Raw genomic sequence first — 57,671 nt, 5'->3', positions numbered from 1 at the left:
TTTTAAGGCCCGTTATATCAAACCCTCTGGCGGCCAGGTACTTAAGCGATAGTGGGTGCACTTCCCCAACGGGTTGGCTTCCTGCGCTGCGTGCTTCTACGTTGCTATCAGACGCATTAGTTATTGCCTCGCAGAGAATGCTTCGACAGCGGTTATGTGTACACACATATAAAATCTTCATAAAAAATCCTGCAATAAAGTAAGGGATCTAATCGGCCTTGGTAGTTAGCATTTCAAACAGCCTAAATTGGCTAACGGCTCGCTGATATAATCGGGGTTTTGCGTTGCCGTATTATTGATGATGTCACGCGCCCACGCCGGAAGTTCCGGGTTGAGCTGGTAATAAACCCATTTACCCTTGCGGGTATCAAGCACCAAACCACACTTGCGTAAATCTGCAAGATGGCGGGATATTTTGGGCTGACTTAATTGAAGGGCGTCGGTTAGGTCGCATACACACAACTCGCCCTTTTCGCTTAATATCAACAGCGTTTTAAGGCGAGTGTCATCTGACAAACACTTGAAAAATGTGAGCGGCGACAGCAAACAGGTAGACATAACAGATTACATATGGAATTTCGTATGTGATTTATCATATATGAAATTCCATATGCAATAAATCTATTTGTGCACCTTCGCGTAATTCACATTAGTGATAGATTGGCTAATCATTTGTACAACATACAAAAAAGCCGCTGAACACGTTACGTCCAGCGGCTTTTTATTTCTTGCTTAGTGAGGAAATTATCTTAACGGTTACGACCATACTGTTCGTGAGATGACACCCAATCTGAAGAACTTATCGCGGATGCCAACGATATTTCACCCGCTAATACAACAGAAGCCACAATTTCAGCAAACTTATATACACGATCTCGACCGTAGCAGTCCATTAACTCTAAACACTCGCGCTGCGTTCCTATTCCTGTCCCGCCACCGTATGTAGCAACAATTAGCGAAGGAATTGTAATAGAAAGATATAAATCACCTTCTTCTGTTAACTCTGAATACATCATAGCCGCAGAGGATTCAGAAACGTTCGCTACGTCTTGCCCAGTGGCAATAAACATCGCGGTGATCCCGTTAGGTGAATGTAAGCCAGTATTGTTAACACCCGATAGGAAAGATCCGACACCTGCAACACGCCCGTGATAGTCTATTTGTTTGGGGTCTACGCGCATAACCTGCAAGAGATGTTCACGCTTAATGGTAGCCTCTGCCGTCACGCGCTTTCCGCGAGTACGCATTATATTAATTTGCGATGCTTTTTTGTCGGTCGCAAAGTTAGACTCTAAATAGAAGTTTTCGATGCCTTCATAATGGTCGAGTATCCACCCACAAGCCGCAAATGTGGCTCGGCCCACCATGTTTTGCCCTGCTGCATCGCCTGTTCGGTAATTAAAACGCAAGAATGCAAACTTGTTTGATAGGAAATGATCGATATACGTCAGTTTCGCAATGCTGGACGTTGCTTCAGCTTCTTCTCGAATGCTTTCGATATTTTCATTTATCCATTTCACGAAATCTCTTGCGCCTCGCGCGTTTTCGAAAATGAATACCGGTGCACGTTGCATTGCATCATCTACCACCGTAGCCGTAACTCCACCGCTCATGTTAAGCAGTTTCATACCACGGTTGTACGACGCCACTAGCGTGCCTTCGGTAGTAGCAAGCGGAACAACAAATTCACCTTTGGCGTATTCACCATTTATTTTTAATGGCCCTGCAATGCCGATGGGAACTTGTGCCGCGCCAATAAAGTGCTCGATATTACCTTGCAGCTCTTTAGGATCGATAGAATATTTGGCCACATGATTAAGCTTTTTATCGGTTGCACTTTCAAAGTAGCTTTGACGCGCTTTGATTGCTTTTTCACCGTAATCGTCATGATCGTCACGAGGAATATGGCCCCCTCTTTGTTCAGGTGAGGTCACATTATCTTCTACTTCAAACTTTAACTTTCCAAATGGAGATGCGGAAAAACAAATTCCAATTTTGCGTTTTTCGGGGCTAACCGCTTCATCTAACTCTATATGCACGATGATAGTCTGTCGCAAACCAAATGCCACACCATCAGCACGATTAATATCGTCGACTGATAACATTTCGTCACCAGACATCCTGAAAGAAATTTTCTCTTCGGGGATGTTATTTCCGTCTAGTGAAATCCATTTTATGTCTTTAATTGTTGAATCTTTTAGTCGATTTTTAAGAGCAAACGAAATGCCGTTATTAGTTTTGGTTAAGCTGCCATGGGTATATAACTGTTTTAATAATATGCTGGGTACAAACATGCGCCTTCCTGTCTTCTTATAGTACAAACCACGTGTGCATTTCATATACACATACTTTTTATAGCACATAATTCGTACGAGTCATTCAGTCTTTTTTCTATTTTTTGCTCTACATCAACATTCATTTCTGAGACGAATACGTTCAAATATGCGCCAAACGCCCTGTTTTCTGGGCGATTCGAAAGCCCAGGCTTTTCATACAACGCACCGTTTATCGTTTCTAGTTATTCTGAATACCAATCGAGATATACACGTTTACGAGTATTGAGTTGGTCAAGGAGGCGTCATGGAAAAGATGCCACGGAGACTTCACCACCACGGATGGGGCAGCTCAATACTCTTCTTCTATTGGTATTAGCTACACAGGGATGGGTAATGCGAAAGGGACTTTTTAGACAACAAGCGATTGAGCAGCAACGCTCTCCTATAACGGGTACGTTTCTCGTTACTCCGCGAACCTCGTTCATGGTAACCACAGTAGTGCTGGTTGCTTGGTTGATTGCCGTATTGTTGTATCTCAACATGAGTAGCTATGCCAGAAAGGCATCGGTTAATGGGTGGCTTCAATCATCGCAGGGGGTTCAAAAAGTATATGCTGCAAAGCGTCGTGGGCGAATCGAACAGATCATGGTTAAAGAGGGGCAAGTTGTCGAAGCTGGAGCGCCACTCCTAACCTTGAATTACGCCATGCAACAGGCAGGTAACACCAGTGTAGAAGCTACGCTGATTGAGCAATTAAGGGCAAAGAAGCAGCGCTTAATCGACGTTCACAGCGCGACTTTAAACATACAGGCACAAGAGATTTCCAACCTTACTCATAAAGTTGCTGAGCGTCGCAGTAATCTTGCTGTGCTTAAAAAAATTGCTTTAATGGCTACCGCAGCCCACACACTCAACCAAAAGCAACTCGCATCAATATCAGCACTGACGAAAACTGGCCACGCCACTGCAGCAGAACGTGATGCTCAGGCGCTTGCTGCCTTATCTAGTGAACAAGCCCTAACGCGCGCACACCAAGAAATTGCGATGGCTGAAAATGAGTTGGCAGAGCTTATACAAAAACAGCACGATTTACCGACTCACTATGCCATCTCATTAGCTGAACACGAAAATGCTATCAGCGACCTTACCACTCAAATTATCACGTTAGAAAATGATGCTTACCAGACCCTTTATGCGGCTGAAACCGGTGTTATTGCGAATCTGCAAGTAAAAAACGGACAACACATCGACCCTAACATTCCTTTGTTAAGTTTACTGCCTACCGAAAATACCATTGAAGCAAAAATACTTGTCCCCGTTCACGCTGCCGGATTTATTGAGGAGGGGCAAGACCTAGACATTCGCTACGACGCATTTCCTTACCAGAAATTTGGTCTACAAAAAGGCAATATTGTCACCATTTCACCAGCACTGATCCTGCCGGGTGAATGGGCAAATGCGCCCGTCTCTATCGATGAACCCGTTTACGTTATTACTGCATCGTTACACAGTGACGGGATTAACGCTTACGGTAAGCGTATTGCGCTTAAAGTGGGCATGACGTTTTCTGCCGATGTATCGCTAAGCCAACGCACTCTTATCGAATGGCTGCTTGAACCGCTTTACAGCATTTCAGGGAGAATATAATGAGCCATATTACTGCTTCTTCTTTTCCGCTTTTCGATACCTTTGGTTTTAAGAAAAAAGTCCCTGTGGTATTGCAGACAGAAGCAGCCGAGTGCGGGCTAGCCTGCTTAACTATGGTAGCACAACACTATGGTGATAAACGCGAACTGAGTGAGCTACGTCAGTACGCTTCGCTCTCGTTGCGTGGTGCTACATTAAAAACCATCATGGAAATAGCACACCGACTTGGACTACAAAGTCGGGCACTAAAAATTGAAATGGCGAGCCTCTCCCAACTGTCCTGCCCTGCTATATTACATTGGGATATGCAACACTTCGTGGTGCTAACCACCGTTACCCGAAATAGTATTGTGATCATTGACCCAAGTTTAGGGAAGCGAACATTAACGTTGCACGAAGCGGCCATGCATGTTTCAGGCATTGCTTTAGAAATCGCTCCAACCGATACGTTTACCCCGAAACCCGCGCGCACTGCACTCAAACTTCGCCATTTTTTAACAAAGGCAACAGGATTCAAACGCAACATACTGACATTGATAGGCTTATCAGCACTGCTTCAGATTTTTGCGTTGATATCACCTTACTACATGCAAACCATCGTGGATGATGTGATCATTCAAGGCAACCATGCGCTGCTTAAAGCGCTTGCGATAGGCTTTTTCTTATTGCTCGTTATTGAAACCTTCACAAGTACTGTTAGACGGTTGCTTATTCTCTCTGCTTCATCTCGGCTACAGTTGCAACTGTCAGCGTCGGTATTGCAGCATTTACTGTCACTGCCTATCGATTACTTTGCAAAACGTCATGTGGGTGACCTCGTGTCTCGATTTGGGTCACTCGCTAAAATTAGAGAGTTTCTAACTACCGGGCTAGTAACCGCCTTACTCGATGGCGTAATGGCTATTGTGACATTAAGTGTGATGGCCATTTATTCGATAAAGCTGACCCTGGTCGTCATTGTCATTATGCTTATTTACCTTGCCATTAGGGTTGCGCTTATTCCGGTTAGCAAGCGCCTTACAAGTGAGAAAATAGCACTGGGAGCGTCAGAGCAAAGCCACTTTATGGAAAGCATGCGCGCCATTACGCCCATTAGGGTCTATCAACAAGAAGTAAAACGACACAGCCAATGGCAAAATAAGTTGGTGCTCACACTGAACAAAGAGATTTCGCTGGGTAAGCTTCGCTTAAGCAGTGATGCTATCAACCAAATACTGTTTGGCATTGAAAACCTCATTGTTATTTATATTGCCGCCACACTGGTTATCGACAACACACTTACGGTGGGCATGATGCTGGCGTTTATCGCCTATAAAACCCGCTTTATCAGTGCACTTGATAGTGTAGTAAACACCTTCATTGAACTTAGTATGTTAGGCGTTCATTTTGCCCGTCTTAGCGATATTGTTTTCGCCAAACCGGCCACGCCCCGCCGTAACTTGATGGCCGGTACTCAAGTCCCCTACGCATCTAGCTCACCGAGTGCCGTGATGTCCTCGCATAGCTGTGCGCCACGTGCGCTCGCGCTGGAGGCCCGTGGGCTCAACTATGCCTACAGTGAAAACTGTGCGCCTGTGTTGCGGAATATCAACCTGCAAGTGGCATATGGAGACATTATTGCCATCGTGGGTGAAAGTGGTGGCGGGAAAAGCACCTTACTGAAATGTTTAATGGGGCTTTATACGCCCACATCAGGCTCCATACGACATGGCAGCAATAACGCATCTGGGCTGCCCGTGATCGCCTCTGTACTTCAAGATGACGCCTGTTTGAGCGGTTCTATCGCTGACAACATAAGCTGCTTTGATGAAACCCTTGACCACGAAAGGCTAGTACATTCAGCGCAGATAGCGTGCATCCATCACGAAATAATATCCATGCCAATGCAGTATCACACCTTAGTGGGTGATATGGGGAACAGCCTAAGCGGCGGGCAAAAGCAGCGTTTGCTGCTGGCCCGCGCGCTCTATCAACAGCCCAGCATTCTTTTCCTTGATGAAGCCAGCAGCAATTTAGATATAGAAAACGAACGCAAGATTAACCAACACCTTAAAGCACTTAATATAACGCGCATTATGGTGGCTCACCGACCACAAACGATAGCCATGGCAAACAAGGTGTTTGAACTACAGGAGGGCGCGCTTTGCCCGCTTACCAATAAATCAACCCTTACTACCCCCACTTAAAGGATATAAACCATGAACACACATGAAGTGAGAGAAGCTAACCGATTACTGACAGTTGCAGAGCGTAATCGTATTGACGAAAAGTACCTGGCAAAGAAAAGTGAAGGCTTAGCCATTCACGAACTGTCAAAGCGAGAACTGCAAGTTGCCCATAAAATTATGGAGGGGCTGCCCAATAAGCTCATTGCCAACGACTTATTCATCAGCGAAAGAACCGTAAAGTTTCATTGCGCCAATATTTATAAAAAATTAAAAATTCGCGGTCGCTCAGCACTTATTGCCGGCTGCTTCAGAACCATTTATCAACCCGTAGACGTTGCATGAATTTGCCTCGTTTGCACTTTACTATCACGCCTTACAAGGAGCGTAAACATGAAAAAACCAGTAACATCTACACCTGTACAACTTGCCGATAATGCACTTAGCAAGGTATCGGGCGCCGCCCATATCCCTACTCCACAACGAAGTTTGTCAACAAAGGAGTCGGGGCCTATCACCGTTGTCACACCACCGGTGTATATCACGATGGCCATTGGTGAAGGCGGTGGCGACTTGCCTATCTATCTCTAATGAGATACGTGTACTAAGCAGGCGCTGCCATAGTATGCAGCGCCTTTACACATTGCAAAAAGGACTGACAGGATGACAGTGTGCACATAGCATTATTGGGTAACGAGCAAGACCCGCAAATTCAACATATTTCCTACGCGTTATTCGCATCGGGGCATACCCCTTTTATCGTTAACACTGCTTTTTTTGGAACACATTGGCAGCTAAGTTATGACCCCGACTACGACGATGGTTTGCTTCATTTTGATTTTCATGACCACTTACCGTCTAACCGGATTGCCATGTCGAATATCCATTCGGTCTATTGGCACCAATACGAACGCCCTATCGTTAATGCTATGTCTTCACAGCATGAAACTTGGCTGGTAAGCGAACATGACAGTGCCTTGATGTGCTGGCTACAATATACCGGCACTCGCTGGGTAAATAGCATCGACGCCGTGCGCGCGCATCAATGTAAACCGCATCAACTTAGAGCCGCTTGTCAGTTAGGTGCCACTATTCCTTATACGTTTATAGGCAACGCGCCTCGGGTAGCTAAACAGTTTTGCAATAATATGGATGATGTCATCCACAAACCGGTACGGGGCGGAAAAACAGCTACACTTCTGCATAAAGAAAACGACAACCTGCATCACGTGTCGTCACTGGTAAACAAACACCCGGTAACACTACAGGCATTTATACCTGGTACGAATATTAGAAGCTATGTGCTGGGCAACGAGGTAATTAGCGTGCAAATAGACTCACTCGCCCACGACTTTCGAGATGATGACACCGCAAGGCCGTTATTAACGCCATTACCAAAGTCAGTCCAGCTGCTTGCTAAAACGCTGTGTAAAGGGCTAGGTATGAAATGGTGTGCTATCGATTGGAGACGAAATCACAAAGGGGAGTATTTCTTTCTTGAAGCTAATCCATGCCCTTTCTTTTTGCGCGTAGAAAGCGAGACAGGGGCAGATATAACAGGCAGATTGTTGAAGCTTCTTACTGAGGGGTAAGAAGCTTCAATAGTAACGCTACAGAATAAAGCGCGATAGATCTTCGTTGTCGACCAAGGTATCTAAATGACTATTTACATACTCAGCGTCAATGACAAACGCTTCGCCACTTTTTTCCGATGCGTCAAACGAGATATCTTCCATCAAACGCTCTAGTACCGTATGAAGACGGCGAGCACCGATGTTTTCGGTCGTTTCATTTACTTTCCATGCGGCTTCGGCAATACGCTGGATACCTGAATCGTCAAAAGTAATATCAACACCTTCCGTCTTCATTAGCGCAATGTACTGCTCGGTCAATGACGCATTTGGTTCGGTAAGAATACGTTTAAAGTCTTCTACTTTAAGCGCCGTTAATTCAACGCGAATAGGTAAACGCCCTTGAAGCTCTGGTATCAAATCAGACGGCTTACTCATTTGGAATGCACCTGAGGCGATAAACAAAATGTGGTCGGTTTTTACCATGCCGTGTTTTGTTGACACCGTTGAACCTTCTACCAAAGGAAGTAAGTCTCGTTGCACACCTTCACGGGAAACATCGCCCGATGTATTTCCTTCGCGCTTACAGATTTTGTCAATTTCATCGACAAACACAATGCCGTGTTGCTCAACAGCTTCAAGCGCCTTTTCTTTTAAGTCTTCCTGATTAACTAAGCGTGCAGCCTCTTCTTCAATCAGTAGCTTAAACGCTTCTTTAATTTTTAACTTTTTCTTTTTCTTTTGAGAGCCAGATAAGTTTTGGAACATCCCCTGAAGCTGGTTTGTCATTTCTTCCATACCAGGAGGCGCCATAATTTCTACGCCCACTTGTGGCAACGCCACATCAATTTCAATTTCTTTGTCGTCTAGCTCACCTTGGCGAAGCTTTTTACGAAATGCCTGGCGGGTTCCACGGTCTTCCACCTCTTCCTTATTACCCCAAGCGTCTTCAGGGGGCGGCAGTAATGCGTCAAGAATGCGCTCCTCAGCAGCTTCTTCTGCGCGGAATTTCACCTTCTTCATTTCGTTTTCTTTCGTCATCTTTACTGCAATGTCCGCAAGATCACGAATAATAGTTTCGACTTCCTTACCAACGTAACCCACTTCAGTAAACTTGGTGGCCTCAACTTTAATAAAAGGCGCATTAGCAAGTTTAGCCAAACGACGCGCTATTTCGGTCTTACCCACGCCCGTTGGGCCAATCATAAGAATGTTTTTAGGCGTAACTTCTTGGCGCAACTCTGGCTCTAGTTGCATTCTGCGCCAGCGGTTGCGAAGTGCTATAGATACTGCACGTTTAGCATTCTGTTGACCGATAATATGACGGTCTAGTTCATGAACAATTTCTCTTGGTGTCATCTCAGACATGAAAAAACCCTTTTAAATAATGGTGCTATGAAAGCACGTACCGCAGCGCATACGCGGCGGATTAATAATCTAGAACGTCTACGGTTTGGCTATGATTGGTAAATACGCAAATATCACCCGCAATCGTTAAGCTTTTCTCAGCGATGTCTTTTGCCGATAACTCAGTGTTATTTAACAACGCTGTTGCAGCGGCCTGCGCATAGTTTCCGCCTGAACCAATAGCAATCAAATCTTGCTCTGGCTGCACTACGTCACCATTACCGGTAATAATAAATGATGCAGTTTCATCGGCCACGGCCAGCAATGCTTCAAGCTTACGAAGCATACGGTCTGTTCGCCAGTCTTTAGCTAGTTCTACGGCCGCTTTGGTTAGATGGCCTTGGTGCGCTTCTAATTTTGCTTCAAAGCGCTCAAACAGCGTAAATGCATCTGCGGTACCACCGGCAAAACCTGCTAGTACTTTGTCATGATAAAGGCGACGTACCTTACGGGCATTGCCTTTCATTACCGTATTACCTAGTGATACCTGACCATCACCTGCCATTACCACTTGATTACCACGTCGAACTGAAACAATCGTTGTCACGTTAATTCCCCGTTTATCTGGGTGTTATTGCTTACCTGCAATAACGCAAAATCTTGATGAATATAGAGGTGGGGGAAGACAGCCGAATTTCAAGGGTTATGATGTATTACTGCTAGTTTACTGAGCGATGATGCACGCGATAAAACCATCATGGACGGCCTTATCACGCGCTGTAGGGGGATAGAAACTATGCGTCGCCCCGCGGCTTACAAGTTCCAATACCAAATTTGGCATGTTGCGATATTTACTTTTCGAAGGCTGTGTTTGGCTTTCTCTGCATCTCGTTTAGTGTCAAATGGCCCAAGAATGACTCTGAACCAATCGCCGTTACTGCCTGTACTGCTTCGAATAAGGGCTTCTAAACCTTGAAACGCTATCTTAGCCTTCATTTCTTCAGCCTGTGCACGTGTTCTAAATGATGCACATTGCATTAGATAACGCTTATCTGATTTTTCCTGCTCAGCAACATCAACCTCAACTTCATAGCCTGGAAGGGTACGAATATACTCCCATTCTTCTTGTGGAAGTTCAGGAAGCTCCTCTAACGTTGGAGCAACGGCGCGAGGCGCCTCATTATCAACGGTTTCTGTTGCGTTGTCTTTTATCGACCACAGGAACACGCCAAAACCAATAAGCAGAAGGATAACAACCGTTAGACGGACAATAGGGAACGACGCTACACCAGACGATGTGCGTTTATCTTTAGGTTTCGTTGCTGGTTTTTTTTTCTGTGGAGAACGACCACGAGAGACATAATCACGTTGTGCCATGTTCGGCGAAATTCCTACGTATTGTTATTGTTTTAGGGCGCACAATAATGCCTAACCCTCATGCACTTGTACACCCCGAATACTAACGTAATTATGTTAGCTTCGCTAACTAAAGTCAGTCGGGTCAATATCAATAGACCAACGCACTTTGCTTGCGAGTATTTGCGCCTGTATATAAGGTAACGCTTGTCTTAATACATGATGCAGAGGGGCGCGTTTAGCGTGCCCACAGACCAACATGAAACGAAAGCGGCCTTGACGCTTTTCAATCAGGCTGGGAAATGGCCCTGCGACGTCGATGTTTACGTCTTGTGACTGTTGATTGACGATTTGCCTACATGTGTTCAAGAAGTTATGTGCTTGCGCACTATCCATGGCCTCAGCACGAATAACGAATTGACTAACATAGGGAGGTAACCCAGCAGCTTTTCGCTCTGTTAACGCATGGCGCGCAAAATGTCCGTAACCGTTGTTAACTAAATCTTGTAGCAGAGGATGTTGAGGATTGTGTGTCTGCAGCCACATTTCTCCGGGTTTTGATGCGCGCCCCGCTCGACCAGCTAATTGAGTGGTAAGCTGCGCTAATTTTTCAGACGCCCTAAAATCGGCGCTAAATAATGCGCCATCACAGTCAAGCACGACAACCAAGGTTACGTGAGGGAAATGATGTCCCTTCGACAAAATCTGCGTGCCGATGAGTATTTGGTATTCCTGCTTGTTAATCGCGTCCAGTGTTTGATGTAGCTTGTCTTTGCCTCGCACAGAGTCACTGTCAATTCGCACCTGTTTTGCATCGGGAAATAGGGCAGCTAACCCCTGCTCGACCTGTTCCGTTCCCGTTCCAGCGGTTTGCAGTGTGTGACTATGACAAGCGCCACATGTTTTGGGCATGGCGCGGGTTCCTGCACAATGGTGACACTGTAAGCGGTTCTGCGCTTTGTGCACCGTATAAGGGCGGTCACATCGACTACACATTACGGTTTCACCGCAGTGGTGGCACAACAACGCTGGCGCGTATCCTCGACGATTTACAAAAACCAACACCTGATTACCTGCACTGACATGCTGGCGCATGATGGTCAAAAGACCTTGGGAAATCCCATAGTGCAAAGGCTGGTCACGAACGTCTAAAACGAATTGCTTGGTAGTTTGCGCACCACCAGCTCGTCGGGTTAATTGTAAATGCGCATAACGCCCATGCAATGCATTACTTAAACTTTCCAACGAAGGCGTCGCACTGCCTAGGAGCAAAGGGATGCCATGATGTTTTGCTCGTACCGCGGCAAGATCTCTGGCATGGTAACGTAAGCCATCTTGTTGCTTAAAAGATTCGTCATGCTCTTCGTCGACGATGATCATACCTGGGTTTTTAAGGGGCGTAAAAATAGCAGAGCGCGTTCCGATGATAATGCCAAGTTCACCCGCTTTAGCTTTAAGCCAAACGGCCAACCGCGCTTTATCATTAAGCTGGGAATGCAGCACTCCTACCTCAATAGAAAAACGCTTTTCGAAGCGCGACACAGTTTGCGGTGTAAGGCCTATTTCGGGTACTAATATGAGGATCTGTTTTCCCGCTTTTAGCAAAGGCTCGATGGCTTGAAGATAGACTTCGGTTTTTCCGCTGCCGGTTATCCCTTCCAACAAACTCACCGCAAAGTTGTCATGCTGCTGATTGAGTGCCGCAATAGCAACGGATTGCTCAGTATCAGGAGTCGGAGTTTCACTTACCGTCAGCGATGTTAACCACGCCTTTTCTTGTAATACGGGCACCTTTTCTTCGATATACGCTAAGGCTTTATCAATAAGCCCTTTGACCGCAGAGGGCGAATACACTTTACGCGCTTGCGACGCAGGCATACTGCGCTGTAAAAGATGTTCGAAACAGGCCTTTTGTTTAGGGGCCCTAGCGAGCTCAGAGATAAGGGTTTCGTCAGCATCGTCCTGTGCTATCAGCATAGCTTCTGCCGTTAATGTCGCCGCCTCTCCTTTTCTAAGCAGAACCGGCAACATGGTATGCACCACCTCACCGGGGGCATGATGATAATATTGCCAAAGCCATTGCGCCATTTTACGTAATGCACTATCAACGACCGGCGTATCATCAATAACTCGGTTAATTGGCTTAATTTTGGCATTATCGGCATGCTCTGCACTGGCATCGTCATTCAGCGTTTCGACTACGACGCCAATAAGCTCTCGCGGCCCAAACGACACTGACACTCTCACACCTGGCGACAACGCCGCAGAATGCGAATAGGTGAATAATTGCCGTAGCGGAATGGGGACCGCGACTTGAATGAACGCCATTGGTGCTAATTGCCTAGGAAAATAAAAACAAGGGTAATGATCTGGCATTTAGCAAGAATGTCAAACGCAACATCGCGGGAATCTGCACAACATAATCCTCCCTTTGTTATAAACGCAGTGTTACTGGTTATTACACGTACAGAAACTGCTTGATCACTGTCACAGCATCCTATATTATGCGCCGCTCTTTTGCGGCAGGTTGCATATTGCGACCTGCCATTTAATTTAAAGTTGCGTATGGTGTTTAGCTTCGGGCTGAATAGCGATACGGCCTTATCGATGAGGTAATCCAATGAAACCAGGTATCCACCCAGAATACACTGAAATTAAAGCAACATGCTCTTGTGGCAACGTTATGAACATCCGTTCTACACTAGGTAAAGATATCAACCTAGACGTATGTTCAGAATGTCACCCATTCTACACTGGTAAGCAACGTAACGTTGATACTGGTGGTCGTGTTGATCGCTTCAAGAAGCGTTTCGGTGCATTGGGTAAAAAGTAAGCCTAATTACGCGATACGAAAAAAGCGCCTACATGGCGCTTTTTTTATATCTGTTTTATTCGCTCTGATTAATGCTTATTTTGCATGGCAAGAAAGCGCTCCCAGTCACCATCGCATCGGCGTTTACACGCTTCCTCACTTTCAAAGCGCACCTGCTTAATCTTTGCTTTCACACAAGCGCCAGCAAAGTGTATATGCTCGTCCAGCGCGCTATCATGGCCTTTTATCAGTGCATCATTCTTATTTTTTTCAGTATCAAATACCACGGTAATAGCAGGGCTACGCCAATGCCCAACATGAGTTAGCCACGCAAAGCCGACAATTTCCTCTTTTGCCCACTCACATACATCGGTGAGTGCGACTATCAACTGTTTTTCAGACATTCAGCCTTATCCTCTACAACGCTATTCATCATTACTTCACTCACAGTTTCAATACAAATTACGGTATGGAAACAAAAGACAGCATAAATAACATGAATGGCTAATATTATACGTCTTTACTGGTCTTACTAGTTACTGTCACCTACATTGTACTCTTACAGAAGGCTGATCAGATATGTACAGTGTGAAACGCTGTGATAGAGTTGCGAAATAGCGTTTTTGCTACTTCTCACACACACAAAAACACTACGCAATATCGTTGCTCGCTGATGTAGCATTGCCACAATGACAAAAACAAAAAACTGTGACATGGACTTCAGCTATACCGTACCACCTCAACCCTACATCGAAGGATATGTTTACTAATGTCAGACTTTAGACAACGCGCACTAGATTATCATGCTTACCCAACACCCGGAAAAATAAGTGTGGAACTTTCTAAACCTGCTGATGGTGTAGATGACCTTGCCCTAGCATATAGCCCAGGCGTGGCTGAACCAGTAAGAGAAATTGCTGAAGATCCAGATAACGTTTACAAATATACCGCGAAAGGAAATATGGTAGCCGTAATCAGTAATGGTACAGCAATTCTAGGGTTAGGGAATTTAGGTCCAATGGCATCGAAGCCAGTTATGGAAGGGAAAGCCCTTTTATTTAAAAGGTTTGCCGGTCTTGATGCTATCGATATTGAAGTAAAACATAGAACCACGGAAGAGTTCATCAATACGGTTGCCAATATTGCAGACACGTTTGGCGGGATAAACTTAGAAGATATTAAAGCCCCAGAGTGCTTTGAAATTGAGCAAGAATTAATTAAACGCTGTAATATTCCCGTGTTTCATGACGATCAACATGGTACTGCTATTGTTACTGCAGCGGGCATGCTTAATGCGTTAGAGATTCAGGGTAAGAATATCGAAAGCGCGAAAATTGTTTGTTTAGGAGCCGGCGCAGCGGCGGTGGCATGCATGGAGCTGCTAATTAAGTGCGGCGCGCAGCGTGAACGTATTTACATGCTAGATAGAAAAGGGGTTATCCACACACGTCGTGACGACCTTACTGAGCACAAAAAACTGTTCGCAAATAATACTGATAAGCGCACGCTTGAGGATGTCATGGACGGTGCTGACATTTTTGTAGGCGTTTCCGGCCCCGATTTACTTCCACCTGAAACCCTAGCGCTAATGGCAGACAACCCTATCGTATTTGCGTGCTCGAACCCCGACCCCGAAATAAAACCTGAACTGGCTCATGAAGTGCGTTCAGACTTGATCATGGCAACGGGGCGTTCTGACTACCCTAATCAGGTTAATAACGTTTTATGCTTCCCGTTTATTTTTCGCGGCGCATTAGACGTGCGCGCAAGCGCAATCAATGACGAAATGAAAGTGGCTGCGGTTGAAGCCTTGCGAGCAATCACAAAAGAAGAGGTGCCCCAAGAAGTGCTGGCAGCGAGTAAGAGTAACAGCCTTTCTTTTGGTAAGGAGTATATTATCCCTAAGCCAATGGACCCTCGTCTATGTGAACGTATCGCATCGGCGGTATCGAAAGCGGCTATTGAGTCAGGGGTGGCGCGATTAATTACCCCACCTAAAGACTAAGGTCTTTACAGCAAAACTAAAAAAGCGGCCTAGCGCCGCTTTTTTATTGGTTACACATAATCTAGAGTTACGTTTACTCTTCCTGCTCATTTTCCACAGAAATATCAATTCCCATTTCTTCCATGATTCGACGCGCTTCTGCTGGTATTCGGTTGGCGTTATCTTTACGTAAATCTTCATCGTTCGGTAAAGGTTGCCCAGTGAAAGCATGAAGAAATGCTTCGCACAGTAACTCTGAATTCGTTGCATGACGCAAATTATTTATCTGACGACGCGTTCTTTCATCAGTTAAGGCTTTCAATACATTGATAGGAATTGAAACGGTAACTTTCTTTACCTGCTCACTCTTCTTACCGTGCTCTGCATAGGGGTGAATATACTTACCATTCCATTCTGCCATTGTACTAACTCTGTTTGCTTTTATTTATGTTATGAAGGGAAATTCTAAACAAGTTAACGAAAAGGTCAATTGAGCAGTGTAAACCTCTTGACGTCTAGACATATATTATTTAGTTTAGACGTCTAAACGTCCATTACAGAGAATATATCATGGTGTCTTACGCGCAAGGTATCGATGCATTAAACCAATCCTTATCGGAACTAAGGGATATTGATGTTTCATTTGAGTTTTTTCCACCTAAAACTGAAAAAATGGAGCAAACCTTGTGGAAGTCGGTTGAGCGCCTTGCTCCGCTTAAACCTAGCTATATGTCGGTAACCTATGGCGCTAACAGTGGTGAACGTGACCGTACCCATGATGTGGTCAAGCGTATTCAACAGCAAACTGGTGTAGCCGCAGTACCACACCTTACCTGTGTAGATGCCTCTCGTGACGAGCTTAAGCAAATTGCGAAAGATTACTGGGACTCTGGTATACGCAGGATCGTGGCGTTGCGTGGTGACCTGCCACAAGGTGTTAAAGAGACAGAAATGTATGCCTCTGACCTAGTGGCATTGCTTAAAGATGTCGCTGACTTTGACATTTCTGTAGCGGCCTACCCGGAAAAACACCCTGAAGCTCCTAATGCGCAATTTGATTTGCTTAATCTTAAACGCAAAGCTGAAGCGGGAGCGAGTGAAGCGATTACGCAGTTCTTTTTTGATACCAGTGTATTTTTGCGCTTTCGCGATAGAGCTGCGGCAGCAGGTATTGATTTAGATATCGTGCCGGGCATACTGCCTGTCACTAACTACCAAACGTTAGTGAAATTTGCTGGCTTTACCAATGTTCATGTTCCTGGTTTCCTGCACAAAATGTTTGATGGATTAGCCGATGATGATCAGGCAACACGAAACCTTATTGGTGCGAATATTGCGATGGACCAAGTCAAAGTACTTGCGAAAGAAGGCGTTAAGCATTTTCATTTTTATACCCTTAATCGCAGTGAGTTAAGCTATGCGATATGCCATATGTTAGGCGTACGCGCCGACGCTAAATAATCAGTGCCCTACATCGTGCCTCGGTATTCATTCCGAGGCACATGCATAGAAACAGATTAATTCGCTAAACCCTTTGCTCCTATTACCTATGACGTATACCATTTAGCCTCGGGTGTAAGCTAACTATACGTATTTTCAGGAGTCAACGCGTGAACTTTGACAGGGTAACCACCGTTTACCACAACATTACACCGCAACTTAAAGAGTTGTTTCGTATTTTCATTGCCAGATGCAAAAAAGATAACATTACGATATCTGCAGGCCATCTTGCTTATGTAACCTTGTTATCTCTTGTACCGTTTATCATGGTGACGTTCACCATTATGTCTGCGTTTCCTGCTTTCGCTGAGGTAAGAAGTAAATTAGAGCACTTTGTGTTTAATAACTTCGTTCCTACCGCAAGTGATGTGGTGCACCAATATATGACCGACTTTGTGGGGAATGCCTCACAAATGAGCGCGATTGGTATTTTATCACTATTGGTTGTGGCATTAATGCTGATATCTAATGTGGATAAAACGCTTAATAGAATATGGCGCACCGAGAGTAATCGCCCCATCGTTTATACCTTTGCTATTTATTGGATGGTGATCACGTTGGGCCCGCTACTAATTGGTTCAAGCGTTATTGTAAGCTCGTATTTAACCGGCCTAGCCGCGTTTACAGAGGAATATACACCTGGGTTAGGGACACTATTACTAAGCTTAGTACCCAGTGGTGCTGCCATGATTGCGTTCGCTATTTTATACTTGGTAGTACCGAATAGGCGGGTGTATGTACGCCATGCTATTAGCGGTGCTATTGTCGCCACCATTGCTTTTGAGATGACAAAATCTGGTTTTGCGCTTTATGTGACGAATTTCCCTTCATATGAACTGATTTATGGTGCGCTAGCCGTGGTGCCTATTTTGTTTTTATGGGTTTATTTATCGTGGATAATTGTGTTATTTGGCGCTGAATTCACCTGTAGTTTGGGCGAAGCTTTTGAAAACAGGAAAGCTGAAGACGTACCTAGAAAGGTGCCAGAGGCATAAAAAAAGGGCGTAACATTACTTACGCCCTTTTCAGTTTAAGACAAAACTAGTTCTTCATTGACGCAATGAACGCATCTGATTCTGCAATTGCAGAGTTCATTTGCTGAATTAATTGCGACACGTTATTTTCGATAGTTGAAAGTTCACCTTGCAGCGCACCAATCGCACTAGCATTGAGGTTATGCTTTAGGTAAAGGACATTATCTTGAAGCGCACTTAATACCGGAGACATTTTACTTTCGGCTTTACGCATCGCTTTCATTAAAGACGCGTAACGACGCTGAGTTTCACGAAGCTTCGCAGCACTGTCTCTTTTAAGCGAGGCATTTTGATATTTCTCTAGCTCTTCGCTCCACTCGTCAAACAACGCTTCAGCAACGCTTTCAACTTTGTTGATTCGCGCGGTCACGTTTTCTGCCGCCATTACGCTGTCTTCATACTGCCCATTAAGTGTGTCGTACACATCTTCTAGCTCACCGCCGTCAAATGCTACCACAGCGCCAAAGGCTTCTAGTGCTGAGCTAAACTGCTCTTGGGCGTCCTCTTGTGACTCTTTGGCATTCTCAACCCGGTCTACTAAGATATCACGCTTTTCAACACCCACTTTTTCCCATGCGGCGTAATACGCTGACTGACAACCGGAGAGTAAAAGCAGGCTGGCAAGTATCGAAACAATAAGTTTCATAATGATTGATTCCCTTTGAATCTGGCCGCACTAATAATACAAATAAGATGAAATATTACGCCTAGAGGCCAAAATACGATAGCCAATACCACTGTTGCCGCCAATGTGTAACAGACACCCACAACGATGAAGTAAAATAACGCGCCCAGAATTCGCCCTTGAACCAAATGCCCCAAGCCTGGAATAAAAAAGTTACAAATGGCCGCTATTACATTACCGCCCGATCCTTGCCCTGCCATAGAAACATCCTCGCAATTATTAACAAAATATGGTTATGTATTAAAAATAACAATATGAATGACGATGAGTACCTCAGACGTCAACACATAGTTTTTCGTTATATAACGTTAAACTAAACTAAAACGGTTACACGCACAACGCGCAGAAACAAAATGAAACGACTTTATCCTGAAGTTACCTGCTACACGAAAGGATTTATCGAGGTAGAACACGGGCACTCACTTTACTATGAGCAAAGTGGGAATCCTGATGGGATCCCTGTACTTTTCATTCATGGCGGACCTGGCGCCGGACTGCCACCAAACTACACCTGCTTTTTCGATAATAATCGCTACCGTATCGTTGCGTTTGAACAACGTGGGTGTGGGCGCTCTTCGCCATTCGCAAGCCTTAAGAACAATACATCATGGGACAGCGTTAACGACATTGAAACGTTAAGAGAACACCTAAATATCGATAAATGGCTACAATTTGGCGGTTCATGGGGCGCAACGCTAGCATTGCTCTATGCCATTACGCACCCTCAGCACGTGTCTGGCCTCATCTTACGAGGAACATTTTTGGCGAGAGAGCAAGACCGAGACTGGTTTTTGTCTGAATCAGGCGGTGCTGCCCAGCTTTACCCTGAGCATTACAGAAAGTTTACCCACGGCATCCCTGCGCCGTTGACCAGTAAGGCCGTGTGTGCGTATTTTAATGACATATTTGCAAATTCAAACGAGGTTATGCGTCACGCTGCATTGAAGCGTTGGTATCAATGGGAAGAGCGATTATCTCGACTTGTATTACCGCCTGGTATTGGCGATACCCTCACACAATACCCCCTTTCGCTAGTAACCAGTCTAGCCAAACTTGAATGCCATTACCTTATTAACAAATGCTTTATCGATGACAATTATATTCTTGAAAACATCGCCAAAATTAGTGATATTCCAGGCACTATTATTCACGGCCGCTACGATATGATTTGTAAAACGGAAGCGGCAGAAACCCTTCATAAAGCATGGCCTAGCAGTCAACTACAGATTATTCCTGATGCAGGGCATAGTACCTCAGAGCCTAGCATTGGGTATGCACTGTGTAGTGCCACGCGAGATATGGCAAAGTTTATTCAGGAAAACCGCACATGATAGGACTTGTTCAACGTGTATCACAAGCTAATGTTAGCGTTGATAATCAGATTATCGGTGAAATTAACCAAGGTATGTTGGTGCTATTAGGCGTTGAAAAAAATGACTCTGAAGCCGAGATAGAAAAACTTACTACTAAGCTATGTAACTACCGAATGTTTTCTGATGAAGACGGGAAGATGAACCTTAACATTCGGCAAATCGGTGGCGAAATACTGGTTGTATCTCAGTTCACGTTGGTGGCAGATACACAGAAAGGGAATAGGCCTGGTTTTTCGAAAGGCGCGTCTCCAGAACACGGTAAAAACATGTATGCATTGTTTGTGGCGTCTCTTAAAAGCAAAGGAATTAAGGTGGCCACGGGTGAATTTGGCGCCGACATGAATGTTGCGTTAATCAACGATGGCCCCGTCACCTTTCAGTTTCAGGTATAATGCAGCTAAGAGAACATAAAGGTTCCTGCTAACATTTAAGGATCGAGTTATTGTGTATAAAGTGATAACGCCAAAAAGCGACAAGGAATTCGATGAATATTTCCAATTTCGTTGGGCTCATCTGCGACAACCTTGGAACTTCCCGGTAGGTTCAGAAAAAGACGAATATGAGCTAGTGGCAGAGCATCGTGCCATTGTAGACCGTGACAACAAGATTGTTGCATGCGGGCGCGTGCACTTAAATACCGCCGAAGAAGCGCAAATAAGACATATTGCGGTCGACCCTATCCACCATCGGAAAGGGTTGGGCCAAATGATCCTGGCGGCATTAGAAAATGTGGCTAAAGACCTTGGCGCAGTAAGGGCAGTCACCAATAGCCGTGAAATTTCTATCTCTTTTTTCACCGCATGCGGGTTCGTGATCGAAAGAGAGGCTCCAAATGAGTTAGGCTTGCTCAAGCGTCAGCAGATGGTTAAAAAGCTAGACGAAAATAACACGTTAGTACTTCATCCTAAATGGTGTAAAGCGCTTCAGAAGACGTGGACAGAGACCATACCCATTACAGAACATATGGGTATAAAACTGTATCAATATACTGGTCGTACACTAGAAACAAGAGCCTCGTTGAACAAGAATATTAATGTGCATGGTACGATGTTCGCCGGCAGCATTTTTTCTTTAGCCACACTGACAGGTTGGGGAATGATTTTTCTGCAATTAAAAGAGCGGGGGTTGATGGGTGATATCGTATTGGGTGATGGTGACATTCATTACCATAAACCGATTACGATGAAACCACGTGCCATTAGCAATATTGAAACGTTATCAGGCAAATTTACGCCGTTAGAAAAGGGTAAAAAAGCACGGTTTGATTTGAACGTAGATATCTTAGACGGCGACGCTGCTGTCGCCGAGTTTAAAGGCGTGTTTTGGGTGTTACCTACTGCCGATAGCTAACAAGTAAAATGCACTAATTCTAGACATAAAAAAAGCGCCAAATAGGCGCTTTTTTTGACAGCAAAAGTATTAAGCTACCATTGCAGCTTGTAGCTTTTTCATTGCGTTCTTTTCGATTTGACGAACACGCTCTGCTGACACTTCATATTTATCTGCTAAGTCTTGAAGCGTAATCTTATTGTCTGCTAACCAGCGAGTTTCAATAATATCTTGGCTTCGTTCATCAAGTGTTTTCAGTGCAGAATAAAGACGTTTGCTAGCATTCGCATCCCAATCGCTATTGATGACGTCTGTTTCTACATCAGCAGACTTGTCTTCTAAAAACTGGACAGGCGCAAAATTACCTGTTTCATCTTCATCAGCACTTAAATCAAACGCTTGGTCTTGACTGCTCATACGCGCTTCCATTTGAAGCACTTCTTTCGTGCTTACCCCGAGCGCAGACGCTACGGTTTGCACCTCATCATGAGTAAACCAGCCCAGACGTTTTTTTGCTTTACGAAGATTAAAGAACAGTTTGCGCTGCGCTTTCGTGGTCGCCACTTTAACAATGCGCCAGTTCTTCAATACAAACTCGTGTATCTCTGCTTTTATCCAATGCACAGCAAACGATACCAAACGCACGCCGACGGTCGGATCAAAACGTTTAACCGCTTTCATTAAACCAATATTACCCTCTTGGATAAGATCAGCTTGCGGTAGGCCGTAACCAGAATATGATTTCGCAATGTGCACAACAAAACGTAGATGCGACATTACAAGCTTACGAGCAGCCTCTAAATCCTCATCTTCGCGAAGACGCACAGCTAACGCGCGCTCTTCTTCAGCGCTCAACATATCAATACTACTGACAGCTTGAACGTAGCCTTCGATGCTACCGCTGTGCAGCGCTGATAAAGCCATGGTTTGCAAATTGTTGCTCATTTTTCACCTCATTAAATACAGCTTCAGTATACCAAAACTCAAGAAGCTGTTCGAGACCCAGTTACGGTAATAAAACTTCTTCGATTAGTGGGTATGGGGACATACTCACATATATCAAGACCATTAATGTAAAAAAAAGTTCAAGTTATGTCTACTGCACGTTTGTACGCGATACAACTTTTTCGGCGTTAATGATAAACGAGTATACGAGAGAATACCGCCAGTGTATTAACGCTTGTCGCACACAACCGACATCAATCGCAGCACTGGCCAATTGAGAATATTTATCATACAGACTCTGCAAAATGACGATATCGTAAAGTTTCGATTGATTGCATCGATTTTTTACATACAATGAGATTTACCTTATATACCGGCAGTAGTTACTCGCTAGCGCTCTGCAAAATTATAATAACAACGCGCAATAGCGCGAAAGAGCAAGAGGCCACCCATGTTTGCTTATATCGCAAGACAACCTATTTTTGACGCCGAACGCTCGGTGTATGCGTACGAGCTTTTGTTTCGCTCAGGCGAAGAGAATTGTTTTCCTGATATTCCCCCCGATGAAGCAACATCAAAAATTTTAACCTCGACTCACTTGAGCCTAGGGATTGAAGAAATTACCGGTGATAAAAAAGCCTTCATTAATTTCCACCGCGACACACTTATGTTCCGTTTTCCTACATCACTTGATGCAAGCAAAGTCGTTATTGAGGTAGTCGAAACGGTAGATGTGGATGACGCCCTTGTTGCTGCGTGCAAACATATAAGAGGGTTGGGATACCCTATTGCACTTGATGATTACGATATGCATGGTAAATGGGATGCCTTTATTCCATTCACCAGCGTGGTTAAGATAGATACCACTGAAATTCCCCATGAAAAAATCCCAGCAATAATTGAACGCTTCCACGAACATAAAATCAAATTGGTTGCGGAGAGAATAGAAACGTATGAAGAGTTTCGTAAGTTCAAAGGCATGGGCTTTGATTATTTCCAAGGGTATTTTTTAGCGAAACCGGAAATTGTTCGCCATAGAAAATTAGGGCCGAGTAGCTTAACCATGATGGAACTACTTACGTTAAGTAGCCAGCCCAAGCTTAATTTCGACGAAGTGAATCGTATTATTGAGCGCGACCCATCGCTGACGTATCTGCTTCTTCGTTTTATTAACAACCCCCTCATTAACAAGCGCAACAAAATCACCTCACTGAAGCATGCATTAACATTTATGGGTGAAGTGGAAGTGAAGAAGTTCATTTCATTACTGGCGCTAGCGAATTTAAGCGATGGCCAACCCAACGAACTGATGCATATGGCACTGGTGCGCGCTAAATTTTGTGAGTATGTATTTCTTTCTAACAAATCAGGGGAGAACCCATTAACGGGGTTTCTCACTGGGCTGCTGTCGCTACTTGATGCCATGATGGAGCAAAACATCGAAGAATTAGTCAGCAAAGTGCCGATTAGTGAAGATGTAAAAAAGGCGTTGTGTGGCCAACCTGGGTTATTAAAAGACAGTTTAACCGTAGCGAAGTATTTTGAGCGGGCAAACTGGGGTGGCATCAAGCGTTTTGCAGCTAAATACAACGTTAGACAAACTACGCTGCATGAATACTATAACCAAGCCATTAAATGGGCCGGGCACATGCAAAGTGTAACCACGTCGACTAAACCGGAATAAGCCCTAGTCATAAGGTTATTGAAGTGCGTTGCATCTGTTTACTGGAACCATGACGTTAAACAAAAGTGTGAAAAGTGCTCCTTGTAGAGCGAATCGCTTGTCGCAACCGCATTATATGGCGTAGACTGAAAGAATAATAAGCACCGATAAAAAAACATCGGCGACGTCGTCAGGGAAAATGTATGTTTGCGTTTATCGCTCGCCAACCAATATTAGATAAAGAAAAAAGTGTATTTGCCTACGAACTCTTGTTTAGAGATGGCAAGGGGGGCGCATACCCTGAACACGAGCCAGAAAAAACAAAATTGATTGCAGAACATTTTCTTCCGCTCGGTCTAGACGACATCAGCGGAGAAAAAACGTCTTTTATCAATTTTTCGTCAGACACGTTAATCTCTCGTTTTCCCACGACATTAAACCCCGACTCTGTCGTGGTTGAACTTGCTGATAACCCTTTTGATCAAAGCGGCTTGCTTGAAGCCTGTCAGCACATCAAACAATTAGGCTTTCGTTTAGCGATAGACGACCCTATGTTGCTTAGCGCCAAACACGATATATTTCCTCTTATCGATATTGTAAAAGTTGACGTGTCAAAAGCTCGCTTCGAGAATATTGAAAAACACATTCCTCGATACCTTGATGCAGATGTAAAACTGGTTGCAGAGCAAGTTGATACTCATGAGAATTTTTCTGTCTGTAAAGATTTAGGCTTTGATTTCTTCCAAGGCTATTTCTTTTCGCAACCCGAAATACGTATCTCACGTGAGCTGCCTGCCTCGAAGATGAATATCGTCGACTTAATGGGCGAGAGCAGCAAAACTGACTTCGACATTAACCGTATCACCCAGATTATCGAGAGAGATGCAGCGTTAAGTTTCTTAGTCCTTAAATTTATCAATAACCCAACCATTAACAAGCGCTATAAAATCACTTCCTTGAAACACGCCATTAATTATATGGGCGAGGTTGAAATTAAAAAGTTTATCGCATTGTTAAGCTTGACGAATTTAGGTGACGACAAGCCACTTGAAATTATTCATATGTCATTGGTAAGGGCGAAGTTTTTTGATTTGCTATCTGAAAAACGTGGCATGCGAACCGACCCGCCTGTAGGGTTTTTAGTAGGTTTGTTCTCACTACTAGAGGGGTTACTTAACCAATCGATGCAGGATATTGTTAAACAACTTCCTTTGTCAGATACCGTGAACGACGCCCTACTTGGCAAAAACCCTGAATTTGTTAATTACATGACGTTGGTTCGTGCATTTGAAAGCGCACTGTGGATGAACGTCGTTAAGCAATCTAAAATGCTCAATATCGAGCAGAAGCATTTACATACGCTGTATAACCAAGCGATTGTATGGGGTAACGGCGTACGAAGCGCGATTTCAAGCCACTACCCCACCGCTACCGCGTAGCAGTTCATAAAGGAATACATGCGCCATTACCGGGTTATTTCGGCTCTATCTGGCGCACATGACGCTGTACTGAAATAAGTGAGCCCAGTAAACCAAGTAAAACTGATAACCCCAACATGGTTAGCAATGCGCTTCCGGTAAGCCCAGTAATATTAAACTCCTTTTGGTAAAGTGCAGCAAAGTGAGAAATACTGCTGTCCATCCACCAAAGGATAATAATAACGGCGAACCACGCGATAAGCCCGCCTAACAAGCCATACCAGAACCCCGTGTACAAAAACGGCCGATGAATAAATGCGTCGGTGGCCCCCACCAGCTTCATAATGACAATTTCATCATGCTTGTTAAGAATATTTAAGCGGATGGTGTTTCCAATAATCAGTACTACCGCAACAAACAGCAAAAGGCCAATGAGTGTAACCAAATCGCTCGCAATACTTATTACGGCGTAAAGGCGCTCAAGCCATTCGATATCGAGTTTACCAATATCCACTTCACGCTGTTGCGTTAACTTATTTAGCAGGCCCTGTGCAGCGCTTGGTGATGCATATTTCTCGTTTGGGGTGACCAATACCACATCAGGAAGTGGGTTTCGCTCGAGATAGGCTATGGCATCGCCTAAACCCGATAACTGCTGAAACTCTTGAAGTGCATCGTCTGCCGGAATAAATACTACGGTGTCGATTTCTTTCCACGTATTGAGTCGAGCTACCAATTGCTGAGCGCTAGCGGCATTTAGGTCCGATTTCAAAAACAATGATATTTCCGAGGCTTGTTCCCAGCCAGCGGTAATCTTTTCGGTATTTTTGACCATGATATACAATGTACTAGGTAAGGTAATACTTAGCCCCAACACACCAATGGTCATCAGTGATGCGAGTGGCTGACGCCATAGCTCACCTAGGCTCGACAACGCTTGTCTTATATGACTCACGAAAAACATGATGATAGCCTGAACCAGGCCTACTTTTGCTGATGCAGCACCCTGCGAACGCCCATTAAACAGAATACTCATGCTTAAAAGCCCTCTATATTGTCGGCAAGGCCGTCGGTGATCATCTGGCCATTCTTTAACGTAAGCGTACGGTAACGCATTCTTGCGATAAGGCCTAAGTCATGGGTCGCGATAAGTACTGAAACGCCAGCTTGATTAAAATCTTCAAATAAACGGATAATTTCCATTGAGAGTTTAGGATCTAGGTTACCAGTAGGCTCGTCGGCAAGTAACAAAGGAGGCTTATTTACGACGGCGCGAGAAATACCCACACGCTGTTGCTCACCGCCTGATAAGGTGATGGGTAGACAGCGACTTTTATCTCTTAATCCGACCATTTCCAGCGCCGCATCGACACGTTTTTTTATTTCTTTATGTGTAAACCCTTCAATTACAAGCGGCAACGCCACATTATCGAACACGGTTTTATCCATAAGTAACTGATGACTTTGAAAAATCATGCCTATATCACGACGAATATAAGCAATGTCACGCCGCGTAATTGTATTTAAGTCGTGCCCATTTATTAGTACGCGACCCACGGTAGGCCGCTCCATAATACTGATCAGTTTAAGTAAGGTACTTTTCCCAGCTCCAGAATGGCCAGTCAAAAAAGCCATTTCACCCGGCGCTATATGAAAATCAACTTTGCTAAGCGCGCGTTGACCTCCTGGGTAGGTTTTGCTTACCTGCTCAAACTTGATCATGCATTTTCCCTAAACTAAGGTGGACTACCGCTCTGGCGTATCCATTTCACTGAACAGCGCATCGATGAACTCTTGGCCATCGAACTGGCGAAGATCATCAATACCTTCACCTACACCAATGTATCTAATAGGTATACCAAATTGATCGGCGATAGAGAAGATAACCCCACCTTTCGCCGTTCCATCAAGCTTGGTCAGCGTAATGCCCGTAAGCCCAACGGCTTCATTGAAAAGCTTAGCTTGGCTGACCGCGTTTTGCCCTGTACCCGCATCTAATGTCAGCATAACTTCATGAGGTGCATTGGGGTTAAGCTTTTTCATTACTCTTACGACTTTCTTTAGCTCTTCCATCAAGTTGCTTTTGTTTTGCAGACGACCCGCGGTGTCGGCAATTAACACATCGCAATGGCGAGATTTGGCGGCTTCAAGGGCATCATATAGTACCGATGCACTGTCTGAACCGGTATGCTGTGCAATAACTGGAATGTTGTTACGCTCACCCCAAACTTGAAGCTGCTCAACGGCAGCGGCTCGGAACGTATCCCCCGCCGCCAACATCACTTTTTTGCCTTGTTGCTGAAACTGTTTGGCAAGCTTACCAATTGTCGTTGTTTTACCTACCCCGTTTACGCCAACCATTAAGATGACAAAGGGGCCTTCTTGCGCATTGTGTGACTGCATAGCCTCTGGAAGCGGCGCATTCACTTTATCAAGCATCCCCGATAACTGCTGCTTCAAAATGTCTAACAGTGCCTCTGCGTCTTTCAAATCTTTCCTAGAAGCGCTATCGGTAAGATGGTTAATAATTTTTTGCGTGGTATCCATGCCAACATCGGCTACCAACAGCTGTGTTTCAAGGTCTTCATAAAGTTCGTCGTCAATCGCTTTACCTTTAAACAGGCTGACGATACCACTACCCAGATTAGCTTTGGTTCGCGACAAGCTTTCTTTAAGGCGTGAGAATAACGACTTTTTCTCTTGAGGCGTTGAGGCTTCTTCCTGCTTTTCAGGCTCTGCCACTACGTCGTTAGCTATTGCGTTAGCATCGGTGTCTGTATCAATTCGCTCGGCCACCGCCTCTTCAGCGATGACTTCTGCTTCTACCCCACTTTCAAAGCCAGCAACCTGTTGAATGTCGTTATTTTCGGCAACCTCAGCCTGCTCCACCGTTTCTGTAGGTGAAGTAGCATCGACGGCGTCTTCAATTACCTCAGTAGGTAACGCATTGCTCGCCTGAGGTTCACGCTGTGGTAATGGATCTAAAGCCTCGGCGTCGACTTTTTCATCAGAAGAAAAATCTAATGGCTGTTCTGTAACATCGCCCGTACGGTCATTCACACTGTCTACGACGCTAGAGTGAATAGCAGCATTCCCGTCTGGCGTCGCTTCGCCTGGGGGAGCAACAGATACTTCCTGCACTGGCTCAATATGTTCTTCAACGCTATCTGCGCTATCAACAATGTTATCGGCTTTAATATCCGTTTGTGCAACCGCCTGTTCTTGCGCTTGCTGTTCTTTTTGTTTCTCTGCTTTTTTGTTCTTGCTGAACCAGCCAAAAAGTTTCGACATTGTTAGGACAAATCCTTATAAATTCTGAGCAAATTCGGCTACACTTGCCAACCAATTGTTTAAACGCATGATACCACTGTCAGCTACTATGAAGCGAGTTTCTCGCCCCAACAGGGCATCTTCACAATCAAAAAAGTCTACTTTCGCTAAGAAATCGAGCCCGACGGGCCAAATTCGCATTATTGGCGGAAAATGGCGCGGACGAAAGTTACCGGTATTAGATGCGGAGGGCTTAAGACCCACCACCGACCGAAACAAAGAAACGTTGTTTAATTGGCTGATGGGTGATGTTCAAGATGCGCAATGTTTAGATGTTTTTGCAGGCTCTGGCGGGCTTGGGCTTGAAGCGCTCTCTCGCTATGCGCAGTCGTGCGTTTTCATTGAATTAGACAAATTGAATGCCCAGCAACTCGTGAAAAATATTTCAACGCTTGCGGTAAACGATGCAAACGTGAAATGCGGCGATGCGTTTAACGAATTACAGGGGCTTGCGGGCCAAACGTTTGATATCGTATTTGTCGACCCGCCTTTTCACAAAGGGCTTATCGCGCCAACCATAAGCGCGCTCATCAACCACAACCTTGTCACCTCGGGCAGCCTTGTTTACATGGAGCACGAGCGAGAACTGGCTACAACGCCCTTACCCGACAATTGGCTAGTTATTAAAGAGAAACAGACCCAATCCTTATTATACAAGCTAATTAAGGTAAGTTAGCACTCACCTTAATCTAGCTCTAATCCGATGTTAGACATACCTTCTTCCAGCGCAATTTCTTTAAGCGCTTGTACCGCTTTTGCGGGATAGGTGTGTGATTCTACGCAATCAAGTAACGCATTTTGAATTGTGACTTCAAACGCCATCAATGGATGCGCTTTTATATTTTCTTCGGTCGCTTCACCAGATGAAAGTAGGTAGGCTTCAACGCTGCCTTGCGATAACTTACTTACCACTACCGCCCCTTGAGGGTCGTCACCCGCCATTAAATTCAATAACCCGGCAAGACCAATCGCCGCATCAATGGCAGGATAGACACCAAAAAAGTCATAATCGGCAGTGTCCGGTGTCGCAAGTTCAACTTTTTCTAACTGCACAGCGATATTGAATTTACTTTTCGGCGACGTAATCGATTCCCATATTGCGTTTAGGCAATTGCGCAGCGTGGGCGCATTGTCTGACTCGGTCACGTCGCAAAATAACGCATAATTGGGTAACATCCGCTCGAGCAACGCTGCACTAAACGCAACGGCTTTCCATCCTTCCAAAGCGCGCACGCGGCCGAATGTATTTAATTTTTGCGTTGTCATTATTGCGCTCCAGTAGCTTGCAAGAAGTATTGCGTTACGCCATCCAACAACATTTGAATGGCTATCATTACTAAAATCATACCCATTAATCGCTCCATGGCAACTAAACCACGCTCTCCAAGCAATTTATGGAATACATTTGAAAAAAGCAGTATTACCGCACTCACTCCCCATGCCGCGCCTAATGCCATCGTCCAGTCAGTCATTCGTTCTGGATTTTGATTAGCAAGTAGAATAAGGGCGGCAAGCGTCGAAGGCCCGGCTATCATCGGAATTGCTAGTGGTACCAAGAAGGGCTCTTCACCCACAGCTAGACCACTCGGATTACCTGATGAAGGAAAAATCATTTTCAGTGCAATCAAAAAGAGAATAATACCGCCAGCAATACTCACGGTTTCCTGCTCTACATTTAAGAAGTTAAGAACAGATTGACCGCTAAACAGAAAGATAAACAAAATACCCAATGCGAACAACAGCTCTCGAACAAGAATGATTTGGCGTCGACGGGGCTCTATTGATTTTAGCACCGACATGAAAACAGGCAGGTTTCCGAGCGGGTCCATGATCAAAAACAGCATTACCGCAGCGGACCAAGTATCCATTTTTATGCCTCGTTAAAAAAGTGATGCGTTAAAAAAGCGTGATAATGCAGGATTTTAATGCACTTATCGACATTAGTGTGAAAAAAGCCCTCGAAAAAATTGAAATTTACGCTTAACTTTAATAACAGAACCAGTGCCGCTATGTGAAACGCATAAGATTTTGCCCGCATAAGCGAGTATCAGGTCGGGGTAAGGTGATTACTACTTTTGGATAATGCCTTATTTCTGCTACTTTATGTTGTAATGATAAAGTCTCGGTACCCGAACATAAAAATACAAATAAAATAAAACAAGTGGAATTCTAATAATGAGCTTAATGACGGTAAAAGAAGTAGCAGCATTTCTTAATGTACAAGAAGTACGTGTAGAGCGCCTAGAGCGTGAAAGTTTGCTTATCGCAAAAGAAAAAGATTCAGATGGTAAGCCATTGTTTGATAACGGCGACGTTGAACGTTATAAGCAGCTCGCTGAACGGTTAGGCGGAATTTAATCCGTATACCGATTCGCTAGCAGGGCAAAAAAAATAGTTAAAAAAGGTGATGCGGATGCATCACCTTTGTTTAATTTAAAAGTCGTGTAATAAGCGAGCGATACTGCGAATGCCTTTCGCCGTTGCCCCTACCGGCATTTCCGCTGTGGCACCACCATGATACGCAGCGGCTAAATCAAGATGCACCCACCCGTCGGCCTTTACAAAGCGAGACAAGAACCCAGCCGCATTTGATGCACCGCCACCACCACCGCCTTTCATAGGACGGCTGTTTGCAGTATCAGCAAACGCTGATGGGCAACGCTCTGCATGGAAAGGTTCTAGCGGAAGAGGCCAAAAACGTTCGTTTTCTTTTTTCGCAGCACTCAACATTTTATCTCGTGCATTATCATCTAATGAGAATACGGCATGATAATCTGATCCTAACGCAACGCCAGCCGCTCCCGTTAAGGTAGCCGCGTCTAAGATAAGCGGAGCCCCTGTTTCTGTGGCCGCCATCAGGCCGTCTGCAAGCACCAAACGCCCTTCAGCATCAGTATTTACCACTTCAACCGTTACGCCATTTTTATAAGTGAGCACATCACCAAGCTTGTAAGCATGCCCGCTGATAAGGTTTTCAGCACAGCATAGAATCAGCTTAATACGCTTAGTAATCCCTTGCGTGATAGCCAAACCTAACGCGCCGGTTACCGTTGCCGCTCCGCCCATGTCGCATTTCATATCAAGCATACCCTCACTTGATTTAATGCTGTAGCCGCCACTATCAAAGGTAATCCCCTTTCCGACAAGCACAGCATCGACTGGCGCATCTTTGTCGCCAGTAGGGTTATAATCTAACTCAAGCATGGCCGGCGGCCTTTCACTGCCGCGACCGACATTATAAATGCCCACCCAGCCTGCTTTTAACAGATCTTCGCCTATCGTCATGTTATAGGACACGTTTTGTTCATCAAGAGACGTCAGCCAGTCCGCGGCACGCTGTGCTAGCGTTTCTGGGCTTAGGTCTTCTGGAGTGTCATTCACGAGTTGACGGGTAAAGAGCAAGGCTGCGTAGCCTTGTTCTAACCAGGCTTTATCATCGTTATCGGCCCAGTTAATAGCCGCCGGCTTGCGGGCACGCGTAAAGCTTAATGCAAATGCCCATTGCTGTTCTTTATGCCAATCACCTGTAAGCGTGACAGATGGGATTGCTAAACCATCTAACTTACGCGCAGCTTGCTGAATCGTTTTTTCATTTAGCTCTTCATTGGGTAAATGAATTACAGCGCCCGATGCGGTAAAACTTAAGCGCGAGGCTTCGCCCCACGACGCGTCTGCTTTATCGAGAGATAAGCTTACGGTAAAGTCACTCATTACATGTATCCTTTTAATATTATTGGGTCGAAAGTGAATGGCCCTTAGGTACTCATTTTCGAACGCATTGGCTTAGTAGTCTAATACTCATTAATAAAGTACGGAGTTTTGCGCAATATGATTTTTTCTCCACCTCTGATACGCGGCACACTCATTAAACGCTATAAGCGTTTTTTAGCCGATGTCGAACTAGATAATGGCGACATCGTCACCGCACACTGCCCGAATACTGGGGCAATGACAGGCTGTGCTGAACCGGGGTTCACCGCGTACTTGTCGGTATCGGATAATCCGAAACGTAAACTGCCCTATACTTGGGAACTCGCGCAAACCCAAGAAGGTCACTTTATCGGTATTAATACGCATAATGCTAATAAGTTGGTGGCACAAGCACTAAATAACAAGGGTATGGACGCGTTTTCCGCTATTGATACGTGGAAAGGTGAAGTTACTCCCCCTGGAGGTACCAGTCGTTTTGACTTTGCTTGTGTCACAGGAGGGAGAACGGAATACATGGAAGTTAAATCCGTTACGCTAGCGCGTGGCAATAAAGGGTATTTCCCAGATGCCGTAACAACACGCGGACAGAAACATTGTGATGAACTTGCCTCACTTGCCACGGCGGGCGTTAACACCACATTGCTATTTTGTGTACAACATACCGGTATACAATCGGTAAGGGTTGCAGAGGATATTGATCCAAATTACGCACGTGCACTTAAGAACGCGCAGCGCAAAGGCGTTCAGGTGTTGGCTTACGGCTGTTCAATTGATGAACAAAAAATTCAATTAAATCAGTCACTCCCTGTAATATTGTGAAAAAGGGGTTGATTTTTTTTAATTCGGCTTCATATTTGCGCCTTGCTTTACCAGTAGAACACGTAAAAAAGTAAGCTGGTCTTTGTGCTGATGATGTTAAAAATCGTATACCAGCATAATAATTACATAGACACGAGAAATTGCTTGGAACGGGCGAGTCTGTTATAGATATTCGACTCATTCAGGACAAGATGGATGTCGTAGTGTAGGAGATGTGGCAGATGCCAACAGGAAAAGAAACAAAATCACTCGGACTTTTAGCGCTTGCGGGCTTAACCCCGTATCAGCCAAAAGCAGACGAAGAATACATGGGCGAACCGCAGATGGAGCACTTCCGTCTGTTGTTAAAAGCGTGGCGCAACCAACTTCGTGAAGAAGTTGACCGCACAGTAACGCATATGAAAGACGAGGCTGCGAACTTCCCCGACCCAGTAGATCGCGCTGCTCAAGAAGAAGAATTCAGCCTTGAACTTCGAACTCGCGACCGCGAGCGCAAGCTTATCAAGAAAATAGAAAAAACATTGAAGCGTATAGAAGAAGATGATTTCGGCTTCTGCGATCAATGTGGCATCGAGATTGGTATTCGTCGATTAGAAGCACGTCCTACTGCGGACCTTTGTATCGATTGCAAAACCATGGCTGAAATTAAAGAAAAGCAACTACAAGGCTAATCGCCTTAGTAGTAGACTGAAAGTACAGCGCGATAGCGCCCTGTACTTTCAGTCCATTCACTATGTCCACACAACCCGCTTCCCCTCCTTATATCGGTCGCTTCGCACCGTCACCCTCAGGTCAGTTACATTTCGGTTCGCTTGTTACTGCGCTTGCTAGTTACTTAGACGCTCGACATCATAATGGTTCGTGGCTAGTAAGAATGGAAGATATTGATGAACCTCGCTGTATTGCAGGCGTTGACAAAACAATACTAAACACGCTCGACGTTCACGGTTTACGCTGGGATGGCTCTGTTGTGTATCAAACCCAGCAACACGAACGATATCAAGACACGCTGAATTCCCTTATTGCGGATAAAAAAGCGTACTACTGCACATGTACCAGAAAGCAAATTAAGGCAAAGGGCGGCAGGTACCAAGGAACATGCCGCGGTAATCACGCTTATCGCAACGATGCGGCTATACGGTTAATCTTAAATACTGCGCTCCCCTCTTTTGAAGATGGTATACAAGGACAGGTGACACCTGAATATTCTCTCGCAGAAGATATTATTATCAAGCGGCGAGATAGGTTGTTTGCGTATAACCTTGTGGTTGCGCTAGATGATGACTTTCAAGGTGTAACGCACATTGTGCGTGGTAACGACTTGTTAGATGTAACGCCTTTGCAATTATGCGTGTATGACGCCCTTGGTCTATCCATACCGCAGTATTGCCACGTACCTGTGGCAAGCGTTTCCCCAGGAAGAAAACTAAGTAAACAGAACCATGCTGTCCCCATTTGCAATAAGAACGCCATGGAGAACCTCACTCGCGCTCTCGCATTTCTTGGGTTTTCGCACATCAATTCCACTGATTATGATACGGTAGATACCTTACTGAACGCTGCAATTGAACGTTGGGACAGAAAAGTCGTGCCTAATGTTGCTGAAATTATTGTCGATCGCAGCGAATCCACTTATCATAGCGACCCTTTATAGTTCTTGGAGATACCATCATCATTCATCGTGTTTTTAATTCTGTTAAGCGCGCATTTTCAAAGGAAAGTGGCGAACGCACAGCATTAGCTCCTCGAATTATGACTCGCGGTGAGCATGGCATTTCTCGCGAAGATATAAGCCCTAGCGCACTTAAAGTTATGTATCGCTTAAATGGTGCAGGCTTCGAGTCTTATCTAGTGGGGGGCTGTGTACGCGATATTTTGATGGGACACGAGCCGAAAGATTTTGATGTAGTTACCAATGCAACACCAGAACAAATTAAAGGGCTGTTTAAAAATTGCCGGTTAATAGGCCGTCGGTTTAGGCTCGCGCATATCGTTTTTGGCAGAGAAATTATTGAAGTGGCCACCTTTAGAGGACACCACGCCGAAGACCAAGATGAGAACACGCCAAAAGCAAAAGCACTAGGTAAACAAGATGCGCAAGGGCAGTTGCTGCGAGATAACGTATTTGGCTCTATTGAAGAAGACGCTGAACGTCGTGATTTCACCTTTAACGCCATGTATTACAGTGTCGCCGATTTCACCGTCAAAGATTTCGCGAACGGCTTACAAGCGATAGAAAAACGAGAAGTTGCGCTTATCGGTGACCCAGAGGTGCGCTTTAGAGAGGACCCAGTGCGCATGCTGCGAGCAGTGCGTTTTGCCGTCAAGCTGTCTATGCGTATCGAGGCAAAGACGGCAGCTCCAATCAAGCAGCTTGCCAATTTACTGAACAATATTCCCCCCGCACGCTTATTTGAAGAAACCCTTAAATTGTTTTTATCCGGTAAGGGAGAAGCAACCTTCCTGATGCTCAGGGATTACGATTTAATTGAGCCACTTTTTCCACAGTTGGCCCCATTTCTTCAAGATGAAAACAGCAGAGAAATGCAGTTCGTTCGTAAGGTACTGCAAAATACTGATGAAAGAATTAACAGCAACCAACGCGTCACACCGGCGTTCTTGTATGCCGCGTTGCTATGGTACCCTCTTGAGGAGCGCTCGCAGGTGCTTCAAGCTGAATCAGGGTTAAATGCGCACGACGCCTTTAATCTTGCATCGGGCGAAATTATTGCGCGCCAAACGCAGCGGATCATGATCCCTAAGCGCTTTTCTACCGTCATTCGTGATATCTGGATCCTACAACAACGCTTACCCAAACGATTCGGTAAACGTGCGTTCCAGCTTCTTACTCACCCTAAATTTAGAGCAGGTTACGATTTCCTCTTGGTAAGAGGCCAAATTGAAGGCGGAGAATTGCTGACGCTTGCACAGTGGTGGACACAGTTTCAGCATGCCGATGTGACCAAACAGCGGGGTATGCTAAACGCACTACGTAAGTCAGAAACGGGGGCGCCAAAACCTAAAAAACGAAAGCGTCGACCAGCCAAGCGAGATTCTGATGCATAAAGAACACGTTTATATTGGTATTGGCAGCAACTTAGGCGAGTCGCAGCAGCAAATTAACGTCGCATGTAAAGCTATGTCAACGTTAGCAGACACTCGCGTACTTAACGTCTCATCGTTGTATTGCAGCAAACCCATGGGCCCGCAAAATCAACCAGACTACATTAACGCTGTATGTCTTATTGAGACCGAACTATCGCCACACGCCCTATTAGCGGCACTTCAACAGATAGAAAAGGACAATGGCCGTACTCGCGATGGCGAACGCTGGGGAGCACGTACGCTAGACTTAGACATATTACTTTATGGTAGCGAGACCATTGATACCAGTGACTTAATCGTACCTCACTGCGGCATGTCAGAACGTGAGTTTGTATTAGTTCCACTCTTTGAAATTGCGCCCATGATGATAATGCCAGACGGCAAGCCGATATCCCACTGGGTTGCCAACTGTTCACTGGATGGGTTAAAACGCCTATCTGCTTCCAATTAATAGCAAAATCCGTATAGTTCGCCACTCAATACCAACATATTGGACCCTATCATGAAGAAAGTTACCGTATCGAGTCTTCTGAAAAAGAAGCAAGCAGGTGAAAAAATCACGTCGTTGACTGCCTATGATGCAAGCTTTGCGAAGATGTTTGATGAGCAAGGTATAGACGCCCTATTGATTGGCGATTCACTTGGCATGGTACTTCAAGGTGAAGACGATACGCTACCTGTGACAATTGATGATATTGCATACCATACTCGCAGTGTACGACGCGGAACAAACCGTGCGTTTGTGCTTGCTGACATGCCCTTTATGTCTTATGCCACACCAGAACAAACCTATTCCAACGCTGCAAAATTGATGGCAGCTGGCGCAAGCATGGTCAAAATGGAAGGCGGTAGCTGGTTATGCGACACCATTACAGGCCTTAATGAACGTGGTGTCCCTGTATGTGGCCACTTGGGGTTAACCCCTCAGTCTGTCCACGTTTTTGGCGGCTTTAAAGTGCAAGGTAGAGACGCAGATAAAGCCCAACGCTTGATCGACGAAGCGAAAGCATTAGAGGCAGCTGGCGTGCAACTGTTGGTACTTGAATGCGTACCATCTTCACTGGGTAAAACCATTAGCGAGGCCCTAAACATACCAGTCATCGGCATTGGTGCGGGTAAAGATACCGACGGTCAAATCTTAGTGATGCATGATATGTTCGGGATAAGTGCGAACTACATGCCTAAGTTTTCTAAAAACTACTTAACTGAAACCGGTGATATGCGCAAAGCGGTTAAGCAGTATATTGATGATGTTAGCAGCGGCGCTTTTCCTGGTGCTGAACACAGCTTTGAATAGTTGAATATATAATGATCGTGATTAATGATATTCCTTCGCTACGCGCCTGTATTACCTCATGGAAACGCAATGGTGAAACCGTAGGCTTTGTGCCTACCATGGGTAACCTTCATGAAGGTCATTTACAATTAGTGAAGCACGCCAAAGCCCATAACCATCGCGTAATCATAAGCATATTTGTAAATCCAATGCAGTTTGGCGCAAATGAAGACTTAGACGCCTACCCACGTACGATTGAAGAAGACAAAGCTAAGCTCATCGCCGAAGGTGCTGACGCCGTCTTTTTACCCAGCGTTTCTGATATGTATCCTGCAGGGCTTAACGCACAAACTTATGTAGAAGTGCCTGGCATTTCTGATTTGCTTTGCGGCGCGAGCCGTCCAGGTCACTTTAGAGGCGTAGCGACCGTTGTCACCAAACTATTTAATATGGTGCAACCAGATGATGCCTTCTTTGGCGAAAAAGACTTCCAGCAACTCTGTGTCATTCGTACGATGACGCGGGATTTATCCATGCCAATCACTATTCACGGCATTCCTACCCAAAGAGAATCATCTGGGCTTGCTATGAGCTCACGTAATGGCTATTTGTCAGACGAGCAAAAAGCAACGGCATCAACGATATATCGCGAAATGAAAGCGACCGAACAGCGCATTAATGCAGGTGAACGCGATTATCAAATGCTCGCATCAGCGCTAGAAGATAAACTGATAAGTGTGGGCTTTAAAAAAGACTATGTGCGTATTGTGAATGCGTCTACCTTTATGCCAGCATCGAAAGAGGATACCGATATTGTGATTTTAATCGCAGCATTTATGGGTACTACTCGCCTTATTGATAATCTTCAGATACGCTGTTAATTATCGTATTTCAAAACAAAAAAAGCCCCAACAGACAACGTCTATCGGGGCTTTTTTGTAAGTAAGGTTGTAATATTACGCGATAAGTAACGAAGTATCTGTCGCGATTGCTTCTAGTTCTTTCCAAAGGTTAGTCTTTTTCGCAATCATATGTTGCTCGGCAAGAATGGCGGCTAAATCGTTGTGGCTTGTTAACGGGTTTGCTAACACCACTCGAAATACAGTGATACACTTTGAAGGATAATCTGGCGCCTCTAACCGTGTGCGCGAGACAAAACTTTTTCCTGCTTCACGCTGCTGCTTCTGCACTAATACCGCTAGCGCATCTATCTTCTCGTTAATCAAATGTCGTGTTTTTGCATCAACATGTTTGAGTTTTTCTTGCACAACGGCAGGGCAAACTCGGTATGTAAGAAGCGAAAGCGTGGGCGCTGTTGTAAGCTCAAAGTCTTTATGTTTATTGATCATGTCGGCAAACGCAGTCGCTTTTTCGATACTGCTGTCTATCAACAGTTCGTAGCCTTTACGACCAAAAATGTGAAGTGCGGAATAAACCATCATGGCCATACCGTTTCGTGAACCTTCAAGGGTGGTTGCCCCTAAGTCTTTTGAGCCTTCACGTAAAATATATTGTGCGTGATGCCTAACCACATTGGCGTCTTGTGGATTCTTAAACAATGCCATACCTGCACCCATGGGCACATACATTTGTTTGTGCGCGTCAATGGTCACAGAGTCTGCACGTTCTATGCCTTTCAATCTTGATTTATAACGCTCTGAAAACAACGTGGCGCCTCCCCACGCTGCATCAACATGGAACCAACAGCCTAACTCTTTTGCTACGTCTGCCAATTCGTTGAGTGGATCTACGTGACCAGTTTCGGTTGTTCCGCCAACACCTACAATAGCAAGCAGCTTATTCCCTTCTTCTTGATAACGCTTTCCTGCTCGTAGCGCCTTTTCTGGATCAAGAGTCTGATAAGGCGCGGGTAATGTAATAAGTTGGTCACGACCCAGTCCTAATGCGTCTACCGCTTTGGACAACGAGTAATGCCCGCGCTTTGAGCACATTACGCCTAAGTTATTGATATTATGAAAGCGGTACGCGGCAGCCAACCCAGTTTTAGCAACGCCTTTAAAACCCGGCTGAGGGCCCAATATTTTGTTTCTTGCTACCCACAACGCGGTGATATTCGCAATGGTACCGCCTGAACAAAACGCGCCTAAGGCATGCTTCGCACTGTGAAGGTGCTTGTTATAAAAAGGTTCTGATTGGTCATAAACCAGGTTATGCATCATGCCTAATACTTGACGCTCTAAAGGCGTAAACGCTTTAGATGTCTCTATTTTTACCAGATTCTGATTCAGACCCACCATCAATTTAGAGAGTGGCAAATGAAAATACGGTAACGCGGACGTCATATGCCCGATAAAAGAAGGAGAATAGGTATTAACCGAATGCGCGACAAGCTTATCAAGCAACTTTTCGGCATGTGTAGACACAAACTCTGGTGATTCGGGCACTTTAGAATCGGAAAAGTCTTTCTCTACTTCTTCTAATGAAGTCTTTTTAGTAACAACATGCTGCGACAAAAAATCTAAGATATTGTCAGACAAGTGTTGCTCTATTTGTGCCATCTTTGAGTCTTTGTGTTCAGGTTTGGTAAATACCCTAAACAGGTGCTCCAGACTAACTTGTGCTTCACCCACTAAACACACCTCATTGAACCGTAAAACATAGCATGAAACATGCAAACTATACCGGCTGTTTTGGTCGCACACCGGCGTGACAACAACATGTTGTAACCAACCTATGAAAACGTGTTGGAATGTTTTCACGGGTTGCGAACTTTACCTCAGATTATGAAACACGCCAAGGTCTATCCGACAAAATTGACGTTATCGTACCCTAATACGTTGATTTGATAATATTCAGACCACTCGACATATTCAAAGCATACCCTTTTTGTTAACTCTGCTATATTTTAAATATTAATAACGATAAAGAAGTAGGGGCTATTGCCTATGCCGATAAGAGAAATAAGTGAAGCATTTGCCGTTGACGACATCGTGCCCTATTTCCAACCTATTATCGATTTACAAAGCCAACACGTTTGGCGTTATGAATGCCTCGCGCGCTTAGTAACCGGTAACGACAAAATGTTTTTACCAAGTGAGTTCTTATACTTAATTGAGCGAGACAAGCATGTACAAGCCCTTACTGAGAGCATGTTTTGCCAATGCGCCTCTTATTTTGAGAACATCAATATACCGTGGAACATTAACATTAGCGCGACGGACTTATTAGATAAAGGGCTTACCACTCGCTTGATTGCCCATTTAGCGAATTACCCAAACCCTGAACGCGTGAGCGTCGAAATAAGTGCATCAAGTGCACTGTCAAACCCAAAAGAAGTCGCGCGATTTGTAGAACAGAATAGACAGGCGGGAATAGGCGTGTTTATCGATAATGTGGGAACCTGTCCAGGCAACATAAAAAGCTTAATGAAATTGCCGATTCGGGGTATTAAACTCGCTGGGGGCCTTATTCGCCATTACAGCCAGCAGGAAGAGGTCAATGAATATGTCGATTATTTACTCTCAATGTGTGAGGACAACGGTATAACGGTTATTGCTGAGCACATTGAAAACGATATGCTGTTAGAGCGAGTCTCATCATTACCGATACGCTACGCACAAGGCTATGTATTCAGTCCACCTGCACCCAATACACAACCTCATTAACTTACAACCTCTATTATTCAGCTTCCTCAGAATTGCACACAAGCTGCCAACATTGTTGGCCGCTAGCGGTATATTTTCTCTCAAAGGGTGTGATAGGTGTTGCGCTATTCACTTCTGATAAACGCCCTTCAACGCCATAGTGCTTTGCCGATTGTGCAAACTCCATAACATAAATGAGCCAGTTGCTTCTTACCTCAATGTTTGGCGTGATTGAAATAAGGTCGGTCATCGCAGCACTCGCATGCCAGCGTTTTTGCACCTGTGTTTTTTTAGGATAGGGATTGGGATACAGTAAGTAATGTTGCACCACGTTCCATTTGGCCCTCACCACTAACCGCCAAAAGTCATTTACGTCGGCACGTATCACACGATAGTTATCTTGCCCTGCACTGTAATGCTGATGTTTATTCACACGCAAGGCTGACTTATCAAGACCAATTACTCGACAATCAGGGTTCGCCTTAGCGATGTGCGCTGTGCTCTCTCCCACACCGCAACATGAATCAAGAATGATAGGGCCATTGTGATCGCTTAGCCATGTTTGTGCTTCATCGAAGGCGGCTTGCGTATGTTCTCCGATAGGTCGCAAATTAGTCGACCGTTTGTACTTCAATACTAACTCATCAAGCTTTTCATGCACGCCAGTTTGATTCGTCGTGATTGACCGTGAATTTCCGTCTGACATTAGCTACGAATACCTTTTCCGGTTTTCAGCAGGTAATACGCAATACTGAAAAGCACAATATTAAAGCCCACTAGTAATGATAGCGACACGGTCACATCAACATCGGATACACCCAAAAAGCCGTAGCGAAATCCGTTAACCATATACACAATGGGGTTTGCCTTGCTGACCATTTGCCAGAACTCTGGCAGCAGTGTTAGCGAATAAAATACTCCACCAAGGTAAGTTAGCGGTGTAAGTACAAAGGTAGGCACAACACTAATGTCGTCAAAGGTTTTCGCGAATACCGCATTAATTAGCCCTGCTGTTGCAAATAGGGTTGCCGTAAGCAATAGCGTAATAGCGATGATCGCCAGGCTGTGAATGCTAACGTCGACAAAAAATAACGATACCAGGGTAACAATAATGCCGATAAGGATCGCGCGAGCGACACCACCACCCACGAACCCCAGTATAATTACTGATGTCGGCACAGGGGAAACAAGCAGTTCTTCAATATTGCGCTGAAATTTAGCACTGAAAAACGAAGAGGACACATTCGAATAGGAGTTGGTGATCACCGACATCATAATAAGACCGGGTACGATGAATTCCATATAAGAAAAACCACCCATTTGTCCGATACGGTTACCAATAAGACTACCGAAAATAACAAAATACAGGCTCATCGTAATTGCTGGAGGCACAAGCGTTTGCACCCATATACGTAAAAAGCGCGTGCATTCTTTAATCCAAATAGTGGTAAGTGCAACGTAATTTTGCTTAAACCAGTTAATCTTCTCTTCGGATGTGTGTGTTGTTACTGATGCTTTACTCATGTTTTTCATTATCCTTTTGAAGATTCAACTAAGCGCACAAAGAGCTCTTCAAGACGGTTTGATTTATTACGCATGCTCATTACCTGTATGCCTTGTTCAGACAACTGGGCGAAGACAGGGTTTAGCCCTTCGGCTTTTTCAACATCAACCTCTAGCGTATGGTCATCTAACAACCGTGTATCGAAACCGTCTAACGTTGGTGGTTGTGGCGTTGTGGTGATGTCTAAAACAAAGGTTTCTACATTTAGCTTGGCTAACAGCGCTTTCATGCTGGTGTTCTCAACAATGATACCTTTGTTGATAATAGCGATGTTTTTACACAGCATTTCTGCTTCTTCAAGGTAATGCGTAGTAAGAATGATGGTGATGCCTTGCTTATTGATTTCTTCAAGGAAGCTCCACATTGCGCGGCGTATTTCAATATCAACGCCAGCGGTTGGCTCATCTAAGATAAGCAACTTAGGCTCATGCATTAGCGCCCTGGCAATCATCAATCGACGCTTCATACCTCCAGATAATTCACGGGCTCGCGCATCTCGCTTTTCCCACAGGTCTAGCTTTGCAAGGTACTTCTGCGCCCTCTCTTTAGCAATGCTGCGCGGTACACCATAATACCCTGCTTGGTTAAGCACGATTTGCAACACCGTTTCAAACTGATTGAAATTAAACTCTTGGGGAACCAAACCAATACAAGACTTCGCCAACTCTTTTTGGCTATGTAGATCGTATCCGAATACGGATACCTGCCCGTCTGTTTGGTTAACTAAAGAACTGATAATTCCTATCGTCGTAGACTTCCCTGCCCCATTAGGCCCTAGTAACGCAAAGAAATCGCCTTCCTCTACGGTTAGGTCCACCCCTTTTAGCGCTTGTACGCCACCCTTATAGGTTTTCTTTAACCCACGAATATCCAACGCTTTCATGTTAAGCCTGCTTGTTGAGTGTTAGTGCTAAGCTGCTTGGGCGTCATACGCGAAGCATGCAAAATGAATTATTGGTATTGTATCGCAATATCATCGCTGAACGAATAAATGCTCGATTTAGCATGGTTTTTTAGCGGCAAATGGCACCCCTCGCGGGTTATATACCCCATACTACAGGTTATTGCGCCCTCGCATTTCTGTTCGCGTTAACGCTAAAAACCTTACTATGTCATATCTACTGCCAACGACGCTATGTCTTAAACGTTATGGCTTAAGCTATCAGGCAACGAAAAAAGGCGCATTTCGCACAAAGAGGAATAATAGATGTTTAGGGGCTGTTATAAAAAAGGCGCTGTGGATGGTTGGGGACGCATCACACAGCGCAAAGGTACTGCTTGAAACAGGGGGGAACGCTAAGACAAACTTAACGTTCAGTGCATTACACCAACAGACAATGGCAATACGCGTAGTCAAAAAAGGAAAAGTGGTGACGATTTACGGGAAATGTGTCACAAATGAGGCGTTGTTGAGGATTTTGTGCCGAACTTAAGCAATCCAGAAGTGACAAAGGTATAGTGAATACACATCATTCGTTGTTGAGAATAAAGTTATGCCCAAGACGATTGCGCTTGTTGAAGATGACCCCGCTATTCGAGAAAACTATATTGTTGCGCTAAAAACTCACGGCTATACGGTGAACGCATTTGAAGATCGCCCAAGTGCATCAGCTTCATTCGCCCATGAATTGCCCGACTTAGCTATTATTGATATTGGCCTAAAAGAGGAAATAGAAGGGGGCTTTATGCTGTGTCAGCAGCTCAGAGGCTTATCTCAAAGTTTACCGATTATCTTTTTTACCGCCAGAGACAATGACGTTGATACCATCAGTGGGCTTCGCATGGGTGCTGATGATTATCTTACGAAAGACATCAGCATGGCGCACCTACTTGCACGCATTGCTGCCCTATTTCGCCGTACCGACCTACTAACAACACCCGTAACGCAGAAAGATGAAATACGCGTGGGCGCCCTGAAGTTAGATGCATCACGTATGATAGTAAGCTGGAAAGATGAACCTGTATTGCTGACCGTCACCGAATTCTGGATGCTGCATGCATTAGTTAAACGTCCCGGGCACGTAAAAAGTCGGCAGCAGTTAATGGATGAATCTCGAATGGTTGTTGACGATACGACTATCACGTCGCATATAAAACGTATGAGAAAAAAGTTTGTTCAATTAGACCCACAATTTGACCATATCGATACCGTTTATGGCATGGGTTACCGATGGCAACTATAGCGCCATATTAATGACTTTCTCTATGCCGTTTCGCTTTTCATTGCGCATACAGCTGCTTATTTTGTCGCTGTTTTTGTTTGCTATCCCGTTTCTTGGATACAAGTATGTGTGGGAGCTTGAACAGTACCTGCGAATAGGGCAAGAGCAAACCATGATTGGTACTGCTCGCGCCGTTGCCACCGCCCTCCATGAACGTCCGGCCCTGTTCGATAGTCAGTCGGCTTACCTCAAAGACGTGCGCCCGGGAACAGACTTATATGCACCCCCTATTCCCAATCCCATACGTTTAGATGGTGAGCTAAACGACTGGACCAAAATACGCTCGCTCTCTAGTCGCTATGATAAAAACGCAATAGTAGACATCTTCGATGCAGCGGTATCACCCCCTGTGACACTATCGTTTAATCATATGGTGGGGCGTTATGGGCAATTTTTATACGCAATGTTTGAAGTAACCGACGATACATTATTGTGGCGTCAGCCTAATAGCTTGAGTGTTGAACGTGGCGACCACCTTATTATTGCTATGGTGACTCCAGAAGGAGAGCTTGTCAGGTTTATCATTGCGCCTTACGAAAGCGGATGGGTTAATGCCTACAAACTCGCCCCTTCTTTAACATCCTCACGAGCCACAGAAAACGCCCTCAATATTCAGGGCAAATGGCAAGAAACGGCCAGTGGCTATAACATTGAACTTCGTTTCCCGCTCGCCCTTACCACTGGCGCCCTCGCGTTTGCTATCGTTGATGTAGATAACCCCACAACGCGGGTAAAAAACTATGCCATTGGCACGGCTAACCCTAATAATATCGATGAGCTTGGTACCGTCATTACGCCATCACCAGAAATAGAACGCATACTGTCAGGGTTACAATATGCTGATTCGCGAGTATGGGTGATAGATAATCACAAGCGTGTATTAGCACGTGCAGGGGATATTCAAACCGCAGAGGGGATTAACGTAGGCGAACGAAAAACATCGTCATCGCAAATTTGGCAATGGGTTGAAACACATTGGCTATTACCCCTTTACTACAACATTCTGACTAAGCCCCCTGAAGCCTTTATTGATGAACTTGATAAGGCCTATGCACTTGAAGGCCAAGAATTAGGCGCCGCATTGACAGGGCAGCCGGAATCGTTATGGCGACTTTCCGTCGATAATAAAGCCATTATTCTTTCAGCAGCTTACCCTATTTTTATTGATGGTGACGTTATGGGGGCGGTCGTTGTCGAGCAAACAACCAACGGCATTCGTACCTTAAGGAACCGCGCATTAGAACAGTTGTTTCATGTCATCCTTGCAGTCATGCTACTAGGCACGCTAGGGCTGCTGTTGTTCGCAAGCAGGATTTCTAACCGTATCAGAACGTTACGGGATAATACAGAAGCGATAATCGATAGAAATGGGAAGATTATTGGCGTACTTGCGCCCTCAAAACATGTCGATGAGATTGGCGATCTTTCTCGTTCTTTTTCCAATGTGCTGTCTCGTCTTACTCAATACAATTCATACCTTGAAAATATGGCGTCTCGTCTCTCGCACGAGCTTCGCACACCTATTGCTGTAGTTAAATCGTCCCTCGACATGCTTGCCCACGTTAACGACACCAGCCAACAAGAGGTGTTTATTCAACGTGCACAATCTGGCATTAGTCGATTGAGCAACATTCTTAATAGTATGAGCGAAGCGTCCCGTTTAGAGCAGGCTATAGAAGGCGAAGAGAAAGTTATATTTGATATAGGTAATGTACTTTCTGGCTGTATTGAGGGCTATCGGCATGCTTATACACACAGGCAGTTTGCCTTTGAGCGCAGTGAGCAAACTTTGAAAGTGAAAGGCTCACCTGACCTTATTGCGCAAATGCTTGATAAAATTATTGCAAATGCGGTGGATTTTAGTTGCGATAATGACACCATTAATACGGTACTCACTATCAAAGACAAACAGGTGGTATTAACCATAACGAACCCTGGCCCGTGCCTTCCTGAAGGAATGAAAGCAGAACTGTTGCACTCCATGGTCTCTGTGCGAAAAGAGAACGAAAGTCAGCATTCTCCCCACTCTGTGCATTTAGGCTTAGGGCTTTATATTGCCAATATCATCGCCGTCTTTCACCACGGTACACTTTCACTCGATAATACACGTGACCTCAGCGGCGTTGAAGTCACACTCTCCCTGCCCCATATTTCCTAGCTCTTCAGATTTACTAAAGGCACCTTTCAATAACTCCAAATGATAATTATTATCATTTGTATTTACTTATTGTTTGTTATTCCTTACACTCCTTCGCCTCACACTTTAGGGAATACATAATGAAAAACACACGATTAACCATGGGTGCGCAAACCATTGCGGCTGCGTTAGCCTTCGGTAGCACCAACGCATTAGCACAAGAAGAACAACTACAGTGCGAAGAAAACACCACAGCCTGTCAGGTGCCAAGCGATGAAGCAATTGAGCTCATTCGTATTCATGGTGTCCAACAATCTATATATCGCTATGACAAATCGGGCGATCCTCGCCGTTTAGCCGATCTGGTCGACACGCCGCAAACTATTAGCGTACTAACCCAAGACCAAATTCAGGAAAGTGGGAAAACCGACCTAAAAGATATCTTGGCCGCGCAAGCAGGCGTTACACTCGGGACAGGGGAAAACGGTAATGCGTTCGGCGATAGATATATCATTCGTGGCCATGAAGCACGCAGTGATGTGTTTGTTGATGGTCTTCGTGATCCAGGGATGACAACACGAGAAAGTTTTGCCACGGAACGTGTTGAAATTACCAAAGGCCCAAGTGCAACATTTGCCGGACGCGGTTCATCGGGTGGTGCAGTAAACTCAATTACAAAGAAAGCATCGACCAGTTATGATTTTGGTCGTGTAGATGCGGCGATTGGCACTGACGAGCATACTCGCCTTACCGTAGACCTAAATAAGACCCTTACTGAGAATAGTGGTATTCGAATTAATGCGTTGACTGCATCTGAAGATAAGCCTGGCAGAGAAGGCATTGAGCGTAATAGAGACGGTATTCAGCTTTCCTATGTTAATCAACCAACCGACAGACTGTCGTTTACCGGTGATATTTACTACCTTAACGCGAAGGACAAGCCAGACTTAGGAAGTTATTACAACCGCGACGTGGGCGAACCCCTTAAAGATATTCCTGTCTATGCCCAAGATGAAGACTTTCTAAACTCTGAAGTGACCACATTTACTCTACGTACCGAGTACGATATCAGCGATAACGTGCGGTTTTACAACGCAACGCGTATAGGTAAAACGCAGAACGAATATGTCACTACAGGAATGAGCGGTACGACAAGAGATGCCACCGACCCCGATGCACCAGGTGCAGACACGCTGCGTTTAAGTAATCATCAAGGGTGGCAAGATGTTGATTATGTTACCACCCAATTCAATGTGTTTTGGGACACTCAGTTCGCAGGATTCGAGCACCAATGGGTGTTTGGTTTTGAATATACGCAAGAGTCTGTCGATAACGGCGTATTCAATATGGGGTATAACAACGACACCAACTGTTTAACGGCGGGGCGTCGTGGTGTGTCTGAAAACTACTGTATCATTGGTGCCAACGGCGACTTAGTGGATAACATCAATAGCATTATGGGCAAAACCTATACACGTGGAAATGTTGATGCGTTGTTTGATATCGAAACCTACTCACTATACGCGATGGATACATTTGCACTTACCGACGCATTAAACGTATTTTTTGGTGTGCGTGTTGATAGCTACGATTATACCAACCAGACCACAACCGAGCGCTTTGACTTTTCTGATGAACTCTATAATGGTCATCTAGGGCTTGTTTACGAGGTTACTGAAAACGGAAACCTTTACGCGTCCTACAGCACCGCGACGAATATTAACGGTGGCGAATCTGACTTAGGCGCAAATTGCGGTTATGGTGGTCTTTGCGGAACGCCAGATCAAGCAGCACAAGCCGATCCTGAACAAGTCGAAAACATCGAAATTGGTACTAAATGGATGCTATTCGATGAGAAGCTAATGGCAAATGCAGCGGTTTTTCGCATTACTAAAAGCGATGTGCATGAAAGTGTTGGCGATGCCTACTCAACGTTGGGCACACTGAATACGGGAGAAAACCGTGTTGAAGGTATCGAGTTTGGTGTAAGTGGCGACATTACCGACAAATTCAGCGTTCAAGCGTCCGCAGCCATTATGGATTCAGAGGTCCTTGCCTCTTATGATGCCGACAACGTAGGGCTTGCACTGAGCAACTTTGCTGATAAAAGTTTTTATCTACAGTTGCGCTATCAACCTAATGAGACGTTTGCGTTTGGTGGTGACTACAGCTATCAATCTGAGATGTTTGGTGGTCAACCCGACACGGCAGCAGGATACGATGCTGATAGTGGTCAGTATTCTATCGTCGTTCCGCATTACCAAGTGATAAACTTGTTTGCTAATTACTACCATTCAGAGTCACTTACATTCCGCGTAAATATTGGTAATGCACTTGACGAAGAGTACTGGACGGCAGCATATCGTTCTGGCGCATTTATGTATATCGGTGATGGCCGTAATGTGACAGGCACGATAAATTACGAGTTCTAAACGCACTTAGCAAAAAGGTACGCTGACTATGATCATTATTGATAATTTACTTTCTGCCGAGCAAGTACGCCAATACCGCTCCCTGCTTGCAACGGTTCCGTTTAACGATGGAAAATCCACCGCGATGGGAATGGCAGCAGACGTTAAAAATAATGGTCAAGCAGAGGCTGCTCACCCGCAGGTACAGCAGTTAGCTAACGCGCTGCTGTCTACCCTAGGCAATAATAGCCACGTTGTGTCAGCAGCCCTGCCTCAGCGTATCTTTCCTCCATGCTTTAACCGTTACAGTGAATCGCAGACTTACGGCTATCATGTGGATGCTGCCATTATGCGTATCCCCAACTCCAATGAGGTGCTTAGAAGCGACATGTCCATGACCGTTTTTCTGAGCGATAAAGACGATTACGAGGGCGGAGAGCTAGTTATTCAAACAGGGTTTGGTGAGCAGCGCATAAAAGGTGATGCAGGCAGTGCCATTTTGTATCCCTCATCAAGCTTACATAAGGTCACCCCTGTAACAAAGGGAGAACGCCTAGCTGCCATCACGTGGATACAAAGCATGGTCAGCGACCAACACATTCGCAAAACCTTGTTTGATTTAGATAAGTCTATTCAATCGTTAGTCAACAATGAGCATGTTGAGCGTGCTGAAATTGACCAGCTTCACCATGTTTATCACAATCTCATACGCCAGTTTTCGTCGGTGTAGAAAACGCAATGTGACACGCAATAACGCCGCTATCTACTCATTATTGAAAGAAAATAGACATTTTCTGGGTCTTTTCTATTAACTTGCGTTACGCTAAATAAAAGAGATGTTGAGGAAACCTATATGAGATGTTTAACAGCGGCATTAGTGAACATGCTTGTTGTCACCGCCGTTTTACTATCATCGTCACCAGTACTAGCAGATAGCCTAGACAATTCAAAAGAACAGATTAGTTTCTCTGTTGAGGTTTTTGATGTTAACAACACCCCCGTTAAAGATGCCGTTATCATTTTAACGCCAACTTTTGCTGTGCCTGCGCAAGAAAAAAGCGCTATACCGGCAGAAATGAATCAGGTTGATAAGCAGTTCGAGCCCCATGTGTTGGTAGTCGAGTCTGGGACAGATATCGTTTTTCCAAATGCTGATAACTTATTTCACCATGTTTATTCATTTTCGCCGACCAAGTCATTCGAATTAAAATTATATAAAGAATTCACCTCAGATCCGCTGCGCTTCGACCAACCGGGCATTGTAGACATTGGCTGCAATATACACGACTGGATGCTGGGCTTTATCGTCGTGACTGACTCGCCGTTTTATACGAAAACAACCGCGGAGGGAAACAGCACAATAACGTCATTGCCAAAAGGTACGTATAACGTCAGCTTCTGGCATCCGCTAGCCCCACAAGCCGCACCGTTTGAAAGTGATACGCTGACCCTTGATACCTCGACAACAGTTACCCTGCGATTAAAACAGGCCATTATTAGTGATGACGGCTTCGATGACGGCTTCGGTGATTACTAATGAAAAAGCGTGCGTTTATCACATTGCTAATGATGGTAAGCGCTAATACTCTTGCTGAGACGAAAGCATTATTAAGAGTAAGTGCTTTATCAAGTAACGCCCCAAGTTTTCAAAGTAATGGCAGTAGCCACCAACGTTTTGATGGTGAGCACCTGGCGCTCTCTCAAGCGGTTATAGATACGTCGCTGGTAATAGGTAATAATTGGCATGTACATGCCGTAGCAAACGCCTACAGCGATGGTGAGCAACAGCTTGGCATCAGCCAACTCTATCTTAAATATCGCCCGCTGGTTGCTTCAACCGTAAAGCCAGAAATAAAAATAGGGGCCTTTTACCCTTCTCTTTCCGCAGAAAATACCGCATTGGGCTGGTTGTCTCCCCATTTTTTATCAAACTCTGCCATCAACAGCTGGATAGGTGAAGAATTAAGAGTCGGAGGGATTGAAACCAGTATTCGTCAAAATGGTCGGCAAGTGAACAGCCCCTGGTCGTGGAAGTTGCTAGGCAGCGTATTTAAAGGCAACGACACAACCGGGACGCTTATTGCGTGGCGCGGTTTTGCGCTTCATGACAGGCAATCACTCTATAACGAGAGAGTAAATTTTTTGCCTATTCCTTGGGTAGTATCAGAAGAGGGTTTTAACGCGCCTGCCTGGACCGAACCCTTCAGAGAAATAGATAAGCGCGTTGGATACTATATTGGCGCCCATGCGGCTTACAAAAGGCAATATGAAGTTAAGTACTACTTTTACGATAACCGCGCCGATCCAAATGTTTTAGATTCTGATCGGCTCTATGCATGGCGAACACGCTTTCATTCGTTCACCGCTAAGCATCAAGTATCGACCAATATTACCGTGTTTGCTCAAGCGATGGCCGGTAATACCATTATGGGCGATAACATTGTTAATAACGATTTTTATAGTGCGTTCTTGGCAACCGCGTATACCGTGCGGTCATTTACGCATTCAGCCAGAGTAGATTGGTACCATGTTATAGATAAAGATGATCAGCCCAATGACCCCAACGCAAGCCAAGGGCAAGCGATTACGCTCAACACAACGTATCAGATTAATGACTATGCTTCTGTGTCTGGCGAGTGGCAATGGAACAACGGTAGGCAAGCGAATTTAGCCTTTTTCCAGCCTACCGAAACATTTAGCGAAAATACTATCCAGCTAGCATTTACCCTTAGGTATTAGCATCAACGTTTGCTACCTCAACCAAATTAAACGAGGCATTTTCACGGCCTTTCACCAATACGCGACATTCTCCCCATGACGCCGGGATATGCCAAATATGCTCTTCAGCAACCGTAAACTTCTCTCTATGTGTATTGCATCGCACTTCAACCGTGTCGACATTGTCGTTAATGTCGGCAAAAGCAAAGCTATTTCTAACCAGCGTATGAAATGCGTGTCCGTTCTCACCGATCTGCATAGACACTTGAATGTTCTCTTTTGAGTCAATATGTGAGGTTAACTTTTCAGCATAATTAGAAAGCTGAGCAACTCGCTCCTCTTGTCCAGCGTATGCTTTCAATTCATCTACCGCTTGCAATGCCTCTGAGTAATAACCAAAGTTTGCATTTAAAATGAATAGGCGTTGATACATATACGCCATATACTCATCATTGAAAGCGGCGCTACCTTCTTTATGCGTTCGGCTTGAGGCAATAGTTCGGTATAAGCTTTGACGCTCCCGTCGAGGTTGGTCTAATTCATTGGCCAAGCGAGCATCTAAACTATATAACCATGCATTTTCATAGCGATTGGCCTCAGTTTGTTCATGAAGCTCATCGAGCGCCAACGTTGCAGCTTCTAGCTCGCCGTTATTAATGAGCGCATCAATGTTTTTATAACGTTTAATAAACGTGCGTCTTGCACCTGGTTTTTGATCTAATACGAAATCAAACTGAACTTGCTGCTCGCATTGTTGGGTTGGCTTTCCATCTTTCATGGCAGGGTTAAACGTCCAGCGTTCAAGTGCACTAACCGCTTTTTTAACAAAGCGTCGATCACCACCAAAGTCATCAACAATCGGGTCTTTTACCCTGCCTGTTTCGTCAATAACATAACTCATTTTTACCCAGCCTTCCTTACCGCTTTTAGCGGCAGCTCTGGGGTATTCGGGGTTAACGCGTTTAACAGTTTCAGCGGGGGTAAAGGCGGTTATTTGCTTAACCTGCTCTGGGGCCGTCTGTTCTAGTACTTGGTTTTCTTTTTCAATGCAGGGGGCGACATATTCCTGTGGCGCCTGTGCGAATGCGCTAAAAGCGCTACCTAGTGTTATTAACGCAATTACTGTTTTCATACTCTCATCCTTAAGTAACAATTCCATTCAAACTTTATTTTTAGGGCCTTGCGGCTAGTACATCAAGTTTTAGCACAGCCGTACCGTTAACGGCAAGTTAGATTATTTCTTCTCTTTCTGATCATCAAGCGACGCATCAGGAAGGTTTTTTATCAACATTTTTTCCTTGCGACGCAACATCATTTTTGCCAGCCTGCGCATACTGACTGTCGTATCTTTTTCATCAATAATATCGACACCAAGTAAACGCTCAAGCAAGTCTTCTAACGTGAGTATACCTTCTAGGCCGCCGTACTCATCGACCACTAAAAGCATATGCACTTGTTTCTTTATAAAATGGTCAAAGGTGACTGACAATGGCATAGTTCCAAGCACCGTGACCATATCTTTCCCATATTCAGACAATAGCTTATCGGTGTTGCCCCTTGCTTGTGCCACAAGCAAATCTGAACGCATGACATATCCTGTGATGTTCTCAGAGTCGTTGTCTTCATAAATAGGAATGCGCGAGAACTCTATTTGTGCGTGTTTATGAAAAAAGGCCTCGACTGACAATTGTTCAGAGACTGAAAACATCGCGGTTCGATGGGTTATCGCGTCTTTCACCCGCAATTCATGAAGACTCAACAAACTTTGTAAAAAAGCCGCTTCATGGGTAGCAAGTTGGCCTTCTTGCCCCGACAACTCGGCCATTGCATGAAGTTCGTTTCGGCTTAAGCCACGCAGAGGGCTATCCTCTTTGAAACTTCGAGTAAGCAATGCTGACATTGCAACAAATGGCATGAGAATGATAGACAAGTATTTTAAGAAATAAGCGGTAACGGGCGCCAATGCTCGCCAATAGGTTGCACCTACTGTTTTGGGAATAATTTCTGAAAAGACGAGAATAAGCAGTGTTAATACGGCAGAAATTATACCTAAATACGCCTCGCCGAACACGCTTGCTGCCTGAGCACCCGCACCTGCAGCTCCCATCGTATGAGCGATAGTGTTCAATGTTAGAATAGCTGACAGCGGGGTATTAATATTATCAGTTTGCTTTCTCAGCAAAGCACCGCTGGGTCTCTTCTCTTTTTCGAGTACCGAGATATAAGCCGACGATACACTGAGGATCACTGCTTCAGCGATAGAGCATAAAAAAGAAAAGCCTAGCGCGATAAACACATATACAACGAGTAAAAACATTAATCCTTCCGATGGTGTGGCAACAAGCCAAAGCGTTATTATGCGTTAGAGGGTGTAAGTTACAAGCCACTATCCCGATTTAATTTAAATAACGCACTGAACACATTGTTTACACTGTAAAATTGCATACTTCAGTGACAACAGGATGCTTGAGCTTCACGCGCAACGTTTCGCTTCGCGATAAAAGCCCGTACCCCTAACCTTGCCATAAGCGCGGCGAGGACAAGCGCACTGAGGGCGTAAATCAATTGAATACTCGCACCATGTTCGTGCATGCTACTTTGTGTGGTAACAAGATAGGATAATGAAAATAGATCAACCGCATAATTCAGCATATAACCGAAACCGATACTGGCTGAAATCACGCTAAATAAATAGAGCAACAGCGTTTTACTGCCCATTTCCTGCCTAATCATTCCCATGGTCGAAATATTGGTAGCAGGGCCTGCCATTAAGAAAACAAGCACTGCACCTGGCGAAAGGCCGGCAGCAATGAACCCCACGGCCAATGGCGTCGACGCCGTGGCACAAATATACATTGGGACACCAATAACCGCCATTACCAACATGGCAACTAACCCGTCGCCCCACTGCGTTAAAAAATCAGTAGGAACGAATGTTTTAATACCCGCGGCGAGGGCAAGGCCAATCAGTAGCCATACGACAATATCGCTTAATAGCTTGCCACTTGCATAGGACAACACCTTAGATACTTTTGAAAAAAGGGGGAGTGCCTGATTACTCGAGTGATCATGCGCGTGTTCTTGACCTTCTGTTTCACAACATGATGACGACACTTCGAGCGTAGGCTTGTCGCAACACGATGCGTCATTAACAACAGGAAGACTTTTAGCACAACACGACGTATTCTCCTTCGAACTCGTTACTTGGCTAGGCAAAGTGCTATCGCCATCAAACCACTTCACCATCAGCCCTGCATATATTGCACTGATAATTGCAGCAATAGGCCTGACAATAGCAAACAGAGGCCCTAATAACGCATAGGATACTGACACACTATCCACACCCGTTTCTGGCGTAGAGACAAGAAATGAAATCGTGGATGGTTTAGATGCACCGCTTCGTCGTAATCCAAGTGCGGCGGGTATAACGCCGCATGAGCATAGCGGTAAAGGAGCACCGATTATGGCCGCTTTCACGATTGCGCCCGTTGATGGGTTACCCATGTGTTTTTCTAATAACGATACCGGAACCAGTTCATGCATTATTCCTGCAACCAACAAACCGAGCAGTAACCAAGGCGCAGACTCCATGAAGAGCGCTAGAAAATTTTGACCCAGCAAAATAATGTCAGTCATAAATAAGGTACCTGGTTCCCGTCGTTATTCACTACACACAATTCAGTGTACCAAATTACGCGCAAAACTGTGAATTGATGGTACACAAAAGCACATAGAGCGTGTAACGTTCGACCGCCATCAACCCGACATGGTATTTTACCCACATGTTTGACCATGACATGTAACCCGACGCCTTCAGATAGGGAGGTACGCTACGATATGCGTAACAATTACCTAAACTTTACACTCTATACTCTTTAAATAAGATGCATTCTCGTTTATAACGTACCTCACATACTTCAACTAAGAAAAAATAATGGCATCACCAAAACTTCATATGGCGTTTCGTAAATACCACCGCTGGTTAGGCTTCTTCCTCGCGGGTATTATGGGTGTATACGCAACAAGCGGTATTCTTCTAATATTCCGCCCTACCGACTTTTTAAAGTACGAGTACACGCAAGTTAGCCAATTGACGCCGGGATTAACGTCACAATCACTGTCTACTGAACTGCGTGTGAAAGGGCTAAAAATTCTCGATGAGAACGAGACCAGCATTACGCTCAATATGGGCGAATATGATAAAGGAACCGGTGCGGCAACAATAACGAATAAAGACTACCCTATTGTTTTATCTAAAATGGTAAAGTTGCATAAAGCGACAAACAACAGCCCATTGTTCTTTTTGAATATCGCATTCGGTATCGGTCTTTTATTCTTTGTAATATCGGCGTTTCTAATGTTCATCCCTAAACTTCCTATGTATAAAAATGGCCTCAAAATAGCGGGCTTCGGCGCCCTAGCCGCTATACTGGTAGTCATTTTTGGTTCATAATCCCCTTTGCAGAGCGCGCTAATCGGTGTATTGGCGCGTTTCCCGCTTTTCACCAAGGCTTTCTATAAAAAACTGTTTTATCTCTGAATAGCATGCACGTGATTCAGGCGTACCATGCGCCACTAGGTAGTCTGCATGAGACAACCCCTCGTAAACATCTAACGTCGTTTTTACCCCAACATCGCGGAGCCCCCTATTCACTCTTACCGTATCACTTAAAAACATATCGCGAGTTCCAGACACTAAGTATGTGGGCGGGAAATGCTCAAATGCGCCGTATAAAGGAGAGATAGAAGGATGATCGAGCGGTGTATCACCGGCATAGAGCTTCGCTGCAGCCGCTAAAAGCCCATCATAGGTTAATAAGATTCTGTCTATGCCCTCGTTAGTGAATAACGTGTCACCGGTTTTGGTTAGGTCGGCCCATGGCGTTCCAATGTAAATCGCTACCGGACGCGGAAGCGCGTCTTTAACGAGGCGTTGTACTAGTGTAAGTACTAAACTCGCCCCCGCTGAAGTACCACCCATAAAAATCCGCTTCGCTGAATATGTCTTTAGCATGGCAATGTAGACACTGAATATATCGTCACTTGCTGCGGGAGAAGGCGCAAGCGGCGGCATGCGATAATCGATACAGATAACTTTGATACCTAAGCGAACCGCAATCAGTATCCCCTCTTCGATACTGGGTAAGCCTGCGAAAAAAACATATGCGCCCCCATGTACATCAATGTACACGCGATCTTCAAATTCGGGCGACATGTGTTCAGGTGTCACCACTCGAACCGTTACACCATTAATCGTTTCTTTAGACACCGTTACAGCGAAAGCCTTTCGCATGTTCTTTATTTTCTTTTTTTGGTCGGCATTGGTTTTTTGAATGAGTTCAAGCCATTCATGATAGGTTTCGGGTGTTACGCGCTTAACGTGCTGAACGGTTGGAGTGGGCCGCGTTGATATGGCGTGTTTCATCTCCTCGCTCATTGCTGTGGGCACTGAATTTTTGATATTCGCGTTTGTTTGGTCGCGATACTCAGAGGACATAAATTGACTCCTTGACGCTATGCTGTGAATAGCGCAGTGATGAAAACACTGATAATCGTAAACGTTACATTTATCGTCTTATCAAAGAGGGGTAAATGCAATACAGAACGCCAAAAACCACCGCATTACAATGAGAGGATAAAGTGATAATTGTATGCAGGCAGTTACATA

The 57,671-nt window shown here is 44.9% G+C and carries 57 protein-coding genes (1 of these 57 running past the window's edge); 31 read left to right on the top strand and 26 right to left on the bottom strand.

Annotated features, from left to right (window positions below; translation table 11 throughout):
- From AC27EZ_RS14625 to AC27EZ_RS14615, 3 genes are all read right to left on the bottom strand, one after another.
- Positions 1-181, bottom strand: partial view of an arsenate reductase ArsC gene (locus AC27EZ_RS14625; RefSeq protein WP_487136031.1) — the 5' portion only. Its footprint begins 287 nt before the window's first position; the window shows 181 of its 468 coding nt (coding positions 1-181); the start codon lies at positions 179-181; its stop codon lies off the left edge, out of view.
- A 44-nt stretch (positions 182-225) separates the two neighbouring features.
- Complete coding sequence (locus AC27EZ_RS14620) at positions 226-558, bottom strand: metalloregulator ArsR/SmtB family transcription factor (protein ID WP_487136030.1); 333 nt, start codon at positions 556-558, stop codon at positions 226-228.
- 191 nt (positions 559-749) lie between these two features.
- Positions 750-2,294 carry a hydroxymethylglutaryl-CoA reductase gene (locus AC27EZ_RS14615; protein ID WP_487136029.1) on the bottom strand — a complete coding sequence of 515 codons (1,545 nt, stop codon included), beginning with the start codon at positions 2,292-2,294 and terminating at the stop codon, positions 750-752.
- A 375-nt stretch (positions 2,295-2,669) separates the two neighbouring features.
- Between AC27EZ_RS14615 and AC27EZ_RS14610 the strand changes: the two genes are divergently transcribed.
- The 5 genes from AC27EZ_RS14610 (at position 2,670) to AC27EZ_RS14590 (ending at position 7,680) form a co-directional block, all read left to right on the top strand.
- Complete coding sequence (locus tag AC27EZ_RS14610) at positions 2,670-3,923, top strand: HlyD family secretion protein (RefSeq protein ID WP_487136028.1); 1,254 nt, start codon at positions 2,670-2,672, stop codon at positions 3,921-3,923.
- On the top strand, positions 3,923-6,109 hold the full coding sequence (locus tag AC27EZ_RS14605) for a peptidase domain-containing ABC transporter (RefSeq protein ID WP_487136027.1): 2,187 nt from the start codon (positions 3,923-3,925) through the stop codon (positions 6,107-6,109). Before AC27EZ_RS14610 ends, AC27EZ_RS14605 begins: the two co-directional genes overlap by 1 nt.
- 12 nt (positions 6,110-6,121) lie before the next feature.
- A complete protein-coding gene (locus tag AC27EZ_RS14600; protein ID WP_487136026.1) occupies positions 6,122-6,433 on the top strand; it encodes a helix-turn-helix domain-containing protein in 312 nt (103 codons plus the stop codon).
- A 48-nt stretch (positions 6,434-6,481) separates the two neighbouring features.
- Positions 6,482-6,679 carry a hypothetical protein gene (locus tag AC27EZ_RS14595; protein WP_487136025.1) on the top strand — a complete coding sequence of 66 codons (198 nt, stop codon included), beginning with the start codon at positions 6,482-6,484 and terminating at the stop codon, positions 6,677-6,679.
- A gap of 80 nt (positions 6,680-6,759) precedes the next feature.
- Positions 6,760-7,680 carry an ATP-grasp domain-containing protein gene (locus AC27EZ_RS14590; RefSeq protein WP_487136024.1) on the top strand — a complete coding sequence of 307 codons (921 nt, stop codon included), beginning with the start codon at positions 6,760-6,762 and terminating at the stop codon, positions 7,678-7,680.
- Positions 7,681-7,698: 18 nt separating this feature from the next.
- On the opposite strand, the gene hslU is transcribed toward AC27EZ_RS14590, so the two are convergent.
- The 4 genes from hslU to priA form a co-directional block, all read right to left on the bottom strand.
- Positions 7,699-9,027 carry an ATP-dependent protease ATPase subunit HslU gene (hslU, locus tag AC27EZ_RS14585; RefSeq protein WP_487136023.1) on the bottom strand — a complete coding sequence of 443 codons (1,329 nt, stop codon included), beginning with the start codon at positions 9,025-9,027 and terminating at the stop codon, positions 7,699-7,701.
- Between the two features lie 61 nt (positions 9,028-9,088).
- A complete protein-coding gene (gene hslV, locus AC27EZ_RS14580; protein WP_487136022.1) occupies positions 9,089-9,613 on the bottom strand; it encodes an ATP-dependent protease subunit HslV in 525 nt (174 codons plus the stop codon).
- 206 nt (positions 9,614-9,819) lie between these two features.
- Positions 9,820-10,383 carry an SPOR domain-containing protein gene (locus tag AC27EZ_RS14575; RefSeq protein ID WP_487136021.1) on the bottom strand — a complete coding sequence of 188 codons (564 nt, stop codon included), beginning with the start codon at positions 10,381-10,383 and terminating at the stop codon, positions 9,820-9,822.
- 105 nt (positions 10,384-10,488) lie between these two features.
- Complete coding sequence (priA, locus tag AC27EZ_RS14570; protein ID WP_487136020.1) at positions 10,489-12,690, bottom strand: primosomal protein N'; 2,202 nt, start codon at positions 12,688-12,690, stop codon at positions 10,489-10,491.
- 292 nt (positions 12,691-12,982) lie between these two features.
- On the opposite strand from priA, the gene rpmE reads away from it, so the two are divergent.
- Positions 12,983-13,195, top strand: a complete 213-nt coding sequence (gene rpmE / locus AC27EZ_RS14565; protein ID WP_487136019.1) for a 50S ribosomal protein L31 — start codon at positions 12,983-12,985, stop codon at positions 13,193-13,195.
- A 68-nt stretch (positions 13,196-13,263) separates the two neighbouring features.
- Here the strand turns inward: rpmE and AC27EZ_RS14560 are convergent, their stop codons facing one another.
- Entirely contained in the window at positions 13,264-13,578 is a 315-nt protein-coding gene (locus tag AC27EZ_RS14560) for a hypothetical protein (protein WP_487136018.1), read from the bottom strand.
- A 365-nt stretch (positions 13,579-13,943) separates the two neighbouring features.
- On the opposite strand from AC27EZ_RS14560, the gene AC27EZ_RS14555 reads away from it, so the two are divergent.
- The gene (locus tag AC27EZ_RS14555) at positions 13,944-15,179 is read left to right on the top strand and encodes a malic enzyme-like NAD(P)-binding protein (protein ID WP_487136017.1); all 1,236 of its coding nucleotides are present in this window, start codon (positions 13,944-13,946) and stop codon (positions 15,177-15,179) included.
- Between the two features lie 73 nt (positions 15,180-15,252).
- Here the strand turns inward: AC27EZ_RS14555 and metJ are convergent, their stop codons facing one another.
- Positions 15,253-15,579, bottom strand: coding sequence for a met regulon transcriptional regulator MetJ (gene metJ, locus AC27EZ_RS14550; RefSeq protein ID WP_487136016.1), 327 nt, complete (start codon positions 15,577-15,579; stop codon positions 15,253-15,255).
- A 149-nt stretch (positions 15,580-15,728) separates the two neighbouring features.
- Here metJ and metF point away from each other — a divergent pair, with 149 nt between their 5' ends.
- Together metF and AC27EZ_RS14540 are read left to right on the top strand one after the other, a co-directional pair.
- The gene (gene metF, locus AC27EZ_RS14545) at positions 15,729-16,619 is read left to right on the top strand and encodes a methylenetetrahydrofolate reductase (RefSeq protein WP_487136015.1); all 891 of its coding nucleotides are present in this window, start codon (positions 15,729-15,731) and stop codon (positions 16,617-16,619) included.
- Between the two features lie 149 nt (positions 16,620-16,768).
- Positions 16,769-17,653 (top strand): virulence factor BrkB family protein, encoded by an 885-nt coding sequence (locus tag AC27EZ_RS14540; RefSeq protein WP_487136014.1) that lies wholly within the window; start codon positions 16,769-16,771, stop codon positions 17,651-17,653.
- A 46-nt stretch (positions 17,654-17,699) separates the two neighbouring features.
- Here the strand turns inward: AC27EZ_RS14540 and AC27EZ_RS14535 are convergent, their stop codons facing one another.
- Positions 17,700-18,338 carry a DUF2959 domain-containing protein gene (locus AC27EZ_RS14535; RefSeq protein ID WP_487136013.1) on the bottom strand — a complete coding sequence of 213 codons (639 nt, stop codon included), beginning with the start codon at positions 18,336-18,338 and terminating at the stop codon, positions 17,700-17,702.
- Complete coding sequence (locus AC27EZ_RS14530; RefSeq protein ID WP_487136012.1) at positions 18,335-18,577, bottom strand: hypothetical protein; 243 nt, start codon at positions 18,575-18,577, stop codon at positions 18,335-18,337. The genes AC27EZ_RS14535 and AC27EZ_RS14530 overlap by 4 nt, the downstream gene beginning before the upstream one ends.
- Before the next feature lie 153 nt (positions 18,578-18,730).
- Here AC27EZ_RS14530 and pip point away from each other — a divergent pair, with 153 nt between their 5' ends.
- From pip to AC27EZ_RS14515, 3 genes are read left to right on the top strand one after another with little or no spacing between them, the layout of a single operon-like run.
- Positions 18,731-19,708, top strand: coding sequence for a prolyl aminopeptidase (gene pip / locus AC27EZ_RS14525; RefSeq protein WP_487136011.1), 978 nt, complete (start codon positions 18,731-18,733; stop codon positions 19,706-19,708).
- Complete coding sequence (dtd, locus tag AC27EZ_RS14520) at positions 19,705-20,142, top strand: D-aminoacyl-tRNA deacylase (RefSeq protein ID WP_487136010.1); 438 nt, start codon at positions 19,705-19,707, stop codon at positions 20,140-20,142. Before pip ends, dtd begins: the two co-directional genes overlap by 4 nt.
- Positions 20,143-20,194: 52 nt before the next feature.
- Positions 20,195-21,100 carry a bifunctional GNAT family N-acetyltransferase/hotdog fold thioesterase gene (locus AC27EZ_RS14515; protein ID WP_487136009.1) on the top strand — a complete coding sequence of 302 codons (906 nt, stop codon included), beginning with the start codon at positions 20,195-20,197 and terminating at the stop codon, positions 21,098-21,100.
- Positions 21,101-21,169: 69 nt separating this feature from the next.
- Here AC27EZ_RS14515 and rpoH read toward each other — a convergent pair whose 3' ends face one another.
- Positions 21,170-22,024 carry an RNA polymerase sigma factor RpoH gene (gene rpoH, locus AC27EZ_RS14510; RefSeq protein WP_487136008.1) on the bottom strand — a complete coding sequence of 285 codons (855 nt, stop codon included), beginning with the start codon at positions 22,022-22,024 and terminating at the stop codon, positions 21,170-21,172.
- Positions 22,025-22,475: 451 nt separating this feature from the next.
- Between rpoH and AC27EZ_RS14505 the strand changes: the two genes are divergently transcribed.
- The gene (locus tag AC27EZ_RS14505; protein ID WP_487136007.1) at positions 22,476-23,708 is read left to right on the top strand and encodes an EAL and HDOD domain-containing protein; all 1,233 of its coding nucleotides are present in this window, start codon (positions 22,476-22,478) and stop codon (positions 23,706-23,708) included.
- A 182-nt stretch (positions 23,709-23,890) separates the two neighbouring features.
- Positions 23,891-25,126: an EAL and HDOD domain-containing protein gene (locus AC27EZ_RS14500; protein WP_487136006.1), complete on the top strand. Its 1,236-nt coding sequence runs from the start codon at positions 23,891-23,893 to the stop codon at positions 25,124-25,126.
- Positions 25,127-25,160: 34 nt separating this feature from the next.
- Here the strand turns inward: AC27EZ_RS14500 and ftsX are convergent, their stop codons facing one another.
- The 3 genes from ftsX to ftsY are packed head-to-tail and all read right to left on the bottom strand — an operon-like array spanning position 25,161 to position 28,396.
- Positions 25,161-26,141 carry a permease-like cell division protein FtsX gene (gene ftsX / locus AC27EZ_RS14495; RefSeq protein WP_487136005.1) on the bottom strand — a complete coding sequence of 327 codons (981 nt, stop codon included), beginning with the start codon at positions 26,139-26,141 and terminating at the stop codon, positions 25,161-25,163.
- 2 nt (positions 26,142-26,143) lie between these two features.
- A complete protein-coding gene (gene ftsE, locus AC27EZ_RS14490; RefSeq protein ID WP_487136004.1) occupies positions 26,144-26,827 on the bottom strand; it encodes a cell division ATP-binding protein FtsE in 684 nt (227 codons plus the stop codon).
- A gap of 24 nt (positions 26,828-26,851) precedes the next feature.
- Positions 26,852-28,396: a signal recognition particle-docking protein FtsY gene (ftsY, locus tag AC27EZ_RS14485; protein ID WP_487136003.1), complete on the bottom strand. Its 1,545-nt coding sequence runs from the start codon at positions 28,394-28,396 to the stop codon at positions 26,852-26,854.
- A gap of 67 nt (positions 28,397-28,463) precedes the next feature.
- On the opposite strand from ftsY, the gene rsmD reads away from it, so the two are divergent.
- On the top strand, positions 28,464-29,111 hold the full coding sequence (gene rsmD / locus AC27EZ_RS14480; protein ID WP_487136002.1) for a 16S rRNA (guanine(966)-N(2))-methyltransferase RsmD: 648 nt from the start codon (positions 28,464-28,466) through the stop codon (positions 29,109-29,111).
- Positions 29,112-29,119: 8 nt separating this feature from the next.
- Here rsmD and AC27EZ_RS14475 read toward each other — a convergent pair whose 3' ends face one another.
- Together AC27EZ_RS14475 and AC27EZ_RS14470 are read right to left on the bottom strand one after the other, a co-directional pair.
- Positions 29,120-29,701 (bottom strand): YjaG family protein, encoded by a 582-nt coding sequence (locus tag AC27EZ_RS14475; protein WP_487136001.1) that lies wholly within the window; start codon positions 29,699-29,701, stop codon positions 29,120-29,122.
- Complete coding sequence (locus AC27EZ_RS14470) at positions 29,701-30,303, bottom strand: YhgN family NAAT transporter (RefSeq protein WP_421132671.1); 603 nt, start codon at positions 30,301-30,303, stop codon at positions 29,701-29,703. Before AC27EZ_RS14470 ends, AC27EZ_RS14475 begins: the two co-directional genes overlap by 1 nt.
- Positions 30,304-30,610: 307 nt before the next feature.
- Here AC27EZ_RS14470 and AC27EZ_RS14465 point away from each other — a divergent pair, with 307 nt between their 5' ends.
- Entirely contained in the window at positions 30,611-30,793 is a 183-nt protein-coding gene (locus AC27EZ_RS14465) for a helix-turn-helix domain-containing protein (RefSeq protein WP_487136000.1), read from the top strand.
- Between the two features lie 75 nt (positions 30,794-30,868).
- Here the strand turns inward: AC27EZ_RS14465 and pepB are convergent, their stop codons facing one another.
- Positions 30,869-32,146, bottom strand: coding sequence for an aminopeptidase PepB (gene pepB / locus AC27EZ_RS14460; protein ID WP_487135999.1), 1,278 nt, complete (start codon positions 32,144-32,146; stop codon positions 30,869-30,871).
- Positions 32,147-32,263: 117 nt separating this feature from the next.
- Between pepB and sfsA the strand changes: the two genes are divergently transcribed.
- From sfsA to panC, 7 genes are all read left to right on the top strand, one after another.
- Positions 32,264-32,965 carry a DNA/RNA nuclease SfsA gene (sfsA, locus tag AC27EZ_RS14455; RefSeq protein WP_487135998.1) on the top strand — a complete coding sequence of 234 codons (702 nt, stop codon included), beginning with the start codon at positions 32,264-32,266 and terminating at the stop codon, positions 32,963-32,965.
- A gap of 221 nt (positions 32,966-33,186) precedes the next feature.
- Positions 33,187-33,636 carry an RNA polymerase-binding protein DksA gene (gene dksA / locus AC27EZ_RS14450; protein WP_421132675.1) on the top strand — a complete coding sequence of 150 codons (450 nt, stop codon included), beginning with the start codon at positions 33,187-33,189 and terminating at the stop codon, positions 33,634-33,636.
- A 62-nt stretch (positions 33,637-33,698) separates the two neighbouring features.
- Positions 33,699-34,619, top strand: coding sequence for a tRNA glutamyl-Q(34) synthetase GluQRS (gluQRS, locus tag AC27EZ_RS14445; RefSeq protein ID WP_487135997.1), 921 nt, complete (start codon positions 33,699-33,701; stop codon positions 34,617-34,619).
- A 98-nt stretch (positions 34,620-34,717) separates the two neighbouring features.
- Positions 34,718-36,031, top strand: a complete 1,314-nt coding sequence (gene pcnB, locus AC27EZ_RS14440; RefSeq protein ID WP_487135996.1) for a polynucleotide adenylyltransferase PcnB — start codon at positions 34,718-34,720, stop codon at positions 36,029-36,031.
- Positions 36,024-36,521 (top strand): 2-amino-4-hydroxy-6-hydroxymethyldihydropteridine diphosphokinase, encoded by a 498-nt coding sequence (gene folK, locus AC27EZ_RS14435; protein ID WP_487135995.1) that lies wholly within the window; start codon positions 36,024-36,026, stop codon positions 36,519-36,521. Before pcnB ends, folK begins: the two co-directional genes overlap by 8 nt.
- A 51-nt stretch (positions 36,522-36,572) precedes the next feature.
- The gene (gene panB / locus AC27EZ_RS14430; protein ID WP_487135994.1) at positions 36,573-37,367 is read left to right on the top strand and encodes a 3-methyl-2-oxobutanoate hydroxymethyltransferase; all 795 of its coding nucleotides are present in this window, start codon (positions 36,573-36,575) and stop codon (positions 37,365-37,367) included.
- An 11-nt stretch (positions 37,368-37,378) separates the two neighbouring features.
- Entirely contained in the window at positions 37,379-38,227 is an 849-nt protein-coding gene (gene panC, locus AC27EZ_RS14425; RefSeq protein WP_487135993.1) for a pantoate--beta-alanine ligase, read from the top strand.
- A gap of 75 nt (positions 38,228-38,302) precedes the next feature.
- Here the strand turns inward: panC and panP are convergent, their stop codons facing one another.
- Positions 38,303-39,937, bottom strand: a complete 1,635-nt coding sequence (gene panP / locus AC27EZ_RS14420) for a pyridoxal-dependent aspartate 1-decarboxylase PanP (RefSeq protein ID WP_487135992.1) — start codon at positions 39,935-39,937, stop codon at positions 38,303-38,305.
- Positions 39,938-40,252: 315 nt separating this feature from the next.
- Here panP and AC27EZ_RS14415 point away from each other — a divergent pair, with 315 nt between their 5' ends.
- A complete protein-coding gene (locus tag AC27EZ_RS14415; RefSeq protein WP_487135991.1) occupies positions 40,253-40,972 on the top strand; it encodes an EAL domain-containing protein in 720 nt (239 codons plus the stop codon).
- 13 nt (positions 40,973-40,985) lie between these two features.
- Here the strand turns inward: AC27EZ_RS14415 and trmB are convergent, their stop codons facing one another.
- From trmB to AC27EZ_RS14400, 3 genes are read right to left on the bottom strand one after another with little or no spacing between them, the layout of a single operon-like run.
- Positions 40,986-41,657, bottom strand: a complete 672-nt coding sequence (gene trmB, locus AC27EZ_RS14410) for a tRNA (guanine(46)-N(7))-methyltransferase TrmB (protein ID WP_487135990.1) — start codon at positions 41,655-41,657, stop codon at positions 40,986-40,988.
- Entirely contained in the window at positions 41,657-42,475 is an 819-nt protein-coding gene (locus AC27EZ_RS14405) for an ABC transporter permease (protein ID WP_487135989.1), read from the bottom strand. The genes trmB and AC27EZ_RS14405 overlap by 1 nt, the downstream gene beginning before the upstream one ends.
- 8 nt (positions 42,476-42,483) lie before the next feature.
- On the bottom strand, positions 42,484-43,398 hold the full coding sequence (locus tag AC27EZ_RS14400) for an ABC transporter ATP-binding protein (RefSeq protein WP_487135988.1): 915 nt from the start codon (positions 43,396-43,398) through the stop codon (positions 42,484-42,486).
- A 610-nt stretch (positions 43,399-44,008) separates the two neighbouring features.
- Here AC27EZ_RS14400 and pdsR point away from each other — a divergent pair.
- The 6 genes from pdsR (at position 44,009) to AC27EZ_RS14370 (ending at position 52,024) form a co-directional block, all read left to right on the top strand.
- The gene (pdsR, locus tag AC27EZ_RS14395; RefSeq protein WP_487135987.1) at positions 44,009-44,698 is read left to right on the top strand and encodes a proteobacterial dedicated sortase system response regulator; all 690 of its coding nucleotides are present in this window, start codon (positions 44,009-44,011) and stop codon (positions 44,696-44,698) included.
- Positions 44,699-44,720: 22 nt separating this feature from the next.
- Positions 44,721-46,895 carry a proteobacterial dedicated sortase system histidine kinase gene (gene pdsS, locus AC27EZ_RS14390; protein ID WP_487136105.1) on the top strand — a complete coding sequence of 725 codons (2,175 nt, stop codon included), beginning with the start codon at positions 44,721-44,723 and terminating at the stop codon, positions 46,893-46,895.
- A gap of 119 nt (positions 46,896-47,014) precedes the next feature.
- The gene (locus AC27EZ_RS14385; RefSeq protein ID WP_487135986.1) at positions 47,015-49,306 is read left to right on the top strand and encodes a TonB-dependent receptor; all 2,292 of its coding nucleotides are present in this window, start codon (positions 47,015-47,017) and stop codon (positions 49,304-49,306) included.
- Between the two features lie 28 nt (positions 49,307-49,334).
- On the top strand, positions 49,335-50,015 hold the full coding sequence (locus AC27EZ_RS14380; RefSeq protein ID WP_487135985.1) for a Fe2+-dependent dioxygenase: 681 nt from the start codon (positions 49,335-49,337) through the stop codon (positions 50,013-50,015).
- 123 nt (positions 50,016-50,138) lie between these two features.
- Positions 50,139-50,822: a methylamine utilization protein gene (locus AC27EZ_RS14375; RefSeq protein ID WP_487135984.1), complete on the top strand. Its 684-nt coding sequence runs from the start codon at positions 50,139-50,141 to the stop codon at positions 50,820-50,822.
- The gene (locus tag AC27EZ_RS14370) at positions 50,822-52,024 is read left to right on the top strand and encodes a hypothetical protein (RefSeq protein ID WP_487135983.1); all 1,203 of its coding nucleotides are present in this window, start codon (positions 50,822-50,824) and stop codon (positions 52,022-52,024) included. Before AC27EZ_RS14375 ends, AC27EZ_RS14370 begins: the two co-directional genes overlap by 1 nt.
- Here AC27EZ_RS14370 and AC27EZ_RS14365 read toward each other — a convergent pair.
- The 3 genes from AC27EZ_RS14365 to AC27EZ_RS14355 all read right to left on the bottom strand — a co-directional run bounded on the left by AC27EZ_RS14365 (position 52,014) and on the right by AC27EZ_RS14355 (position 55,639).
- On the bottom strand, positions 52,014-53,135 hold the full coding sequence (locus tag AC27EZ_RS14365; RefSeq protein ID WP_487135982.1) for an energy transducer TonB: 1,122 nt from the start codon (positions 53,133-53,135) through the stop codon (positions 52,014-52,016). The two genes, AC27EZ_RS14370 and AC27EZ_RS14365, sit on opposite strands and share 11 nt — an antisense overlap.
- Before the next feature lie 102 nt (positions 53,136-53,237).
- On the bottom strand, positions 53,238-54,320 hold the full coding sequence (locus AC27EZ_RS14360; protein WP_487135981.1) for a CNNM domain-containing protein: 1,083 nt from the start codon (positions 54,318-54,320) through the stop codon (positions 53,238-53,240).
- 131 nt (positions 54,321-54,451) lie between these two features.
- Complete coding sequence (locus tag AC27EZ_RS14355; protein ID WP_487135980.1) at positions 54,452-55,639, bottom strand: SO_0444 family Cu/Zn efflux transporter; 1,188 nt, start codon at positions 55,637-55,639, stop codon at positions 54,452-54,454.
- Between the two features lie 298 nt (positions 55,640-55,937).
- Here AC27EZ_RS14355 and AC27EZ_RS14350 point away from each other — a divergent pair, with 298 nt between their 5' ends.
- Positions 55,938-56,456, top strand: a complete 519-nt coding sequence (locus AC27EZ_RS14350) for a hypothetical protein (protein ID WP_487135979.1) — start codon at positions 55,938-55,940, stop codon at positions 56,454-56,456.
- An 18-nt stretch (positions 56,457-56,474) separates the two neighbouring features.
- On the opposite strand, the gene AC27EZ_RS14345 is transcribed toward AC27EZ_RS14350, so the two are convergent.
- A complete protein-coding gene (locus AC27EZ_RS14345; protein WP_487135978.1) occupies positions 56,475-57,500 on the bottom strand; it encodes an alpha/beta hydrolase fold domain-containing protein in 1,026 nt (341 codons plus the stop codon).
- Positions 57,501-57,671 lie beyond the last annotated feature (171 nt).

The sequence above is a fragment of the Alteromonas sp. 4NH20-0056 genome, from assembly GCF_057539655.1.
This window is presented reverse-complemented; position numbering and strand designations above follow the sequence as displayed.

Coding starts and splice junctions, on each gene's coding strand:
- pdsS (WP_487136105.1), top strand. CDS start 44,721: ATGCCGTTTCGCTTTTCATTGCGCATACAGCTGCTTATTTTGTCGCTG.
- dtd (WP_487136010.1), top strand. CDS start 19,705: ATGATAGGACTTGTTCAACGTGTATCACAAGCTAATGTTAGCGTTGAT.
- AC27EZ_RS14345 (WP_487135978.1), bottom strand. CDS start 57,500: ATGTCCTCTGAGTATCGCGACCAAACAAACGCGAATATCAAAAATTCA.
- AC27EZ_RS14560 (WP_487136018.1), bottom strand. CDS start 13,578: ATGTCTGAAAAACAGTTGATAGTCGCACTCACCGATGTATGTGAGTGG.
- AC27EZ_RS14615 (WP_487136029.1), bottom strand. CDS start 2,294: ATGTTTGTACCCAGCATATTATTAAAACAGTTATATACCCATGGCAGC.
- AC27EZ_RS14470 (WP_421132671.1), bottom strand. CDS start 30,303: ATGGATACTTGGTCCGCTGCGGTAATGCTGTTTTTGATCATGGACCCG.
- rpmE (WP_487136019.1), top strand. CDS start 12,983: ATGAAACCAGGTATCCACCCAGAATACACTGAAATTAAAGCAACATGC.
- metF (WP_487136015.1), top strand. CDS start 15,729: ATGGTGTCTTACGCGCAAGGTATCGATGCATTAAACCAATCCTTATCG.
- ftsE (WP_487136004.1), bottom strand. CDS start 26,827: ATGATCAAGTTTGAGCAGGTAAGCAAAACCTACCCAGGAGGTCAACGC.
- AC27EZ_RS14465 (WP_487136000.1), top strand. CDS start 30,611: ATGAGCTTAATGACGGTAAAAGAAGTAGCAGCATTTCTTAATGTACAA.
- trmB (WP_487135990.1), bottom strand. CDS start 41,657: ATGTCAGACGGAAATTCACGGTCAATCACGACGAATCAAACTGGCGTG.
- rsmD (WP_487136002.1), top strand. CDS start 28,464: ATGATACCACTGTCAGCTACTATGAAGCGAGTTTCTCGCCCCAACAGG.
- AC27EZ_RS14350 (WP_487135979.1), top strand. CDS start 55,938: ATGGCATCACCAAAACTTCATATGGCGTTTCGTAAATACCACCGCTGG.
- AC27EZ_RS14575 (WP_487136021.1), bottom strand. CDS start 10,383: ATGGCACAACGTGATTATGTCTCTCGTGGTCGTTCTCCACAGAAAAAA.
- AC27EZ_RS14595 (WP_487136025.1), top strand. CDS start 6,482: ATGAAAAAACCAGTAACATCTACACCTGTACAACTTGCCGATAATGCA.
- AC27EZ_RS14605 (WP_487136027.1), top strand. CDS start 3,923: ATGAGCCATATTACTGCTTCTTCTTTTCCGCTTTTCGATACCTTTGGT.
- ftsY (WP_487136003.1), bottom strand. CDS start 28,396: ATGTCGAAACTTTTTGGCTGGTTCAGCAAGAACAAAAAAGCAGAGAAA.
- ftsX (WP_487136005.1), bottom strand. CDS start 26,141: ATGAGTATTCTGTTTAATGGGCGTTCGCAGGGTGCTGCATCAGCAAAA.
- AC27EZ_RS14400 (WP_487135988.1), bottom strand. CDS start 43,398: ATGAAAGCGTTGGATATTCGTGGGTTAAAGAAAACCTATAAGGGTGGC.
- dksA (WP_421132675.1), top strand. CDS start 33,187: ATGCCAACAGGAAAAGAAACAAAATCACTCGGACTTTTAGCGCTTGCG.
- AC27EZ_RS14365 (WP_487135982.1), bottom strand. CDS start 53,135: ATGAAAACAGTAATTGCGTTAATAACACTAGGTAGCGCTTTTAGCGCA.
- pip (WP_487136011.1), top strand. CDS start 18,731: ATGAAACGACTTTATCCTGAAGTTACCTGCTACACGAAAGGATTTATC.
- sfsA (WP_487135998.1), top strand. CDS start 32,264: ATGATTTTTTCTCCACCTCTGATACGCGGCACACTCATTAAACGCTAT.
- AC27EZ_RS14405 (WP_487135989.1), bottom strand. CDS start 42,475: ATGAGTAAAGCATCAGTAACAACACACACATCCGAAGAGAAGATTAAC.
- AC27EZ_RS14600 (WP_487136026.1), top strand. CDS start 6,122: ATGAACACACATGAAGTGAGAGAAGCTAACCGATTACTGACAGTTGCA.
- AC27EZ_RS14380 (WP_487135985.1), top strand. CDS start 49,335: ATGATCATTATTGATAATTTACTTTCTGCCGAGCAAGTACGCCAATAC.
- AC27EZ_RS14505 (WP_487136007.1), top strand. CDS start 22,476: ATGTTTGCTTATATCGCAAGACAACCTATTTTTGACGCCGAACGCTCG.
- pdsR (WP_487135987.1), top strand. CDS start 44,009: ATGCCCAAGACGATTGCGCTTGTTGAAGATGACCCCGCTATTCGAGAA.
- AC27EZ_RS14475 (WP_487136001.1), bottom strand. CDS start 29,701: ATGACAACGCAAAAATTAAATACATTCGGCCGCGTGCGCGCTTTGGAA.
- priA (WP_487136020.1), bottom strand. CDS start 12,690: ATGGCGTTCATTCAAGTCGCGGTCCCCATTCCGCTACGGCAATTATTC.
- pcnB (WP_487135996.1), top strand. CDS start 34,718: ATGACTCGCGGTGAGCATGGCATTTCTCGCGAAGATATAAGCCCTAGC.
- AC27EZ_RS14370 (WP_487135983.1), top strand. CDS start 50,822: ATGAAAAAGCGTGCGTTTATCACATTGCTAATGATGGTAAGCGCTAAT.
- panC (WP_487135993.1), top strand. CDS start 37,379: ATGATCGTGATTAATGATATTCCTTCGCTACGCGCCTGTATTACCTCA.
- AC27EZ_RS14360 (WP_487135981.1), bottom strand. CDS start 54,320: ATGTTTTTACTCGTTGTATATGTGTTTATCGCGCTAGGCTTTTCTTTT.
- AC27EZ_RS14500 (WP_487136006.1), top strand. CDS start 23,891: ATGTTTGCGTTTATCGCTCGCCAACCAATATTAGATAAAGAAAAAAGT.
- panB (WP_487135994.1), top strand. CDS start 36,573: ATGAAGAAAGTTACCGTATCGAGTCTTCTGAAAAAGAAGCAAGCAGGT.
- AC27EZ_RS14620 (WP_487136030.1), bottom strand. CDS start 558: ATGTCTACCTGTTTGCTGTCGCCGCTCACATTTTTCAAGTGTTTGTCA.
- AC27EZ_RS14355 (WP_487135980.1), bottom strand. CDS start 55,639: ATGACTGACATTATTTTGCTGGGTCAAAATTTTCTAGCGCTCTTCATG.
- AC27EZ_RS14610 (WP_487136028.1), top strand. CDS start 2,670: ATGCGAAAGGGACTTTTTAGACAACAAGCGATTGAGCAGCAACGCTCT.
- pepB (WP_487135999.1), bottom strand. CDS start 32,146: ATGAGTGACTTTACCGTAAGCTTATCTCTCGATAAAGCAGACGCGTCG.
- hslU (WP_487136023.1), bottom strand. CDS start 9,027: ATGTCTGAGATGACACCAAGAGAAATTGTTCATGAACTAGACCGTCAT.
- AC27EZ_RS14385 (WP_487135986.1), top strand. CDS start 47,015: ATGAAAAACACACGATTAACCATGGGTGCGCAAACCATTGCGGCTGCG.
- AC27EZ_RS14530 (WP_487136012.1), bottom strand. CDS start 18,577: ATGGCAGGGCAAGGATCGGGCGGTAATGTAATAGCGGCCATTTGTAAC.
- AC27EZ_RS14375 (WP_487135984.1), top strand. CDS start 50,139: ATGAGATGTTTAACAGCGGCATTAGTGAACATGCTTGTTGTCACCGCC.
- folK (WP_487135995.1), top strand. CDS start 36,024: ATGCATAAAGAACACGTTTATATTGGTATTGGCAGCAACTTAGGCGAG.
- AC27EZ_RS14555 (WP_487136017.1), top strand. CDS start 13,944: ATGTCAGACTTTAGACAACGCGCACTAGATTATCATGCTTACCCAACA.
- metJ (WP_487136016.1), bottom strand. CDS start 15,579: ATGGCAGAATGGAATGGTAAGTATATTCACCCCTATGCAGAGCACGGT.
- rpoH (WP_487136008.1), bottom strand. CDS start 22,024: ATGAGCAACAATTTGCAAACCATGGCTTTATCAGCGCTGCACAGCGGT.
- AC27EZ_RS14535 (WP_487136013.1), bottom strand. CDS start 18,338: ATGAAACTTATTGTTTCGATACTTGCCAGCCTGCTTTTACTCTCCGGT.
- gluQRS (WP_487135997.1), top strand. CDS start 33,699: ATGTCCACACAACCCGCTTCCCCTCCTTATATCGGTCGCTTCGCACCG.
- AC27EZ_RS14415 (WP_487135991.1), top strand. CDS start 40,253: ATGCCGATAAGAGAAATAAGTGAAGCATTTGCCGTTGACGACATCGTG.